The following is a 54,786-nucleotide window of genomic DNA, read 5'->3' on the forward strand; positions in this document are numbered from 1 at the left end:
TCGGCGCGGTCGGCGCCGAGGAGGTCGGTGCGCGCCGCGGAGTCGACGATCATCGAGCCGCCGGTGAAGACCCCCAGCTCCCGGCTGCCGTCGAGGAGGAGGAAGGAGAGGTGTTCGTCGGTGTGGCCCGGGGTGGCGAGGGCCCGCAGCGTGAGGCCGCCCAGGTCGACCTCGTCGCCGTCGCCGAGGCCCCGGTGGTCGAAGGCCCGCTGTCCTGCCGCGGAGGCCAGGACGGTCGCGTCGTCGTCGTGGGCGAGCTGGAGCGCGCCGGAGAGGAAGTCGGCGTGCAGGTGGGTGTCGGCGGCGAACGCGACGCGCAGTCCGCGCCGGGCGGCGGCCGCCTTCAGGGTCCGCAGGTCGCGGCTCGGGTCTACGGCGAGCGCGCGGCCGTCACCGAGGCCGACGAGGTAGGCGCTGTTGCCCAGGCCCTGGTCGACCAGCGGAATCAGATGATCGGCGAAGCCCATGGTCCTGTCCTTCCGAAGCTGACTGCCGGGCGGAGTGCGATGCCGCCGGACTTCGTTTACAGTAATCCATAGATATTTGGAGGAAGCAATGCGGGAAGCCACCAGCAGTGTCAGGAAGTCCGCCCTCTACGACGCCTTCGCGGCCAGCGGCAAGGCGCTGGCCAGTGGAAAGCGCCTTGAACTGCTTGATCTGCTGGCCCAGGGCGAGCGCACTGTCGACGCGCTCGCCAAGGCATCCGGGCTGAACCTGACCACGGCCTCCGCCCATCTGCAGACGCTCAAGCAGGCAGGGTTCGTCGCCACCCGACGCGAGGGTGTCCGCATCCACTACCGACTCGCCGGAGACGACGTCGCCCGGCTTCTCGTCCTCCTGCGGAAGGTGGCAGACCGCCACCAGTCCGCCGTCCCCGCAGCCCGGGACGCCTACCTGGGCGACGACGCGGCGGCCGAGGTCAGCCATGAGGAACTGCGCGCCCGCGTCGCCGCTGGGGGAGTGACGGTGCTCGACGTCCGGCCGGTGGAGGAGTACCGGGCCGGGCACATCCCCGGCGCGCTCAGCATCCCGGTCGCGGAGCTGACGGACCGCATCGGAGAGCTGCCCGAGGGCGAGGAGATCGTCGTCTACTGCCGGGGCGAGTACTGCGCCTTGGCCTACGACGCCGTACGGCTGCTGACCGGCCGTGGACGCCGGGCGATCCGCCTCCACGACGGCATGGTGGAGTGGCGCCTGGCCGACCTGCCTGTCGACACGGCGGACCTCACGTGAGCGCCGCGCCCGGAGGATCTGACGTGCTCCCCGCGATCGGCGGTATCCCGCCGCACCCGGGACTCGCCCGTGGGCCTGTCTATCTCGACTACAACGCCACCACACCCGTGGACCCGCGGGTCGCCGAGGCGATGCTGCCGCACCTGACCGACTTCTTCGGCAACCCCTCCAGCAGCCACCCCTTCTCCGAGGCGCCGCGCCAGGCGCTCGCCGAGGCCCGCACCCAGGTCGCCGGCCTCCTCGGCGCCCGGCCGGGTGAGATCGTGTTCACCGCCTCCGGCTCCGAGGCCGACCTGCTCGCGCTGCGCGGCGCCGTACTGGCCTCCGGCCGCTCGCGCCCGCACATGATCACCCAGGCGACCGAGCACCCGGCGGTCCTGGAGACCTGTCGCGCCCTGGAACGCCTGCACGGAGCACGCGTGACCGTGCTGCCCGTCGACGGGCACGGCCTCGTCGACCCCGCCGCACTGGCCGGTGCCCTTACCGACGACACGGTCCTGGTGTCGGTGATGGCTGCGAACAACGAGACCGGCGCCCTCCAGCCGATCACCGAGCTCGCCGCCCTCGCGCACGAGCACGGGGCCCTGTTCCACTGCGACGCCGCCCAGGCCGTGGGCAAGATCCCGATCGACGTCGAGGCACTGGGCGTCGACCTGCTCACCGTGGTCGGCCACAAGATGTACGCGCCGAAGGGGGCCGCCGCGCTGTACGTCCGCGATGGCGTCCGCCTCGAACCGGTCGTCTACGGTGGCGGCCAGGAACATGGCCTGCGTGCCGGCACGGAGAACGTGGCACTGGCCGTGGCCCTCGGCGCCGCCGCCCGTATCGCGACCGAGGAGCTCACCGCCGGGGCCCCGGCTCGCGTCGCCGCCCTGCGCGACGACCTCCACGCGCAACTCGTCGCAGCCTTCCCCGGACGCGTGCACCTCAACGGCCCGGAGCGGGAACGCCTCCCCAACACCCTGAACGTCTGCATCGACGGCGTACTCGGGCACGAACTCCTCGCCGCGGCCGGCGGTATCGCCGCTTCGACAGGATCGGCCTGCCACAGCGGAGCCCACAGCCCCTCACCCGTTCTGACCGCCATGGGCCTCGAACCGACCCGCGCGCTCGGTGCCCTTCGGCTCTCCCTCGGGCGTTGGACGACATCCGCGGAGATCGAGACGGCGGTCACCGCTCTCACCGAGGGAGCCGCCGCACTGTGACCGCGTTCTCCGACCCTGCGGACTCCCGCACCTCTGTCCCGGACCTAGTTGTCGACGGCACCGGTCTGCTCTGCGTCACGCTCCTGCTGCGCCTGCGCAAGGAGATCGACGGAGCGGCGCCGGACACCGTCGTCCACGTCGTCGCCACCGACCCCGCCGCCCCACTCGACCTGCCCGCCTGGTGCCACATGACCGGCCACGACTACCTCGGCCCCGTACCCGACCCGGAAGGCCGGCCCGTCTACGCCCTCCGGCTCTTCGCCGATGCTCTGGCCACCAGGCCCGACGGCCCCCTGGCACCGCACGGCCCGGGACGGCTCCGGGGCACAGTCGAGCACCTGAGCCACGTACAACCCGCCGAGCCGGCGGCCTGCCCGGTCCTCCTGTCCCTTGGTCCGACAGTCCCGGGCGCGGGGTCCCAGGACGAAGTCCGGAGGCTGCTGCGGCGATTCCTGCGGATGCGACGGCGGCCGGCAGGATACGCCGCCGACCGGACGAGCAGGAGCCGCCGCGCTACGCGTCGGTCAAGAGGCCGAAGGTCCGACGGCCGATCTCCTGCGCCCGGCCTTGGCCGACGATCGCCCGTCCCCCTTTGCGCCCCCGGTCCGGGCTCTCGCCCTCGCGAGATCGGCCGCCGCCTGGCAGGGCGGTCAGCAGATCGTGGATGGACAGGCCGACGTGGCGGCGATACCAGTCGTGGTCCAGACCGACGCCGTATGGGTGCAGCGCCGCTCGCAGTGCCTGCTCGTGGCCGTCCACCGTGTCGGCGAGGGTTCCGTCGAAGTCCAGGATCAGCGCCTCGATGCCGTCGGGCACCGCGGGCGCGCAGGTCCTTGCCGCAGTGGGGGTCGGGCAGATCGAAGGATGGGCGGTTTGGTTCATGCCGGCACCGCGTCCGCGGGCCGGCCACAGCACAAGCATTGGGCCCCGGGACCCCAGGCTCCGGCGCGTGCCGACCGTCCACCCGCCGCCGTGGATCCGCTCACGGCGAGGGTGGTCCCGGACGACTCCCGACAGTCGTTGCGTAGGCTGGCGTCGTCGTCGCGGTGGGGGAGCGAGCGAGCCAGCTGAGCCCCTCGGAACCTGCCTGACGGTGCGTCAGGATGTCGGCAATTGGTCAGCATCAGTCCTCAAAAACCTGGTGAAAGCTGACCGAACATGCGACTCGTTGTAAGGTAGGAAAACCGCCCTTGACCTGCAAAAACGCAGGCAGGGAGCCTATGTCCGGGAGTGCCTCGATGATGCGTACCATGTTCAAGTCCTACATCTGGCATTTGGGCATCTGTGCAGGTCAGGACCTTGATGGCTGGGCCCAGGTCAGCAAACACTCAGCATGAGACCGGACCCCGTTCCGCCGATGCTGACCTCCGGGCGAGACAGCGGGGGACCGGGCCGGCGGTCGTCCGGTCGGCTCCGGAAGTCTCCCGCTCATGGTTCGACAGCTCGCCCGCGGGATGAGCGCGTTCTTCAAGCCCTGCGACTGCGCGAGGCAGGCGCGCTGCTCCCACACGTACACGATCCGATTCCGGGATGCGGTGGGGAAGTAACGCGAGGAGACCAGATTCAGTGCACAGGACGCCGCGATAGAGTGCCGCGCGGTGTTCTGCAAGGCCAAGGTGAAGGCGGCCCCAACCGTAGCCGAGGCCCGCCGTGAATTGGTGCAGAAGGTGGTTCAGGAATACGCGGAACCGTGACTACGTTGTTGATATTCACGGCGCGCTCGTCACCATTGCGGAGACTGCAGCCGACGATCATCGTGGTCTCCAGCGTGAGGTCTTTGTCGGCCACCGCAAGAGCCTTGGTGCTGTAGTCCAGCTTCTCGGGATCCGGCATATATTCACTTGATTGCCGCGGCCGACGCCATTGGATTCAAGGTCATCGAGGAACTGCCCCACCGTGCCCGGGGTGACCGATTTCAACTAAGGGCCCGGTTTCCGTCACCACTTCGCATCAAATGCCCTGGGTAAAGGAATGTCGATCACCGATGTCCGCCGAGTGGATGGGCGCAAGTCCGTCGAGGAAACCTGTCGCACCTGTCGGCACTTCATGCCCGGCAGCATCACGCAGGACGCCCGAGTTCTTGACGCCGGCCTTTGGGAGGCCGCCTGAGGTAGCCCGTGTCGAGTGGCACGGGTCGCCTGGCGGGCAGGTAGTGGCGGTGGACCATCAATGGTGCCGGGGATCGCCGGTTCGGCCAACCGGTCATCCCCCGCTATTTGTGCCGCTGTCTCAGCCTCCCCGAGCCGCCCCGCCCCGCCCCGCCCCGTTCCCGCCCCGTTCCCGTTCCCGTTCCCGTTCCCGTTCCCGTTCCCGTTCCCGTTCCCGTTCCCGTTCCCGTCGTACTGTATGTACCACGGGCGGGAGCCCGCGGTCGACGGTTTGTAACAACTCATGGAGCATGATCGCCGCCCGTGGAGCCGGTCGCCTGTTTCACGAGCGAGCACCTAGGAAAGACGGGGGCGTCCGGCGTTGGCACGTGGGAAGGTCGCTGTGTTCCGTGACGCCCGGTCGGCTGGCTCAGCGGTCAGCGCGGGTGCTGGGCCTGGCCGGGGATAGCGTGGGGTCACCACTGGGCGACGAGCGGGGCGTCCGGTTCGTGCTGCCGCCAGGCTTCGGTGAGGCGGGCGAGGCGGTTGGGGGCGGCGATGCCGTGCATGGTTGCGATCTTGCCGTTGATGATGTCGAACATCGTGGAGCCGACGACCTGGTCGCCGACCACGAAGAGGATGGCGGGGACGCCGTTGACGAGTGCGTAGTGGATGGCGGGCGTGCCACCGGCAAGTCGCCGCTTCGCGTCCGTGGGTTTGAAGCCGGCCCGTACGACGGCGGCGATGCGCTGCGGAGTGTCGTAGCGCAGCAGCTTCTCGGCCAGGCCGCCGGCGCCGTCGGAGATCGCGGTCGCGTCGTCGGTGAGCAGCGCCACCAGCCGCTCGGTGCGGCCCGAGGCGGCGGCGGCGAGGAACTCCTCGACGATCCTGCGGGCGGATGCGGCGTCGACTTCGGCGCCGCCGCTGCGGGCGGTGGTGATGCGGCGGTGAGCCCGGTGGAGGTGCTGCTGGCTCGCGGACTCGGTGATGTCGAGGATCTCGGCGATCTCGGCGTGGCTGTAGGAGAACGCTTCGCGCAGGACGTAGACGGCCCGTTCGGCGGGGGACAGGCGCTCCATGAGCGTCAGCAGGGCCAGGGAGACCGATTCGCGCTGCTCGAAGGTGTCGGCCGGGCCGAGCATCGGGTCGCCGTCGAGGAGCGGTTCGGGCAGCCAGGCGCCGGCGGTGCGTTCGCGGCGGGCTTGCGCCGAGCGGAGCCGGTCGAGACACAGGTTGGTGACGACCTTGGTCAGCCATGCTTCCGGCACCTTGATCCGCTGCCGGTCGGCGGCCTGCCAGCGCAGGAACGCGTCCTGCACGGCGTCTTCGGCGTCGGTGGCGGAGCCCAGGAGCCGGTACGCCAGCGAGGCCAGCCTGTTCCGGCTGGCCTCGAACCGACTGGTGTCGAAATGATCAGTGGCGGCGCTGTCCATGTGAACCACCTTAAGAACGCCGTTTCCTGTGGCGCTGGGCGGGGACGTCCCAGGCCGGTGGGTGCTGTGGTGTCAGACCGTCGCGTGCAGGGCCGGCTGTGCGTCCCTGTCTCCGACGGTGGCGGTAGGACGGCGGCGCAGGTTGCCGGCCAGGCACAGCACTACGCCGAGCGTGAGCCACGCCACCAGGACGGTGGCGGAGCGGGTGGCGCCGTGGCCGTCGAAGAAGGCGGTGGAGCGCAGCAGTTGGCCTCCGGCCCCGGGGGGCAGCAGTTGGCCGAGGGCGCCGGACCAGCCGGGCAGCATCTCGGGTGATGTCGCTGTGCCCGACAGGGGGTTGCCGATGAGCATCATCGTGGCGGCGCCGAGGCCGAAGCCGACGTCCCCGAGCAGTGACTCGAGGCCGAGGATGCTCAGGGAGGTGGCTGCGATGGTCACGGCGATGGCGCCGCTGTTGGCCCAGTAGGAGCCGTCGAGTGAGCCGAGCCAGAACTGCAGGATCGCTGCCACGGCAAGTCCGCCGGTGATGGCGAAGGCGAACGCTCCGGTGACGCGGCGGAGGTTGCCGCGGACGAGCCTGGTCAAGAGCAGGGCGGCGAGTAGGCCGCCCATGACCAGCGGCAGAGCTCCGGCGGACAGTCCGGCACCGCGCGGGTCACCGGCCGGCAGCGGGATGAGGTCGCGGGCGGTGACCGCTGTGCTGCTTCCCTGTCCCTGGCTGAGACCGGTCGCGATGCTGTTCAGGGCCTGCGCGACTGCGGTGCTTGCGGCGGATGCGGTGATGACCTGTGGGGTGCCAGAGCTCAGGTCGATCGCCCCGTACACCTTGCGGTCGCGGATCAGTTGTTCGGCGGCGGCCGTGTCGGCGACCTCTGTGACCTCGAAACCGTCGGGAAGCCGTTGGTCGAGTAAGGGCGTGATCTGCTTGACGGCGGGTGCGGGCCCGGCGACGGCGATCGGCACAGCATGCACCGATGAGCGTACTGACGGCCAGGCGAAGGCGGTGAGCAGCAGGCTGATGCTCACCGTGAGCAAGGCGACTGCCCTGGCCACGCTCGGCCAGGGTGAGGGCGACGCGTTGGCCGGGGCCGCGGCTTGAGTGGACATGCTTCTCCTTCAGAGGAGGGGGTTCATCGCCGGGCGAGCGGGGTTTCGGTCTCGGCGCGGGTCAGCTCTTCCCGATTGCGGTCGCAGCAGAAGCCGCTGATGCGGGCCTTCTCGAGATGGACTGTCAGGACGCCGTCGAGTTCACCAGTCAGGCAGGGGGTGAGTGCCGGGTTGCCGTTCACCATGGTGATTTCGCTGGATGGGCACGGCGCGTCGAGTGGCTCAAGGTCTTGAAACAAGGCCTGGGTGTGTTGCCCGGTGAGCGTGCGGACGCAGCTACGCGACCGGCTTCTCGGCGAAGGACACATCCGAGGCGGCAGCGGCCAGGCGGTGCTTGCGCTTGGGCAGGCCGAAAGTCGGGTGGGAGGTGGCCCACAGCGACATCTTCACGATGCCCGCCTTGATCCGGGCGGCCTTGCGGCCGCCCATGTACTTCGGCTTTGCCTGCCCTTCGTGGTCGACCATCTGCAGGATTCCGTCCCGCCGCCCGAGGCTGATGTGGTTGCCCGGGTACTCCAGCCTGGTGTTCGCGATCTTGCTGCCGGTCAGGCGTCCCACGATCGCGTCCGTGGCCTGCCGGCCGGTGTAGCCGGCCGAAGCGCAGGACATCGGCAGTGGCCGGCCGTTGTCGCCGATGGCATAGGCGCTGTCGCCGGCGGCGTAGACGTTCGGGTGCGAGACCGACCGCATGGTGCGATCCACCACGATCCGGCCGTCCTCGGTGACCTCCAGCCCGCTTACGGCGGCGATGGGGCTGACCGCGAACCCCGCCGTCCACACGGTGGCGTCGGCTGCCAGGGCGGTTCCGTCGGCGCACAGCACTCGCGTCGCTTCGACGGCTTCGACGCTGGTGTGCTCCAGGACGATGATGCCCAGCCGGTTGCAGGTCTGGCGCAGGTGGCTGCGGGCTCCGGGGGAGAGCGGGGCGCCCAGCTCTCCGCGGGCGACCAGCGTCACCGACAGGCCGGGCCGGGATTCGGCGATCTCGGTGGCGGTCTCGATGCCGGTCAGTCCGTCGCCGACGACCAGAACATCCCGGCCTTCCCGCTTGCTCAGGCTGTCCAGGCGCTCGCGCAGGCGCAGCGCGGAGGGCCGTGCGGCGACATCGAAGGCGTGCTCGGCCACGCCGGGGACGCCGTGGTCGGCGCCGTGGCTGCCGAGTGCGTAGAGAAGCGTGTCGTAGCGGAGCTCGCCGCCGCCGTCGGCATCGGCCACGGCGACGACCTGGAGCTCGGGGTCGATTGCGGTGACGCGGGCCCGGCGCAGCCGTATCGCCGTGCCCGCGAAGACCTCGGCGAGCTGTGGAGCCTCGATCTCCTGGCCGGCGGCGAGCTGGTGCAGCCGCAGCCGCTGGACGAAGTCCGGCTCTGCGTTGACCACGGTGATCTCGGTGTCCGCCGGGGACAGCCGGCGGGCCAGGGTTCCGGCCACGTACGCCCCGGCGTAGCCGGCACCGAGGACGACGATGCGGTGCTTCATGTCTCGCTCCTGTCGGTTCGCTTGCTTCCGGTGACTTGAGCGGAACAACGACCCGATTCCTGACAAGAACTGGATGTGATGCGGGTCACGGGTCGACAGGGCTATTGCGAGGCCGGTTCGGGGGCGGGTGCACGGTCGATGAAGCCCGGCAGCTCTGGGCGTGTCTGCGTTTGTGTTCGGTCGGCGGCGCCGGCAGATGTGCGGGGGCAGGGCACGACGGCAACCGGCCCCAGGTCGATCCGGGCGTCCATGTCCAGGCGGAGGGTGCCGTACTGGTTGACGTTGGACCAGAACGGCGCGGTCAGGCCGCGCCGGTCCTCGTCGCTGAGCGTCTTCGTTCATGCCGGTTCGGCCAGAACTTGCCGGACCAGCAGTGTGTTGATGTGGACGAGTGCGTACTGGAGCATGTGCAGGGCGAACATCGAGGTCTCGGCGTGCTCTTTGTCCGGGCCGGTAGGGCGTCGTCCTTGCCGTAGGGGAGCACGGTGGTGGCGCTGTTCCAGTTCTCCATGACCTGGAGCCCCCACCGCGGACGTCGAAGGCCGACACGCGGAGCGCGGGCGCAGGTGACGGACGGGAGAACCGAGGGCCTCACCCTGTCTGCTCAGCCGCGGCCGGCCCGTGAGCCGAGCATGGCCAGGCCCGTGATGAGCCCGGCGAGGCCGATGACCAGCACCGGAAACCCGGGGCCCGGCAGGACGTACAGCCAGGCGCCGGCCAGTGTCGCAGGTGCGCCGACGATCACGAGCGCGACCGCGATACGTGGCTCCGTGAGGTTGCGCCGCGCCCATCCGAGGAGTCTGCCTCCCGGCATCGCGATCAACTCTCCGCTCGCGGGTTCACGCGGCGGGAGGTCCGTTCGGCATGCAGGAAGCACGTCGCGGCCACCACCACGAATCCGAAGCCCAGACCCGTGCAGGCCATGACGACGCCCGAGGGCGCGTCGATCATGCGGGGGACGGCGTTCAGTGGCATCACGGCATAGAGGCTGAGCAGGGCCCATGCGTAGGGACGGACGGCCGGCCGCGGCCCTCGAAGCCCGCGCGGCGTCCAGCCGTTGAGCACCGCCAACGCCAGGGGGAGCACAAGCAGTGTGCCTGCCGCCAGCGCGATGCCGTGGTACAGCGGATTTCCGTTCATGGACACCTCTCTGATGCGTAGGCCCACGATAGACGGCCGGAAAGTGACGCATTCATGCCGGAGTCCGGCAATGTACGGCCGTCCGGACTGCCGTCAGGGGCCCGTCAAGAGGACGTAAGGGATACGTAAAGTGGCCGGTGGAGTGCCGGGAAGTCTGGTCGGCGATCACGAAACACATCTCTTCTCGAATCGGGGGATTTTGCCATGGTGCTCGTCGCTGTCTTCGGTGTGGCCCTGTTGATCGCAGTCCTTCTCTCCGGGCTCGCCGCCCGCACCGTGCTCTCGACCTCGCTGCTGTTCCTCGTGGGCGGAGCTGTGGTCAGTGACGGGTTCCTCGGGCTGATCCACATCACCGCCGACAGCCCGATCGTGGCCGTCACCGCCGATCTGGCCCTGTTCGCCGTGCTGTTCACCGACGGCATGCACGTCTCCTTCCCGAAGCTGCGGGAGAACTGGAAGAACCCCGCCCGCGCCCTGGGGCTCGGCATGCCACTGGCCATGGCCGGCATGGCGCTGATCACCCACTATCTCGTCGGGCTGGACTGGACGACGTCCTTCTTGGTCGGCGCCGTGCTGGCACCGACGGACCCGGTGTTCGCCTCCGCCATCGTCGGCCGCAAGGAGGTTCCGGCGAAGCTGCGCCAGCTGCTGAACGTGGAGAGCGGCATCAACGACGGCCTCGCCCTTCCGGTGGTCCTGATCCTCATCGCCGTCGCCGGACCCACTTCCGGCCAGATGCAGGCGTCCATCCCGATGATCGGTCTGGAGCTCGGGCTGGGGCTCCTCTTCGGGATCGTCCTCCCACTGGCCGTCGCCGCTCTGGTGCGGCTGCGACTGCTGGGGGCGGAGCCCAAGCTCCAGCCACTGCTGCCCCTGGCGACCGGCATCATCCTGTACGGGCTGTGCCACCTCACCCACGCCAACCCCTACCTGGCCGCCTTCTCCGCCGGTGCCGTCCTGGCCTCCGTGTCGCCCGAGGCGAAGACGGTATTCGAGCCGCTCGGCGAAGCGCTGGCCGAGCTGGCGAAGTTCGCCGCGCTGCTCGTTTTCGGCGCCCTGCTCACACCCCAGCTCTTCGGCGACCTGTCACTCGGCGGGTATCTCGCCGTGGTTCTGGCGATTGTCCTGGTCCGCCCGGCCTCGCTGCTGCTGTCGCTGCTCGGCACCCGTCTGGAGCGGCGGGAGAAGCTGGTAGCCGCCTGGTTCGGCCCCAAGGGCTTCGCGTCCGTCGTCTACGGCCTGCTGGTCCTCCAGGCCGGCATCCCGCAAGGCCGGGAGGCGTACACCCTCATCGCCATCTGCATCGCCTTCTCGATCATCGCCCACAGCAGCACCGACGTACCGATCGCCCGCCTCTTCCACGTCGACGACCTTGCCGGCATCCCCGCCGCCGACGTGCCCAGCGCTTTCCACCCGCCGGTCACGGCTGACCGGGACACGAGCAGTGTCCAGTCGTAGGACGAGTCACAGCGAGCGGACCCGCGCCGGACGCGGCTTGGTGGGCCATGATCACCGCGCTCATCCGGGCTTTCAGCGCCCTCGTCGACCAACCTGCTTCCCTTGCGGCATGCGCGGGCAGCGCCGCTCTCCTGACCGCTCTCGGTGAGATCGGCGACTGGCTGCGAAGGCGCTGGTCCGCAGCCAGGGCGGCCAGGGGCCGCCGAAAACGTGACGGTCGGGCCGGGGCGCTGGGCCGGAGCCACGGTCACTTTGCCGGCGCGCGGGGGAGCCTGCCAGGGCTCCCGCCGGGCACATGCCGCCGGGAGGGGTCCTGAAGGCCTCGCTGCGGGCCCTTCCCCCGAGCAGGTTCTGCCGGCCGACCATCCACGCATGATCGACCCCGCGTGCGATCACTGATCGCTGGCATCGGGCGGCGGCCCGCTGCGCAGCTCTATGCCGGCGGCAGACGGTAGTCACGTCGACGAGGCGGCCGAGCTGTTCGAGTGGCGGTCGTGCTCGTACAACCTCCCGTGGGTGAGGCCGGCGTCGGCGCACCCCGAGCGGGCCACGTCGTGATCGACGTGAAGGGGAGTCAGTTCTGCGGACCGGGCGCCAGCGCTGCCTCGTCGCCGCGTCCTCCGGCCTCGCGCCGTGCTGCGAGCGCGCCGCCTGCCGTGCTGTCGGCTTCCGCGGCATCGGCGAGGGCCTCCGCAGCGGCTTCCGCCGCCTGTGCCGCGTCGTTCGCCGCCTGGACGGCCAGGTCGTCGGACGACGCCTCGCGGGTGGCGGCGGACTGGGGAAGGACCTCGGTGAAGGCGCGGGTGACGTTCTGGAGGGCGGAGGTGACCTCGCCGGGTATCACCCAGAACGTGCTGCCGGGGCCTTGCGCGATCTGGGGGAGCATCTGGAGGTACTGGTAGGCGAGCAGTTTGGGGTCGGGGTCGTTGCGGTGGACGGCTTGGAACACTTCGTCTATGGCGCGGGACTGACCTTCGGCCTTGAGGATCTCCGCGGTCCGGTTGCCCTCCGCCCGGAGGACGGCGGACTGCTTGTCGCCTTCCGCGGTGAGGATCTGGGACTGGCGCTGCCCCTCGGCTCCGAGGATGGCGGCCCGCTTGTCCCGCTCGGCCCGCATCTGCTTCTCCATCGCGTCCTTGATGGACTGCGGCGGGTCGATGGCCTTGATCTCGAACCGGTTGACCCTGAGCCCCCACTTGCCGGTGGCCTCGTCGAGCACGCCGCGGAGCTGGTTGTTGATGGTGTCCCGTGAGGTCAGGGTCTTCTCCAGGTCCATGGACCCGACGACGTTGCGCAGCGTGGTGACCGTCAGCTGTTCCACCGCCTGGAGGAAGTTGGCGATCTCGTACGCTGCCGCGCGCGGGTCGGTGACCTGGAAGTACAGCACGGTGTCGATCTCGACGACCAGGTTGTCCTCCGTGATGACCGGCTGCGGTTTGAAAGAGACGACCTGCTCGCGCAGGTCGATCACGGGGATAGACGCGGTCGATGTACGGGATGACCACGTTGAGTCCGGGCTTCAGGGTGCGGTGGTAGCGGCCGAGCCGTTCGACGTTGCGGGCGCGGGCCTGGGGCACGATCCGCACCGCCCGCACCACGGCGAAGACGGCGAGCGCCGCGACGAGCAGGCCTGCTATGAGGAACGCGGAGATCTCCATGGCTCACTCCCGGGGATAGACGAGCGCGGTGGTGCCTTTGATCTCGATGACGTCGACGGTCGTGCCGGGAGGGATCACCAGCGTCTCGTCATAGGCGCGCGCCGTCCATTCCTCACCGCCTATACGGACTCTGCCACCCAGCTTTGACACCTCCGATGTCACGTAGGCGACCCCGCCGACCAGGGCGTCCACGCCGAAGCGACCGCCCGGCGGCGGAGAGGCGGCGGAGCACGACCGGCGGATGAAGGCCACGCTGACCGTCGACACGACCGCGAACACCAGAAACTGCAGGGGAAGGGGCAAACCGACAGCGGCGAATACGGCTGTGACCAGCGCCGCGCCGCCCAGCAAACCGAGCGCGGCGGTGAGAGTGAAGATTTCCCAGGCGGATCTCTTTGCTGAAGGTGAGTAGCCCCGGGGCCTGGCCGGGGCCGCGTCACCGGTGCAGCGTGCCCCGGACAACGGATACACGCCCTGACCGGGAACGACACCCCGGCCGTCCACCGCTTCTCGTGGACACAACCGAGGGACCTGATCGGAGGGGGCCGGACCTCTCGTCTCCAGCGGCCTGCGGGCGTCGGCGCCCGTCAGAGGGCGAGCGCGATGGAGGCCGTGACCCGCTTGCCGACGGGCTCGCGGTGAATCTGGAAGGCCAGCGCTACGGCCATGATGATCTCCAGCCCGTGCTGTCCCACCCGGGTGGGATCGGGAGGCAGGATCGCTGGTGGGTCCGGGTTGCTGTCCCAGACGGCCACATCTACGCACCCCTCCCGGACTTCGAGACTCAGCAGGCTGGGGCCGGGCGCGTATGTGCGAGTGTTGGTGACCAGCTCACTGACGACCAGCTCCACCAGATCCAGGGCGCGGTCGGAGACGTGCACGCCGTGGGCGGCCTGCACCTCGGCCAGGAAGGACCGGGTCAGCTGTCGGGCCTCGGCGATCGGCTCGCTGCCCTCGAATCCGGCGGCGAGCACTATGGGGTGAGGGAGCCGCGGCGCATCAGGGTCTGGTCTCCCTGCCGATTCGTCCGGCAGGAGCCGCCCCACTCTCGGGAGGTCACGCCGCCGGAGCCATTCCCAACTCACGCCGTCGCATTCCTGTTCATTGTCGGGCGCCGGCACCGCTACGAGCGGGCGGCTGCGGCAGACATGACGACGCCCGTAATGAGCAGTGCCCAGCCAAGGATGAGGACGGACGAGCCGGGCCCGGGCAACACCTGCATTGCCAGTCCGGCCGGAGTGAGCGGTGCGCCGACGGCGGCCAACGCCTTTCCGATCCTTCGTTCCGGCATGGGCTGCTCATTCCTGGGCGGTGGAAACGGCCCATGGGGACTGATCCGGCCTGCGAGATCAGGCTCACTTCGGGGACGTGACCCGCCGATCCGCTTCATGGGCGCGACGCGACGGCGGTCCGCTCGGGCCATGGGAGGAGCCCGAACAGCGGAGATGGTGAAGAGGCAGAGTAGCGCGGGGCGGCGGGCACGGCGGTGGCCTTCGGTGTCGGCGGTGATGAGGGCGTGCTGCCCCCCCGGACGCCGACCAGACTTCCCGGCACACCGCGCGCCGAACTCCTGACGCGTTCCTTGCACCGTATCCAGCGGAGAGGCGGAAGTCTGCCCCGAGTCCCCGGCATCGTCAGATCGGTGCCTGGGGTTGTGATCAGACCTGGCGAGATGCGCACCACCAGGCGGCAACGGCCGCCAGGATCAGGGATCCGGCGGCGATGGGCCCGGCCGCTGCCCGGCACCGTGTAGAGGGCGGTGTCGGTAGCGGTGAGGATCACGCCCACCGCCGACAGCGGCGAGCGGGGGCAGCGGACGGCCCCGCGGGAGCCCGCAGCGCACCCATTCCTTGGAGCGCCGGCACACATCGCCGCCACCCTGGCCGCCTGGGCCGGCGCAGGGCTCGCAGGCCCACTCGGAGGCCGCCCAGCTGCTCGCCGCGCCGGATGCCGTCTCCGTCTCCCTCGTGGCATCCTTGCCGGCCACGGCCGCCTCGTGGGCAGCCCCAAACGAACGGGTCGTGGCTGACGGACGCCCTCGAGGCAGGCTTCAGGGAGTACGGGGCTCGCCAGCAGGGGAAGCCGGCTCGCTCGGCGACTGATCGTCCGCCTCACGCGAATCGGCTGTCGTCGTGTGTCGACGGCGCAGGGCCCAACCGGCCAGGACTGCGGCTCCGGCGAGTGCGTAGGCAACCGTGCCGGTCGCGCCGCCGAGGGACCGGCCGACGATGTAGACGGCCGCGCCCGCGAGGGCGACGCCGAGCCATTCCCAGCGGCCGTCGAGCGCGACCAGGGCGATCAGCAGGAGCGCGTACCAGGAGTAGCCGGGGGTCATGAGCAGGAAGGCAGTTCCGATGACCAGCAGGGCCCCGCTCCAGGGGCGTTCGGGGTCCCCGCGGCGCAGGACGTGGGCGATCACGGCGAGCATGCCGACGACGACCAGCGGCAGCGCCCAGGCGTCCAGGAAGAGGAGACGGAGCAGGGCGTAGCGCCCGCCCGCGGTGGCGTCCTCGTAGCCCTCTTCCTCGGCGTAGCCGCCGAGATAGCCGAACACGGACGATCGGGAGCCCAGGACGTACGGCAGGTAGGCGAGGGCGACGACCACGGCGGCGGGCAACAGCACGCCGACCACGTCTCGTGTACGCCGTACCCCGGACAGGGCACCCGGCAGCAGGACCGCGGGCAGCATTTTGGTGGCGATCGCCAGGCCGAACAGCGCGCCGCCGGTCACCCGGTGCCGGGCCACCACCCCGAGGGCGGCGACGGACAGGAGCACGGCGAGGACGTCGACGTGTGCGTTGTTCACCGCCTCGATCGGCACTGCCGGGCACCACGCCCAGTAGACGGCGTGACGGGGATCGCCCCGGCGGCGCAGGATCAGCACCAGCGCACAGCCCGTCGCGACGGACAGCAGGGCCGCGCCCGTCTGCAGTGCCTTGTGCCGGACGTCCGGTGGCGAGAGGGCATGGACCAGCAGGAAGTAGCCCTCGGCGACGGGCGGGTAGATCGTGTGTACCTGGGGGCGGTTGACGCGGGTACAGGTCCGGTCGGCCACCGGTGCCCGGTCCGGCCGTGCGCAGGCGGCGGAGCCCTGGGGGAAGAGCCAGTCGTCGCGCAGCCGGGTGAGCGCCGGGTCCGCGGGCGAGTGGTCGTACGGGGAGATCCCGGCGGCCTGCACCCGGCCGTCCCAGGCGTAGCGGAAGGAGTCGGTGCTCGTACGGGGAGCCGCGACCAGCCCGGTGGCGGCGACCGCCACGGCGCCTGCGAGTACCAGGGGGACGACGTGCCGGGCCGGGACCCGGCGCAGGGCCCACGCCGCAGCGGCGAACAGCGCCCACGTGGCCGCGTACCACCAGAAGAGTCCGACAGGGTCCGCGAAATAGCCGTCCTTGCGTACGGTCGGCACGAGGGTGGCGGTCAGCGCCGCCAGCAGCAAGGCGGCGACGGCGGTGCGGCGGCTGTTCATGGCGACAGCCTGGCAGCGCAAGGGCGCCGGGCGTGCCCCGCCCGGCCCGACGTACGCGTTTCGTAAGGTGTCGAAGGCACCTCCGGACGACCGCGGGCGCTGTGATGGGAGGCATGACTCCCCGAACGCGTCGGCGCCCCCTCCTCCTGTCCGTGCGACCGCCCACATTCTCGGGACGCCTGCACGACGCCCGTACCGCCACGTCCGTCGGACGGTGGCTGGGCCTCGCTTTCGCCGTGTGCTTCGTGACGGGGCTGATCAGCCACTACCTCCAGCATCCGCCGGGCTGGCCGGCCGGCGAGCTGCCGAGCCGGCCGGTCTGGGGGTACCGGCTCACGCAAGGACTCCACATCGCCTCCGGACTCGCGGCGATCGTGTTGCTGCTCGCGAAGCTGTGGGCGGTCTACCCCCGCTTGTTCGTCCGGCCGCCGGTCCGGTCGGTCCGGCACGCCCTGGAGCGGCTCTCGGTGGCGGTACTGGTGGCGACCGCGGTCTTCCAGGTCTTCACCGGACTCCTCAACGTCGTCGAGTGGTACCCGTGGCCGTTCTCCTTCGTTCCCGTGCACTTCGCCGTGGCCTGGGTGGTGGCGGGCTCGATCCTCTTGCACGTCGCTGTGAAGTCGCCGGAGATCAAGGCCCATTGGGCGCGACGATCGGCGGGGACGTCGGAACTTGTGGCCGAGGACGCCAGGGACCGGCGCTCGCTCCTGCTGGGTGTCGGCGCGGCGGTCGGGGTGGTGACACTGACCACGGTCGGACAGTCCTTCACCCCGCTCAAGCGGCTCGACCTCTTGGCTCCGCGGCATCCCGACCACGGACCGCAGGGGCTTCCGGTGAACCGTACGGCTGCCGCGGCCGGCGTGACGGAAGCGGCCCTGCGCGACTGGCGGCTGGAGGTGAAGGGGCCGGTGCCGTACAGCCTGACCCTCGACGAACTGTGGTCGCTGCCGCGGACGCAGGTGCGGTTGCCGATCGCATGTGTGGAAGGCTGGAGCGCGGAGGCCCGCTGGAGCGGCCTGCGGGTGCGTGACCTGGTGGCGCGGGCCGGCGGGCGGCCGGGCGCCGGCGTGCGCGTGGTCTCTCTCGAAGCGCAGGGTGCCTACCGGGTGATGGAAATGGGCCGGGAGTACGTGCAGGATCCGCTGACCCTGCTCGCTCTCACCCTGAACGGCGAGACCCTGTCAGCGGACCACGGCTACCCGGCGCGGATCATCGCGCCGAACCGGCCGGGCGTGCTGCAGACCAAGTGGGTCACCCGCCTGGAGGTGTTGTGAACAGCGAGGACGCCGGTGCGCATGCGGTGGGAGCGGTCCGCTACGGCGTGGGCTTCCTCGGACTGCTGCTGATGGGAATCGGAGCGTGGCAGCTGTCCGTGGTGCCGGACCCCTGGGAGGTGGGCGTCTGGCTCGTCGGTGCGCTGGTCCTGCACGACGTGCTGATCGCGCCCCTCGTCCTGGTCCTCGGGTTCCTGATCGCAGCTGTCCCGGCCAGGGGAGTGGTTCGGGGTGCCCTGATCGCAGGCGGCGCGACGGTGCTGATCACGCTCCCGTTGCTGCTCCGACCGGGCTCCCCGCCCAACCCGTCCGCGCTGCCCCTTCCTTACGGGCGGAACCTGCTGCTGGTCCTCGGAGCGGTGGTGATTTCGGCCGTCGTGGTGGCGGTGGCGGGGCGCCACCTTCCACGGCGCCCTCGCGGCGGGGGCGGCCCCGCCGCCCGGCCACAGCCGGGAACCGGGAGCCGGGCTGCGCCGGACACCGGGTCCGGTCAGCCGCCGGAGCCGGGCTCCGGACCGCAGCGTTGGCCTCGGCGCGGGCCCGGGGATCAGGCACCAGGAACCGGAAACACTGCCGAGCCCGGGCCCGATCCAGGGGCCGGGCCCGGGTCGGGGCAGGAGCCCGGGCCCCGGGCTCCTGACGACGGGGTCTGAGGACGCCTTGAGAGCTCCGCGAACACGCGCCCCGCGACCGACCATTCCTCCGTGACGTGCCAGCCGGTGACGCGGGCGTGCTCGTGGAGGGCCCGGGCGCCGAGCCGGGCCCATGTGAAGGGCTCGCCGAGCGCGCCGCTGCCGTTGTCGAGCCGGACCTCGCAGCACTCGTCCACGTCCACGGGTACGCATTCCGCCATGACCCGTGCTGCCGGGCCGGTGACCGACCCGAGTCGGCCCAGCAGCGCCGTGGGGTCCCCGCCGATGCCGATGTTGCCGTCGATGAGCAGGGCCGTGTCCCATCGGCCCTCCCCGGGCAGCGGTTCGAAGACCGACCGGCACAGTGCGAGTCCGCCCAGCCGTTCGGTACGGGCCACCGCGGCCGGGCACACGTCGATGCCCAGCGCCCGGTGGCCCCGTGCCGCGAGGGCGGCGGCGAGGCGTCCGGGGCCGCATCCGATGTCGAGGACCGCCCCTTGGCAGCGGGCCAGGACGCTCTGGTCCGCGGCGTCAGGGGCGGCGCACCAGCGCTCCACATCCAGGGGCAGCAGCCAGCCGTCGCTGCGACGCAGGAACAGAGGGCCCTGCCCGCTGTCGAGCGCGTCGGAGTACGGGTCCTCGCGCCAGGCCGCCGGCCGGGGCAGGCAACCGGGAGCGACGGCCTCGGCGGGAGCCCCGTGCCGCCTCATGGGCGCACCGGGCGAGAGGCGGAAGCTGCCGAGGCCGACGCGAACCGGGCGTATCGGGCGGCGAATCGGGTGCCGGCGGCCTCGCCGGCGACCAGCCGTGCGTCCTCGGCGGTGTCCACGTCCCGCAGCCGGGGCAGCCGCCCGACCCGCAGGCCTGCCGCGAGGAGCCGGCCGTACTGCACCGCGCCCGTCCCGCTCACCGACATCGGAACCCCGCGCAGCAGCGCGGGGTCGGGTGCGGCCAGCCCGAGCGCCCAGAATCCCCCGTCGAGGGCGGGGCCGAACCAGGCGTCGTGCTCCTGCCAGGCGTCCGGCACGGTCGCGGGCGCCAGCAGGGCGGGTGTGACCTGAGGGGTGTCCATGCCGACCAACAGGGCCGGCCCGGAGCAGCAGGCGAAGGCTGCGGCGAGCCGCTCGTCCAGGCCTCCGGAGCACTGCGGGACGACCTCGATACCGGGTGGCAGCCAAGGTCCGGGGCGGCCGTCCAGGACGAGTACCCGGCGTTCGGCGGGGGCCGCGGCGACGGCTCCCAGGGTGTCCGCGAGGGCGGCTTCCGCGAGCAGGGACGCCTGGGCCGGAGTGAAGGCGGGGGTGAGCCGCGTCTTGACCCGCCCCGGCACGGGCTCCTTCGCGATCACCAGAAGAGTGGTCACCTCCGGCCCCCCGCCACGGCCGCGGAGCCCACCGGCTCGGCGAGTACGCGGCTCATGTCGCGTACGGCCTGGTAGGTGCCGCGCCATGTGCCCGTGACCTTTGATTTCCCGGCACGGGGCAGGTATGGCACGTCCACCTCCCGTACCTTCCAGCCGCCGTCGGCGGCGCGGACCACCATCTGGAGCGGGTAGCCGCTGCGCCGGTCGGTGAGCTCCAGTGCGAGGAGAGCCTCACGCCGAGCGGCCCGCATCGGGCCGAGGTCGTGGAGGCGCAGGCCGGTGCGGCGGCGCAGCATTCGGGACAGGGCCAGGTTCCCGGCCCGGGCGTGGAGGGGCCAGGCACCGCGGCCCTGGGGCCGGCGCCGACCGAGTACGAGGTCGGCCTCACGGTTCTCGACCGAGCGGACGAAGCCGGTCAGGAGTCCTGGATGGAGCGAGGCGTCACAGTCGCAGAAACAGACGACATCGGCCTCGGCGGCCATCAACCCGGCGTGACAGGCGGCCCCGAAGCCACGGCGCGACTCATGGACCACGGTGGCGCCGAGGCCGCGTGCGATCTCGGCGGAACCGTCGTCGGAGCCGTTGTCGACGACGACGGCCCGCCAGCCGGCGGGGATGCGGGCGAGTACCCAGGGCAGCGCCTCGGCCTCGTTCAGACAGGGAAGTACGACATCTACGGTCACGGATTTCACCGTAGGGATGACGGGCCGCTCAAGGAGACATCGACTCCTTACGAAACGCGGACGTCACCCCGGGCGCCGCCGCAGCGGGGTCGGGGCCGGGCCGGACGGTGCGACCCTTGACCGCATGAGCATCGAGAACACGTCCGCCCGGGTCCTCGTCGTGGACGACGATCCGACGGTCGCCGAGGTCGTGACCGGCTACCTGGCGCGCGCCGGATTCGCCGTGGAGCACGCCGCCGATGGCACCACGGCCCTCGCGAGCGCCGGACGGGCCCGGCCCGACCTCGTGGTCCTGGACCTCATGCTGCCCGGGATGGACGGGCTGGAGGTGTGCCGCAGGCTTCGTGCCTCCGGACCGGTACCGGTGGTGATGCTCACCGCACGGGGCGACGAGGAGCACCGCATCGAGGGACTGGAGCTCGGCGCCGACGACTACGTCACCAAACCGTTCAGCCCGCGCGAACTCGTCCTGCGGGTCGAGTCCGTCCTGCGCCGCAGCCGGGGCCGCGGCACCGAGGGAACGGCGGCACCGGAGCCGGCGCTGGGCGGCGGGGGCCTGATCCTCGACCCCGGCACCCGACGGGCCTCCAAGAACGGTACGGAACTCGCCCTCACCCTCAGGGAGTTCGACCTCCTCGCCTACTTCCTGCGGCGCCCCGGCCGGGCGCACGCCAGGGGGGACCTGATGCGGGAGGTGTGGGGGTGGGACTTCGGCGACCTGTCCACCGTCACCGTCCACGTCCGCCGGCTGCGGGCCAAGATCGAGGACGACCCCGCCCGGCCGTGCTTCATCCAGACCGTGTGGGGCGTCGGATACCGCTTCGAGATGCCGGCCGGGACCGGGGAGGCGGATGCGCTGTGAAGGACCTGCTGGTCATCGCGGTCTTCGCCCTGGGCGGGGCCACCTGCGCGGGAGCGCTCGGCGCGGTCGTGCTGCGTCTGTTGCGCCACCGTTCGGTCGCCGTTTCCCTGACCGTGGTGGCCGCGGTCACGGTCACCGCGATGCTCGCGGGAACCCTTGCCGTCGCGCAGGCGATGTTCCTCTCCTCGCACGACCTGACCGTCGTCACACTGGTCGTCGCGATGGCTGCCGCCGTCTCCCTGGCGACCGCCCTGCTCCTCGGCCGCTGGGTCGTCGCCCGCAGCCACGACCTCACGCTCGCCGCACGCAACTTCGGCGACGGCGGCAGCTTCGCCGTTCCGGCCGTCCCGGCCACCGCGGAACTGGCCCTCCTCTCCCGTGAACTGGCCGCCACCAGTGCGAAGCTGGCCGCGTCACGCGAGCGGGAACGTGCCCTCGAGACCTCGCGCCGCGAACTCGTCGCGTGGATCTCGCACGACCTGCGTACCCCACTGGCAGGCCTGCGGGCCATGTCGGAGGCGCTGGAGGACGGCGTGGCCGCCGACCCTGCCCGCTACCACCGGCAGATCGGCGCCGAGGTCGAACGCCTCAACTCCATGGTCGGCGACCTCTTCGAACTGTCCCGGATCCACGCCGGGGCCCTGACCCTCACCCCCACCAGGATGTCGGTCTACGACCTGGTGGGCGACGCGCTCTCCGGCGCCGACCCGCTCGCCCACGCGCACGGCGTACGGCTCGTGGGAGACGACGTCGAACCGGTGCCGGTGGAAGTGGACGGCAAGGAGATGACCCGGGTGCTGGCCAACCTGCTGGTCAACGCCATCCGCCACACGCCCGCCGACGGCACGGTCGCCATCGCAGCCGAACGCCGTGCCCACGCCGTGGTCCTGTCGGTGACCGACGGCTGTGGCGGGATCCCCGACGAGGAACTGCCCCGGGTCTTCGACACCGGCTGGCGCGGCACCGCTGCCCGGACCCCGCCCGCCGGCGCGGGCCTCGGCCTCGCCATCGTGCGCGGCATCGTCGAAGCCCACGACGGTCGCGCCGACGTGCGGAACGTGCCGGGCGGCTGCCGCTTCGAGGTGACCCTGCCCGCCCCGACCGGCTGAGCCGGATCGGGGCGGGCAGGGGGATGGTCAGTCGGCCTCGCCGTAGCGGAGCAGCCCGTCCAGGCCGAGCATGCGCAAGGTGGCCCGTGCCTGGGGACGGGCGTGGCTGACAATCACGGGGATGCCGTGGGAGCGGGCCGTACGCAGCGCGTCGAAGAGGACCTGGGCGCCGTCGCGGGTGAGGAGAGTGACCCGAGCGAGGTCGATCTCCAGAGCGGGCGGTCCGGTGGCAAGCGCTGCGGCGAGCCGCCGGCCGGCCTGCTTGCCGGTGCGGGCGGTGATCTCCCCGCGCAGGCGGACCACGGCCCGCGGATGCCGACCGCGGTCGGCTGACCGGCTGCCGCGACGTGCGGTGCGTCCACTCCGCCAGGCGGCGCCCAGGGCAATCAGCAGTGCGACGACGGCGGCGGTCAGGCACAGAAGTCGGCCCCCCAGGGAGGCTGGAGCCGGAAGCCGAACCCGAGAGCCGCCCCAGCGGCCAGGAAGCACGCTCCAGCCGCTCAGGCCTCTATCCGCAGAACGGGGCCGTGCGGTCCGGTTTCTACGCCCTCTACGGGACACCGGACGAGGCCCGCTGCTGCGCCCGTGCGAACTCTGCCATCCCCTCGGCGAAACCCACCCGGGGCAGCCACCCCAGCTCGCGCCGCAGCCGTGCCGAATCGGCGGTGACGTGCCGGACGTCACCGAGACGGAACTCCCCAGTGACCACCGGCTCGGGACCGCTGTGGGCAGCAGACAGTGCCGAGGCCATCTCACCGATCGTGTGCGGCTCGCCCGAGCCCGTGTTGTACGCGGTGAACGAGCCTGCCGCGCGGCCGCCCGCCGCCTCCAGCGCTACCGCATTGGCCGCCGCCACGTCCCGTACGTGCACGAAGTCCCGTCGCTGGGCGCCGTCCTCGAAGACACGAGGTGCCTCGCCCCTGGCGAGCGAGGACCGGAAGAAGGACGCCACCCCGGCGTAGAAGGTGTCCCGGGGCATGCCGGGGCCGTACACGTTGTGATAGCGCAGCGACACGGCGTGCCCGCCGGTGGAGCGTGCCCAGGCAGCCGCCAGGTGCTCCTGCGTCAGCTTCGTCGTGGCGTACACGTTGCGCGGATCCACCGGGGCGTCCTCGTCCACCAGGCCGGGGACCAGTTCCGCCCCGCACACCGGGCAGAGCGGTTCGAACCGCCCCGCCTCCAGATCCGCGACCGCGCGCGGACCGGGCCGAACGACGCCGTCCCGCGGACAGTCGTACCGGCCCTCCCCGTAGACCACCATCGACCCCGCCAGCACCAGCCGGTTCACCCCGGCCTCCGCCATCCCGGCCAGCAGCACGGCCATCCCCAGGTCGTTGCAGCCGACGTAGGCGGGCGCGTCCGCGAAGTCCTTCCCCAGCCCGACCATCGCCGCCTGATGGCACACCGCGTCCACGCCCCGCAGCGCCGCGCGCACCGCTTCCGCGTCCCGGACGTCCGCCAGGACCATCTCGGCACCCGGCAGGTCGGGCGGCCCGGGGTGAGCGGTCGGCAGCAGCGCGTCCAGGACCACGGGCTCGTGGCCGCGCTCGGTCAATGCCGTGACGATGTGCGCGCCGATGAACCCCGCGCCTCCGGTGACAAGTACTCGCATGCCCTGGACGCTACGGAACCCGACCGTCGGAACGCCCGCTCCACGCCCGGACGTAAGACTTCCGTCATCGGATGGTGAACGAGCCCGCTCCCCGCGCTGCCCCGCCGGCTGACCGCCGCGGCCGCGCTCACCGCCCTGGAGGGGCTGGCGCTCGCGGACGTAAGGGTTTCGTCATCACCTCGCGCATAGTGCCCCGACCCCGCTGCGGCGTTGAATGGCCGTGACACACCAGTGAGGGGAAGGAACGGTCGTGACACGACGTACGGGACGGCGCGGCGGGCTCCTGGCCACGGCTCTGATCGCGGCGCTTGTGCTGCTGGGCGCGGGCCTGTACTGGTTCCAGCCCTGGAAGCTGTGGCAGGACGAGACGGTCCGTGAGGCCCTGCCGACGGCCGGGCCCGCCGCCCCGGCCCCCGGCTTCGGTGCATCGGCTACGCCCTCGCCGTCCTCGGCCGCCGGCAGGGCGACGCCGAGCGCTCCGTCAGCCCCGCGGACCCTCGCACGCGGCTCGCTGATCAGCCACGAGCACACCACCACGGGCACGGCGGCACTCGTCCGCCTCCCGGACGGCTCCCACACCCTGCGCCTGGACAACCTCGACACCAGCAACGGCCCCGACCTGCGCGTCTGGCTCACCGACGCACCGGTGAAGGAGGGGACGGCCGGCTGGCGTGTCTTCGACGACGGGAAGTACGTGAGCCTCGGCAAGCTCAAGGGCAACAAGGGCGACCAGAACTACATGATCCCCTCAGCCGTGAACCTCGCCGACTACAGCAGCGTCACCATCTGGTGCGACCGCTTCGACGTCTCCTTCGGTGCGGCGCAGCTGCAGAGCGTCTGATCCTGCGCCCGGATCACGTGCCGGGCGCGCTGAGCTTGCGGACCTGTTCGTCGTACTCGGCGAGCAGTTGGGTCAGCTGGCCGATGGATTCCTCGGGTACGTCGGCAGGGGAGGACTCCACGACGTATCGCGCCGCGGCGGTGAGCGCGGCCAGCTCGTAGGCGTGGAAAGTGCCGCGCAACACCGTAGGCCGGAGTCTCTCCAGCTCCATCAGGAAGCCTTGGACCGCACGTAGTCGGTGACCTGCGTCAGCTCCTCGGCGAACTGGTCGTAGTCCTCCTGCATGCCGTTGATGTAGGCGCTCCACCCCAGGCTGGCCTTGGCGTAGTGGACGGCCTCCTGGATCTCCTCGTCCGTGGCCCCGAAGAGTTTCGCCGCCTCTGTGTGGAAGAGGCTGCAGTAGTGGCACTTGGTCTCGGAGTGCAGCCCCACGCCGATGAGTTCCTTGTACTTGTTCGGGATGAGGGTTTCCCCGAGTTCGATCCGCTTGAAGATCTCCCACTCCGGACCGAGCAACTCGGTCGGTATGCGGGAGAAGAAGTGCGGAACCAGGCCGAGCGTTTCCTTGATGTCGGCCTCGATCTCAGCACGGTTGACGGTGGCAGCCATGGTCTTGCCCTTCTCCGCATGACGATCCGGTGGGCGTGCTCGCCGGATCGGGCAGCGGGAGTCAGGCGTGCGCCTTGGCGTCGGCGTCGAAGGGCCTGAATCTCGTTCCTGCAACCGGACACCGGACCCTGTACCCAGCTTAGGCCGCGTGCTGAGCCCTGTCCGCTCGGCGGAACGGGCGCCGTCCCGGTGTCTCAGGGTTCCTCGTCCCGTGGCACCCTGGTCCCCGCGTCAAGAAGGCGTCATGAGCGCCGGGATCAGGGGGAATGGTGGCGGGAGCGGAAGCTGCGGAAGTGGAGCTGGCGGCGTACGCCCGGATGTTGCGGGACGCCTGTGCCACGGGACGCCTGCTCACCCGCGCCGAGCGTGACGCGCGCAGGGCCGAGGGGGAGCGGGCCGCGGGGACGGGAACAGGTCTCCGCGGTCTGATACGCGAGCACCTGGTCGTCGCCCGGGAGGTCTTGGCGCAGTTGCCCACCGACAGGGCCAAGCCCCTGTTGGCCACGGTCGAACAGGCGGTGGACGCGTTCGCCGAGGGCTACGAGCGTGCCCAGCAGCAGGCAGTACGGCAGGAAGAGGCCGCGCGGCGGGAGTTCATCGACGACCTCCTTTACGGGGGTAGCGACCTGGGGCGGCTCGTGGAGCGGGCCGAGCGGTTCGGACTGCGTCTGTCGCAGGCGCACGCGGTGGCCGTCGCCACCGGCCCGGAGCCCTACGGCGACGGTTTCCCCGTCGCCCGGGGCATCGAGGAAGCCATGCTGGCGAGGTTCGGCAACCGCAGGATCCTGCTCGCGACGAAGGACGGCCGACTGATCTGTGTGGCTCCCGGCGACCAGCCCGACGTCCTGGGGTACTTCGCCAAGCAGGCCTACGGAGCCACCGACGGAGGCCAGGTGGCCATCGGCCGCTCCCATCAGGGGGCCGGAGGAGTGGTCCACTCGTACGAGGAGGCCCTCAACGCCCTTGACCTCGCCGCGCGCCTGGAGATCGACAGTCCGGTGCTGTACGCGGCCGACCTCCTCGTCTACCCCGTCCTGACCCGGGACCGGCAGGCCATGGCCGACCTGGTCGAGAGCGTACTCGGCCCGCTCCAGCAGGCCCGGGGCGGTGCACAGCCCCTGATCGACACTCTCCACGCCTACTTCGACAGCGGCTGCGTGGCGACCGAAGCAGCCCGTCGGCTTTCGCTCAGCGTGCGCGCGTTCACCTATCGGCTGGAACGGATCCACACTCTCACCCAGGCCGACCCGACCGACCCGCAGCACCGCTACACACTGCAGGCCGCTTCGATCGGTGCCCGTCTGCTCCCTTGGCCGGGTATCCCGGGCTGAGCGGTAGCGGGGGACCGGTGAACGAATCCGAAGTCCCGCGGATTTGCTCTCGCTGTGGTCACCCCACCGCGGCCGACCTGCCCGCCGGGCACAGGCGCTGAGGCGCGAGCTCCTGCCCGCTTCTGCGCACGTCGGGCAGGTCGGCCGCAGTCTCGTTCGTGCTCCTCGCCCTTTCAGCCGTTCGGCTCGTCCGTTGCGGTGAGGGAGGCGATGAGGAGGCCTGCGAGTACGGCCCACGCTGCGGTGACAGGACCCGTCGTGACCCAGCCGATGAACCCGAGCAGCAGGGCGGCAAGGGCTCCGGCGGCGAGCGCGCGCCGGTCGGTCAGGAAGGCCCACTGCCGGCGTCCGCTCCCGGGCACGCGGAGCTCCGCGACAGCCGTCCTGATCACCCAGGCGGCCAGGATGACCGTGATGCTGAGCAGGGTGACCGCCATGCCGCCTCCGGGGTGATCAGTTGCCGTTGGCCCCGGCCGGTGCAGCCTGGGTGCGCTGGTAGATGTCGGGGATGCCGTCGGCGTCGTCGTCGGCGTTCTCTTCCTCGTACAGGCGCCGGTAGAGGGTGTTCCGACGGCGCAGGAGTACGGCCGCGAGTACGGCGGCGGTGACGGACGCGATGAGGCCGGCTGCCTTGACGTGCTCGCCGACGGCTGCGCCCGGGAAGGCGAGTTCACCGATGAGCAGGGCGACGGTGAAGCCGATTCCGGCGAGGACGGACAGCCCCAGGACGTCGGCCCAGGCGAGGTCGGGGTTGAGCTCGGCCTTGGTGAAGCGGGCGGCGAGGTAGGTGCCGACGAAGATGCCGAGGACCTTGCCGACGACGAGTCCGATGACGACTCCGAGCGGTTCGGGGCTGGTGAACACCTCGGCCAGGGCGGGGCCGGAGATGCTGACGCCGGCGGCGAAGAGGGCGAAGAGGGGGACCGCGACCCCGGCGGAGAAGGGGTGCATGACGTGCGAGACCCGGGAGGCGGGGGAGACCTCTTCACCCTTGTCGCGGGTGGTACGCAGGATCAGGCCCATGGCGACGCCGGCGACAGTGGCGTGGACGCCCCCGTTGTACATCAGCGCCCAGATCGCGATGCCGAGCGGCACGTACCACCACCAGCCGCGGATCCGGTAGCGCTGGAGAAGGTAGAAGACGGCGAGTCCGGCGAACGCTCCGCCGAGCGCCCAGAGGTTCAGGTCGCTGGTGAAGAAGATCGCGATGATCAGGATGGCGCCGAGGTCGTCGACGACGGCGAGGGTGAGGAGGAACGCGCGCAGGGCTGCCGGCAGGTGCGTGGAGATGACGGCGAGGACCGCGAGGGCGAAGGCGATGTCGGTGGCCATGGGCACGGCCCAGCCGTCCAGGCTGCCGCCCCCTGCCCAGGCGGTGGCGGCGTACAGAGCGGCGGGCACGGCCATGCCGCAGACCGCGGCGATCACGGGCAGGGCCGCGGTGGCGGGGGTACGCAGCTCACCGACGACGAGCTCACGTTTGAGCTCGATGCCCGCGACGAGGAAGAAGATCGCGAGGAGGCCGTCGGCGGTCCAGTGCCCGACGGAGAGGTCCAGGCCCAGCGCGGGTATGCCGAAATGGAAATCGCGGATGGCCGCGTACGCACCGCTCCACGGGGTGTTGGCCCAGACCAGCGCGATGACGGCGGCTGCGAGGAGGACCAGGCCGCCCACGGTCTCCGTGCGCAGGGCCGAGGCGATGGCCTGGCGTTCGGGCCAGGGCACGAGTCCGAACACGATGCGCGGGCGCGGGCTGCTCATGAGGGTGGCCTTCCGGGGCGTCAGCGGGAAAAGAGCGCACAGCCCCTATCGCCGACCAGACTTCCCGGCACACCCCGCGCCACTCGTTGAGGAGAAACGAGCTCCTTGACGCGTTCTTTACACCCTATCTGCGATCCCCGGATCTCACCAGAGGGGTTCTCACCTGCTGAAACACAAAAGGAGCGGGTCCGTACACACCAAGGCGCGAGGTGTGTACGGACCCGCTCAGGAGCCGGGCCGCCGGGGGAACGGTCAGACGGTGGTCTTCACCGGCTCCTGGTCTTCGTCTTCGTCTGCTTCGGTTTCCTGGTCGCGGCGGCGGACGAAGTCGAGGAAGGTGTTCAGCTCGCGCTTGACGACGGGGGCGAGCAGGTAGAGGCCGATGATGTTGATGACGGCGAGCATGAAGAGCACCGCGTCGGCCATGTCGATCAGGGTCTGCAGCGTCAGCAGGGAGCCGGCCACCGCGAACAGGGTGTACATGACCTTGAAGGTGAGCTCGCTGCCCTTGCTGCGGCCGAAGAGGTGGGTCCAGGCCTTCATGCAGTAGTAGCCCCAGGTCAGAACCGTGGAGATGGCGAACAGCATGACCGCGATGGTCAGGATGTACGGGAACCAGGGCAGGACGGTGGCGAAGGCGTCGGAGGTGATGGTCACGCCGCCGATGGAATCGCCCTTGCGGGCTTCGCCCCAGCTGGCCGGGTTGGCGATGACGATGGTCAGCGCGGTCATGGTGCAGATGACGACCGTGTCGATGAACGGCTCCAGCAGGGCGACCAGGCCCTCGCTGGCGGGGTGCTTGGTCGTGACCGCGGAGTGCGCGATCGGGGCGGAGCCGAGACCGGCCTCGTTGGAGAACGCGGCCCGCTTGAAGCCGATGATCAGCGCACCCAGGACACCGCCGGCGACACCCTGAGGGTTGAAGGCGCCCTCGATGATCGACGAGATCGCGGACGGGACTGCGGAAACGTTGACCAGGATGACGACCGGGCAGGCCGCGATGTAGATGCCGGCCATCGCCGGGACGAGCCGGCTGGTGACGGAGGCGATGGAGCGGATGCCGCCGAGGAGCACGATGCCGACGATCGCGGCGATCAGGATGCCGAAGAACAGGGCGCCGGCGGAGGAGCCCATCATGCCGTTTTCGCCGCCGGTGACGGAGACCAGCTGGGCGTAGGACTGGTTGACCTGGAAGAGGTTGCCGCCGAAGAGGCCGAAGAAGAGGATCATCGCGGAGGCGAGGACCGCCAGGACCTTGCCGAGGGTCTTGCCGCGGGCGCCGAAGCGCTCGGCCAGGCCCTTGGGCAGGTAGTGCATCGGGCCGCCGGAGACGGTTCCGTCGGCGTGCACCTCGCGGTACTTCACGCCCAGGGTCACCTCGACGAACTTCGTCGCCATGCCCAGCAGGCCGCAGAGGATCATCCAGAACGTCGCGCCCGGGCCGCCGATGGAGACGGCGACGGCGACACCGGCGATGTTGCCGAGGCCCACGGTGCCGGAGACGGCCGCGGTCAGGGCCTGGAAGTGGTTGACCTCACCGGTCGACCCCTTCTCGTCGTACTTGCCGCGCACCACGTCCACCGCGAGGCGGAACTTGCGTATCTGGACCAGTCCGAACCAGCCGGAGAAGACCAGACCGGCCACGACCAGCCAGGCGACGATCAGCGGCAGTTGGGTACCGCCCACCGGGACGGAGTAGAAGACGATGTCCCCGAGCCACTTGGCGATGGGCTCGAAGAATCCGCTGACGGCGTCGTCCACGGAGGTGGTGATGGTGTCGAGTGACATCTGGCTTTACCTCGATGCCATAACCGGCGCAGTGCGGTGCGTCGGTATGAGTGCGGGCTTTGAGCGAACGCTGGTCCCAATCTCCACCCTCGGCCTGGGCGACATCGCACCCGCCGAAGGGTGGCTGCGCATCCTTGCCCCCGTGGAGGCCATCGTCGGCTTCGCCCTGCTCAGCGCCACGGTGGCCTGGACCCTCGGCATCTACCCCGCCCTCGCCCGGCGCCGGGCCCTCGCCCTTCGGCTCTCGCACCTTGCCCGTACCCATCCTTCGACGGAGCAGATCGACGCCGACGCGGGCGCAACCATTCTCGACGGCCTGGCCGGTGCCGTCTCCGTGGTGTCCGTCGACTTCCAGCAGTACGCCGAGTCCTACTACTTCCACGACGGGGACGACCGCACCTCCCTCGCCCGCCAGATCACCTCGGCCCTGAATCTGGCGGACCGGGCGGCGAGCGCCCGTCACCCGGACGTCCGGCTCTCCGCCGCAGTGCTGCGGGCAGCGCTGGACGACCTGGCGGCCATCCTCGACGAACGCTTTCTGCACACCGGCGGCACGGCGCGCGAGGTCTTCGAGTCCTTCGCGAGTGATCACGGCCGTCACGCCGCGGGTTGCGGCTGACGGGCGCGTCGCCTCGGCACGGGGGCACCGGTGCTGGACGTGCTGCTCGGTTCGACGAGTGAAGCCGGGGCGCGGTCAGAGGGGAGAGGTCGGAGCGGTTTGCTCCAGGCGTGCGCCCAGGGTGGCTGCGAAGTCCTCGGCGCGGGAGAGCTGGACGCGCAGCTTCTCGACCTGCTCGGCAGTGGCCCTCTCGTAGCCGCGGACCCGTTCCAGCAAGGCTTCGCGTTCGTCCGGGTCGAGATCACCGTCGGCGTCGAGCCGGTCGGTGGCCTCCAGCAGGTCGCCCATCTGGTCCAAGGTGAAGCCGAGCGGCTTCATCCGCCGGATGACCACGAGCCGGGCGACGTCGGACTCGGTGTAGAGGCGGAAGCCACCCCGGGAGCGGGCCGAGGGGACGACCAGGCCCGTCTCCTCGTAGTGCCGGATCGTCCGCAGGGACAGCCCTGTCCGCGTGGCGACCTCGCCGATCTGCATGTGCCTGTCGTCCACGCCGGTGATCCTCTGGTCCTTGGCCTTGTGGCGGGCCGAGTGCCCCACGGCCCCGCCGATCTCTACTCTAACGTCAGGGTAGAGTTGCTGATGCGTGGGTGGCCCGTGACCTCCCGCGCTTGCCGTGTCGGGGCCTGTGGCGCCCCCGGCGAAGATCCGATCCTTGCAGGAGCGAGTGTGCGCGAGAGTACGACACCCAGCGCCGTCGCCTGTCCACCGTGATGCTTCACCCGTGGATGTGAGCTGCCCGGCCGCGCCCCTGCGCAGGCCCGCCACCTTCGCCTCTCCGTCTGTCCGGCCCCCAGGTTCGCGGGCCGTCCGCGGGATGCCGGCCCGGCCCTCCCGCTTCCTCCCTCACATCCCGGACCTGCGTGCAGCCGGGTGTGCCCGAGCACGACAGGTTCCCGACCCTTGTCTTCTGCTTCCCCGACGTTCCCTGCCGGGCGCCTGCGCGCTCTTCGCCCCGACTGGCTCGACGATCCCAAGGTATGGCGTACCGAGATCCTGGCCGGCCTCGTCGTCGCGCTCGCGCTGATCCCCGAGGCCATCTCGTTCTCGATCATCGCCGGAGTCGACCCGGCGATCGGCCTGTTCGCGTCGTTCACCATGGCCGTGACCATCGCGATCGTGGGCGGTCGGCGGGCCATGATCTCCGCAGCGACCGGTGCGGTCGCCCTGGTGATCGCACCGCTGAACCGGGAGCACGGTCTGGGGTACCTGGTCGCCGCCGTCATCCTCGCCGGTGTGTTCCAGGTACTCCTCGGCGCCCTCGGGGTGGCGAGGCTGATGCGGTTCATCCCCCGCTCGGTGATGGTCGGCTTCGTCAACTCCCTGGCCGTCCTGGTCTTCATGGCCCAGGTGCCCGAACTGCGGAACGTGCCCTGGGCCGTCTACCCGCTCGTCGTTGCCGGCCTCGCGCTGATGGTGTTCTTCCCCAAGGTCACCACCGTGGTCCCGGCACCTCTCGTGTCGATCGTGATCCTCACCGTCGTCACGCTCGCCGCAGGCATCGCGGTCCCGACCGTGGGTGACAAGGGGGCCCTGCCCTCGTCGCTGCCGGTGCCGGGCTTGCCGGACGTACCGTTCACGCTGGACACCCTCACGACGATCGCTCCATACGCCTTCGCCATGGCGCTGGTCGGCCTGATGGAATCGCTGATGACCGCCAAACTGGTCGACGAGATCACGGACACGCATTCCAACAAGACCCGCGAGTCCATCGGCCAGGGTATCGCGAACGTCGTCACCGGGTTCTTCGGGGGTATGGGCGGATGCGCGATGATCGGCCAGACGATGATCAACGTGAGGGTCTCCGGCGCGCGAACCCGCCTCTCGACATTCCTGGCCGGTGCGTTCCTGATGGTGCTGTGCATCGTCTTCGGCCCCGTCGTCTCCGACATACCCATGGGGGCGCTGGTCGCCGTCATGGTCATGGTGTCGTTCGCCACCTTCGACTGGCACTCCGTCGCCCCGAAGACTCTGAAGCGGATGCCGGCGGGGGAGATCACCGTCATGCTGATCACGGTCGCCGTGGTGGTCGCCACTCACAACCTCGCCGTCGGCGTCGTCACCGGTTCGATCACCGCCATGGTCATCTTCGCCAAGCGCGTCGCCAGGCTCGCCGACGTCACCGCCGTCACCGACCCCGATGGCACGACGGTCGTCTACCGGGTCACCGGGGAACTGTTCTTCGCCTCGTCCAACGACCTCGTCGGCCGGTTCGACTACGCCACCGATCCCGCCAAGGTCGTCATCGACCTCTCCGGCGCCCACATCTGGGACGCCTCCTCCGTGGCGACCCTCGACGCCGTCCAGACCAAGTACGCCCAGCGCGGCAAGACGGTCGAGATCACCGGCCTCAACGCCCCCAGCGCCGACCTCCACAGCAAGCTCACCGGAGAACTCGCCGCCGGCCACTGACCGGCTTGCTTTCGCACGGGAGCCGCCTCAGGGGTTCCTCGGGGCAACCGCCTCCGGCGCCATGGGGTCGATGCCCACAGCCGCGAGCTCGGTGGTGAGAGCGGCTCGGCCGGGGCCTGCCCAGCGTGGCGATCGTCGCGAGGGCCGGGCTCGTCGCACGACCGTCCCCGCCACCGCTGCGCGACCCCCTCGGCCGGCCGGTACCGCGGGCACGGCATGCTGGTCCGATGATCGATCCTTCGACACGCCAACTCCCCGACATGCCAGGCAGAATGGTCGTCTGCGGGGACGACGGGCTGGCCCGGCGACTGGCTGCCGAGCTTCAGGACGTCTACCGCGAGCCCGTGACCCTGGTGGTGCCCGCCGCGCGAGAGCCGCAGCCGGCCGTTGGCCGACGGACGGGCCGCGGCCTCGGGCTGCTCGCCCGGGTACCGGTGGCGCAGCCGCGACGGGCGGCCGCGGTGCAATGGCCTTCGTATGGGTCCTCTATGCGTCCGAGCATCACTCCACGCAGGAGATCGCCGACCGGATCGGCGAGCGATTGCGCCTGAAGGGACACCATGTGGAAATCCAGGCGCTGCGTGCGTCCTCCGACGGGCCGTGGCGCTCGCCGAGCGACGCGCTTGTGCTGGGCAGCGCGGTCCACGACGGCGCTTGGCTGCCGGCGGCGGAAGGCTTCGTCAGGAACAACGCTGATCGCTTGGGCGATCAGCCGACATGGATGTTCAGCGTCGGCATGACCGCGGCCTTGCGCGGGCCGTTGCGCACGCTTGCCGAACGCATGGTGCAGCCGCGTATTGCTGCTCTCGTCGAGGTCGTCCGTCCTCGGGACCACGGGCGCTTCTCGGGCGTGATCCGGCGTGAGCACCTCGACCGGAAGGGTGCCTTGTTGTTTCGGTTTCTCGGCTGCCGGTACGGGGACCACCGGGATTGGGAGGCGATCGACGCCTGGGCGGACGACATCGCCCGGGAGCTCGACACGTGACGAGCCAGGGTTGGTTCGGTGGGCCGTCCTGGGCTGCTCGTCATTCGGTGACGCGGACCGCGAGCGCCGGTCTGATGGCGGCCGCGCGCCGGGCCGGCCCGATCGTGGCCAGGAGCGACGCGGCGAAGGTGGCTGCCGCCAGGCCGCCGATACTCGTCCATTCGACCGGGAAGCCTCCTTCGAGGCCCTCGAATGCGGCGCTGTTGCTGTACATCAGCCAGGTGGTGAGCACGCCCAGCAGTGAGCCGAGCACTATTCCTTCCACGGCGATGAAGGTGCTCTCCAGCAGGAAGGATCGTTGGACGGTCCGCGCACGGAAGCCGAGGGCCCGCAGGATGCCTATGGTGCGGCGGCGTTCACGTACGGCTCGGACCATGACGACTCCGAGGCCGGTGATGCCCACGCCGAGGCCCAGGGCGAGGAAGCCCTGCATGAGGCGGAAGAAGGCGGTGCTGGAGTCGAACTGTTGGCGGATGTCCGACTCGATGGGCGTGGCGACCAGGCTGGACGAGAGCTGCTCGCCCTGTAGTTGGGTCGCCAGGGCGTCGGGAGAGGTTCCGGGGCTGGTTCTCACCAGCGCGGAGGCGTTCTGTGCCTGGGCGCCGAAGAGCTCGCGCGCCGCCTGCTCGCTCAACACCACGGGGTACGTGGTCGAACTGGCGCCGGTGCCCGGGTAGAAGACCAACCCGTTGCTGAGCACACCGGCGATGACCTTCTGCTCGCTGCGGCCCGTCCGGGGATCCGTCAGGTTGAGGGTGTCGCCGGGGTCGTAGTAGTCGCCGGCCGGTCCGCCGGTGCTGCCGAAGAAGCCGTCGAGCACGACGTAGCGGGGGTCGGAGGCGAGAGCACGCCATACCGTGGCGTCGTCGGCCAGGCCGGGCAGCCGCTCCCGGAACGTGATGCCGGTGATTGCCCCGTCCGGCACGCCGACGACGGCGGTGTCCAGCGGTTGAGGGCTGCGACGTCCCGGATCGGTGGCCCGCCCCGTGGCGTTGAGGAGCGGTGTCACGGCGGCGATCCCGGCGGCCGACGGGCCGCCCCGCAGATCGGAGACGAGGCGGTCGCCGGCGACCTGGGGGTTGTAGTCCAGCCGCAGGGAGTATCCGGCGGTGGCGTCGGCGACGACTCCGTCGACTCCGGCGCGCAGAGTGCCCGAGATCTCCGTCAGGAGTACGAGGACGAAGACGATCAGGGTGTACATCACCAGCGTCGCGCCGGTCCTGAATCGCTTGGCCAAGGGGTACGCGACCGCGAGGCGCGCCGCGAGGCCGCCTTCCGTCGGGCGCTGGAGGAGTCGCCGTACGGGCCGAAGCAGCGTCTTCTGGTTGTCACTGACGAGCACCACCGCGGAGAACGCGGCCAGGGCGCCCTGGATGACGTACACGGACATGGAGGGCGTGTCGAAGATCCGGGGGCGTATGACGGGTGCCAGGAGCGTCCAGGCGAGAACGACTCCCGCGACCAGAGTGGTGACCGTGTGACGGGGGAGGACGCGCAGCAGTGCCGGAGTCGCGAAGGCGAGCGCGAGCGCCGGCATGAGGTACGTCGCGTCGGGCTGGCTGCGCGCCACGGCCGGGACGGCCACGAGCGCGCACAGGACAGCCAGGGTGGTGGAGACCGCGAGCAGTCGGCGGCGTGGCCCTTGTCCGGGCGTGGCGGGGAGGTCGCGGATCGCGGCGATGATGTTGAACCTGCTGATGCGCACGCTGGTCGCGACGATCGCGGCGAAGGCGATGAGCAGGCCCAAGGCCAGGCCGTTGAGGATGCTGGTGGGGGTGACGGCGAACGCGATGCGGATGCTGCTGCCGCCGACCGACCAGCCCTGGAAGATCTGCGCCGCCACCACGGCGACGCCCCAGCCGACGGCGACCCCGATGGCCACGCCCGGCAACGCGGACAGCAACGCGTACGTCGCCCCTTCGAGGGTGAAGGACCCGACCAGCCGCGAGCGCTTCATCCCCACGGCCCGCACCATGCCCATCTGGGACTTCCGCTCCTCGCCGAGCATCACGAAGATGTTCACCAGCAGCAGGGCGCCCGCGATGATGCTGAAACTGCCGATCATGAGGAACAGGGCTCCGAGGGAGTCCCCGGCCTGCTTGGCGTCCCGCAGGACCGTGTGCTTCGGCGTCTCGATCGCCGTCTGGCCGGCGAGCGGACCCAGAGCCTGCCGGATGTCGGCGGTCACCCGGTCGGTCAGGGCTTCGCCGCTTTCGACGCCGCCTCGATTGGACACGAAGGTGACCGAGCGCGGCTCCACGCCGGCGCGCCGGGCGGCGGAGTCCAGGGCCTCCGGTGGCAGGAACACGTCGCGGTTCAACCTGCCGCCCAGGCCCACACCGGCCAGACCCTGCTCCGGCACCACGCGCTCGACCCTGTACGTCTGCGGTGTCCCGAACAGATACACCGTGACGGGATCACCGGCTCCCACGCTCAGGGACCGGGCCAGCGGCTCGTTGACGACGACCTGGCCGGGCTTCGGGTTCGGTCCGCCGAGACCGGAGTCGCCACCGGGTGCGCCGAAGCGCGACGCCTCGTCGAAGTCCATCTGCCAGGCCAGGACGCGCGGTTCGGCGGCCGTGCGGTCGTCGGCGGTGCTGACGGCCGATGCCTGGGTGGCCTGGGCGTTCAGGACTCCGTCGACGTCGGGATCGCCCGCCAGGGCGGCCAGCCGCTCGGTGACGGCGCGCCCGGTCGGCCCGGGGGGTGCGACGACGCGCTCGTCCACCGGCCCCAGGGTTCGGTACGCCTCCTGTCGTACGGAGAAGTTCAGTGTGTCGCCTACGACCAGCGCTCCGATGACGATGGCCGTTCCGAGCATCGATCCGCCGATCACCAGCGCTGCCTCGGTGCGCCGTCGGGCGACCTGCCGAAAGGCCAGCCGCCGTGACACCGGCTGCCGGACGGCGACCAGCACCAACGCCATGAGGGCCAGCGCGAGGGCGGCGAGCAGCGGGATGAGGAGGTTCGGGTACATGGTCAGCCCATGGGGATGTCGCGGATCGCGGCCGGGGCGGTGACGGTCTGGCGGACGTCGTCGACCAGTTGCCCGTCGCGCATCCGGATCAGTCGGGGGACGCGGGCGCCGATGGCGCTGTCATGGGTGACCAGGACGATCGTCTGGCCCTCGTCCTCGTTGAGCTCGCACAGCAGGTCCATGATCTGGTCGGCCATCGCGCTGTCGAGGTTGCCGGTGGGTTCGTCCGCCCAGACGATGGCGGGCCGTCCGGCCAGGGCGCGGGCGATGGTCACCCGCTGCTGTTCACCGCCGGACATCTCGCTCGGCCGGTGCTCGACCCGGTGGCCGAGGCCCACCCGGTCGAGCATGTCCAGCGCCCTGCCACGCGCTTCACGCGGCCGGGTGCCCACGAGCAGCAGGGGCAGTTCGACGTTCTCCACCGCGGAGAAGACCGGTATGAGGTTGAACGCCTGGAAGACGAAACCCATGGTGTGGGCCCGGTGCTCCGTGCGCGCCGCGTCCGACATGGCGAACAGGTCGTGGCCGTCGACCTCCACCCGACCTCCGTCGATGTCGTCGAGCCCCGACAGACAGTTCAACAGCGTGGTCTTTCCGGAACCGGACGGTCCCATGACCCCCACCATCTCCCCGTGGCGCACGAGGAGATCCAGGTCGATCAGGGCCGTGACCTCCACGGAGCCCGTTCGGTAGATCTTGCGTACCCCGGTGGCGACAAGGAGCGCCTGGTCGGTGTTCATGCTTTTCATACCAACCCCCGGAAGGAACGGGAGGCTACGGCCATCCAGGCCCAGAAGAGGGGCCGAAGGGCCCAATCGTCGGGTCACCGCCAGGCCCGCTCGGGCGGCTTCGCCGCCGCGGTCAGGCATCCGTGGTCGCTCCGGCGCGTCGCCGGACGGCGGTGGCTGCCAGGACTCCCGCGCCCGTCGCGGTGACGGCGAGGAGGACGAACCCCCACGTGTAGTCGTGCGCGACGCTGTCGACCGCGCCCATCACGAGGGGTGGGAAGAAGCCTCCGAGACCGCCCGCCGCCCCGACCACACCCGTCACCGAGCCGACCCGCTCGGCCGGAACCAGACGTGCGACCAGCGCGAAGACCGCCCCGGACCCGGCACCCAGGCCGGCGGCCATGCCGAAGAAGGCCGCCGTTCCCACGGGGACCAGTTCCGCCTCGAACGCCGCGACCAGGGCGCACACCGAAACGAGCCCGTACGAGACCGTCAGTACGGGTACGGGATGGGTACGGTCCGACAGCCAGCCGCCCACGGGCCGCATCGCCACTGCGAGCACGACGAATCCCGCGGTCCTCAGCGCCGCGTCGGAGCGGCCGAGCTCGTAGGCCCGGGTGAGATAGGTCGGAAGGTAGACGCTGAACGCGACGAACCCGCCGAAGGAGACGGCGTACAGGAACGCCAGCTGCCAGGTGGCCGGCGTACGCACGGCCAGGGCGGTGCGCGAGAACAGCGACCCGGCAGCCGTCGCCCGCCCCGGCCTGTCGCGCAGCAGGAACCAGGCCACTCCGGCGTACACCGCGAGGCCGACGGCCACGAGATCGAAGGGGAAGGCACGACCGACGGCGTCGGCGAGCTGGACGGTGGTGAACGCCGACAGGGCCGTGCCCCCGGTGCCGATACCGAAGATCCCGAGGGCGACGCCCCGCCGTGCGGGTGGGTACCAGGCATTGACGAACGGCACACCGACGGCGAAGGCCGTTCCCCCCAGCCCGAGGAGGAAGCCGCCCGCGAGCACCTCGGCCAACGAGTCGGCCAGGTGACCCAGGTACAACACGGGGAGGATCGTCAGGGCCGCGACGAGGGGGAAGACTCGCCGTGCCCCCCAGCGGTCCGTCAGCGCCCCCGCCGGAATCCGGCCGAGCGCGCCGACCACGACCGGAACGGCGACCACCAGCGACTGCTCGAAGGAGCTGAGGTCGAGGTCGTCCCGCAGCCGTGGGCCGAGGGGGGCCAGCAGCGCCCACGCCCAGAAGCAAAGCGTGAACCCGATGGTGGCAAGGAGCAGCATGTGCCACGGTTGCGGCGTATCCGCGACCGGCCGGCTCCCCGTGTTCCGGACCATGGTGGCCTCCCGGCAGTGATCCGCGTGGACGGCGTGAGCCGTGCTGTTCCCCACTCTCCGGCCGCCGGGCCCCCGGCTCCAGGGGCTACTCGTTCCCCTTCCGTGACCGTCCGGCCCCCGGTCAGGGGCCGGTCGGCCCTGTGCGGGGGCGTTCTGGCGGGCACGGTGGGAGTGGCGGACGGGCCGGAGGCAGGGGAGTCCCTCTCCTGCGGGCCAGGCCGCCGGGAGTGTGAGTGGCGATGATGTTCTGGTACGGCGACGGCATGAACGGATGGGGCTGGTTCGCCATGTCGGCCGGGATGGTGCTGTTCTGGGGCCTTCTCATCACCATCGCGGTGATGCTCTTCCGCACACTGGACCGCGCCGCGGAACGGCCTCGGGGTTTCGGCCCCGCCACCTCGGCCGAGCAGATCCTGGGCGAGCGACTGGCGCGCGGTGAGATCGACGAGAAGGAGTACCGTCGGCGCCTGGCCGCCCTGCGCAACGCGAAACCGTGAAGCCCGTGACCGGCCGGGATGCGGGCGGGGGCGCGGCCGGTCACCCTGGGAGCATGACCGGTCGGATGCCCGAGGAGCCGGGCCCACGCCCCGACGCGCTCCGTGAGCTGACCGAACGGCACGGACACCGCGGGGGGCTGTTGCCGGCCGCGCTGGAGCGCGCCAGGTCGGGTACTGCGGAAGGGCCCGAGGCATGGGCGCCCCGAGTCGCAGAGGCAGTCGGACTGCCGGCCGTCGCAGGGCTCGGCCCCGCCACCTTCTTCGCCGATCTCGCCGCCCCGCGCGGCGAGCGGCATGTGCGGGTGTGCACCGCGACGGCGTGCTTCGCCGCGCGGGGTGGTGAGCATCTGGCAGAGGTCGAACGCGCTCTGGGAGTGGTGGCAGGCACGGTCGACGAGGCGGGTTCGACCTCGCTGCAGACCGTGCACTGCCTCGGCTACTGCTACGCGGGCCCTGCCGCCCTCGACGGCACCCTGCCCCGTATGGGCCCGGACCTTGCCGACCAACTCGGCGGGCGGACGGAACCACGCGCGCCGGGCATCCCCGCGGCCGACACCACCGGGGCGCCCGTCCTGCTCGCCGGGATCGTGGGAGGGCAGCCCGCCTGGGACGTCTGGCGCGGGGTGGTGGCCGGGCTGCGGCCCGAGGACGTACAGGAGGAGATCGTAGCCTCGGGACTGCGGGGGCGAGGCGGCGCCGGATTCCCGGTGGCCGACAAGTGGGCCGCAGCGGCGGGAAAGCCGGACACGGTCGTCGTCGCCAACGGGGACGAGGGCGACCCGGGCTCGTACGCCGACCGGCTGCTCATGGAGGAGGACCCCGAGCGCGTCCTCACGGGACTCGCCCTGGCCTGCTTCGCCTGCGGCGCCCGACGCGGGACCGTCCTCGTGCGCTCCGAATATCCGAAAGCCATGGCCCGGTTGCGCCGGGCGGTGGAGCGCGCGATGGAGGCGGGGGACCTGGCCCCCTCGGTCGAGGGGGCCGGTCCGCAGCCGTTCGTCGAGATCGTCGAAGGAGCCGGTTCCTATGTCGCCGGCGAGGAGACCGCCCTCATCGCCCGCCTGGAAGGCGCTCGCGGCTGTGCGCGCCCTCGGCCCCCGTACCCCACGGACCACGGCCTCTGGGACGCGCCGACGGTGGTCAACAACGTGGAGACCCTGGCGGCCGTGCCCTGGATCGTCGCCCACGGCGGAGCGTCCTACGCACGACGTGGCGTACCGGACGAGACCGGCACCAAACTGGTCTGCCTGTCCGAGCGCTTCGCCCGGCCCGGGGCCTACGAGGTCGAGCTCGGCACTCCTGTGGGCGAGATCGTCACCGGGTTCGGGGGCGGCCTCAAGGACGGCCACGAGCTCGTCGCCCTCCAGATCGGCGGGCCCCTCGGCGGCTTCCTCGCCGGGCACACACTCGACGTCCCGCTCACCACGGCAGCGCTCGCCGAGCACGGCGCCACGCTCGGTCACGCCGGCATGGTCGCCTTCGACGCCGACACCGATCCAAACGAACTCCTTCGGCACGTCTGGGAGTTCGCCGCCGACGAGAGCTGCGGAGCCTGCTCGCCCTGCCGGGTCGGCACCCGGCGAGGGCTCGAACTCGCGCAGGGCCGGCGCGGGCCGGGGGAGACCTACGAACGACTGGCGCGGCTGATGAGCGAGGCCAGTCTCTGCGCCTTCGGCCGCCGCGTTCCCGCTGCCGTCCGCAGCCTGGCCCGCGCCTACGGGCCGGCCCTGGAAGGGTGGGACCGATGACCCGGCTCCAGGTCGACGGCGTGGCGGTCGAACTGCCCGCCGGGTCCTCACTGCTCGACGCGGTACGTGCCGCCGGATCCCAACTGCCCACCCTCTGCCACGACGACCGTCTCCGGCCGGTCGGCTCCTGCCGGACCTGCCTGGTCCGCGCCGACGGGCGGACGGTCGCCGCATGCGTCACGCCCGCGACGTCGGGCCTCACCGTGGACACCGCCGACGAGGGCGTACGGAACCTGCGCCGGGAGGCGGTCGCCCTGATCGCCTCGGCGCTCCCACCGCACGCGCTCGCCGACAGCGCGCACAGTGAACTGGCCGAGACGTGCCGGACCTTGGGGATCCCGGCGGACACGGCAGCCGGTGATCCCACGCGCGGGCGGGACGAGAGTCACCCGTACGTCCATCTCGACCGGGACCTGTGCATCGCGTGCGGGCGCTGCGTCCGGATGTGCTCCGACGTCCAGGGAACCTTCGCGCTCACCCTCACCGGCCGCGGGGCCGACACGGTCGTCGCCCCGGGAACCGGCGGCCCCTGGGCCGACTCCGACTGCGTGTCCTGCGGAGGCTGCGTCGACACGTGCCCCACCGGGGCGATCACCCAGCCCGGACCCGGTGAGGGCCTCACCTCGCGACAGGCCCCCGCCGACCGCGTACGCACCACCTGCGGCTACTGCGGCGTCGGCTGCGCCCTCGACGTCGTCGTCCGTGAGGACCGTGTCGCCGCCGTGCTTCCCGCCCGGGACGGGCCGGTCAACCGGGGCCACGCCTGCGTCAAGGGGCGTTTCGCGTACGGATACCTCAGCTCCGCCGAACGTCTCACCGAGCCCCTGATCCGGGAGAACGGCGAACTGCGACCGGCGACCTGGGACGAGGCGGTGACCCGGATCGCCGACGGCCTGCGCGCGGCCGTCCTCGACGGCGGACCCGACTCGGTTGCCGCGATCTCCTCCGCCCGTGCCACCAACGAGGAGAACTACCTCGTCCAGAAGTTCCTGCGGACCGTCATCGGCACCAACAACGTCGACAACTGCTCCCGCCTCTGCCACGCCCCGTCAGCCGCAGGACTCACCGCCTCCTTCGGACGCGCCGGCGGCACCGACCCCTTCGACGACGTCGAGACCGCCGACTGCCTCCTGGTCGTCGGCGCCAATCCCGTCGAAGCCCACCCCGTCGTCGGTGCCCGCCTCCTCCAGCGGGCGCTCGCAGGGGCCTCCCTGATCGTGGCCGACCCCCGTGCCGTGGGCCTCGCGCGCCATGCCGACGTGCACCTGCGTCCGCGCCCCGGTACGAACGTCGCCCTCTTCCACGGCCTCGCGCACGTCCTCGTCGACGAAGGCATGACCGATTCGGGCTTCCTCCGCGATCGCGCGACCGGACTGGACGAACTCTCCGACCTGCTGGCCGACTACCCGCCCGAGCGGGTAGCCGAGATCACCGGTGTCCCTGCCGACGACATCAGGAAGGCTGCCCGGCTCTACGGCCGCGCGGAGCGGCCGGCCGTCCTGTACGGACTCGGCGTCACCGAGCACCTGCACGGCACCGACGGCGTACGGACCCTGGCGAACCTCCCCATCCTGCGCGGCGCCGTCGGCGCAACCGGCCGCGGGTTCGGCATCAGCCCCCTGCGCGGCCAGAACAACGTCCAGGGCGCCTCCGACATGGGCGCCTTGCCCGACCTGCTTCCGGGCTACGGCCGTGTCACCGACCCGGAGGCCCGCGCTCGCGCCGAGGCGGTGTGGGGCCGGGCGGTACCCGAGCGGGCCGGCATGCGCATCCCCGAGATGTTCGCGGCCGCTCGGGAGGGACGGCTGCGGGCGCTGTGGATCATCGGAGAGGACGTGTGCGCGACCGATCCCGACAGCCGGCGGGTCGCGGAGGCCCTCGACGCCTGCCCGCTCGTCGTGGTCAACGAGCTCTTCCTCGGCGATACCGCCCACCGCGCCGATGTCGTCCTGCCCGTGGCCTCCTGGCTGGAGAAGGACGGGACCTTCGTCAACTTCGACCGCCGCTTCCAGCGCGTACGACCAGCGGTGGCTCCGCCCGGCACGGCACGCTCCGACTTCGAGGTCGTGCATGCCGTAGCCGAAGCCCTCGGTGCCGACCTGCACTGCCCCACCCCAGCGGCGGCTCTCGCGGAGTGCGGACGTGTGACACCCCTCTTCGCCGGTCTCTCACATGAGCGGATCGACCAGGAGGGTGCAGTTCCCTGGCCCTGCCCCGCGCCGGACCGGCCGGGCGAACGCACTTTGTACGCCGACGAGTTCGCCACGCCCGACGGGCGCGCCCACCTGTCGGCGGCCCCCTACCTGCCGCCCGGCGAGGAACCGGACCAGGACTATCCGCTGGTGCTCGTCACGGGGCGCCGATGGGCCCACTACAACTCCGGGAGCATGACCCGGCGCGGCGGCAACCTTCTTCTCGACGCGTCCGACCGCCTGGACCTCAACCCGGAGGACGCCGCCCGGTTCGGTGTCCGGGACGGCACCCCGGTCAGTGTCGAGAGCCGCCATGGACAGGCGCGACTCGTCGCCCGCGTTGGGACGGAACTCGCTCCTGGGCAGGTCTTCTGCGCGTTCCACTTCCCGGCCAGCGGCGTCAACTCCCTCACCTCGGAGCACGCCGACACCGTGACCTCATGTCCGGAGTACAAGGTCACGGCGGTACGGCTGCGTCCGGCTGCGTCTGACGACTGATCGGCACCGATCAGTCGTGGGGAACGAGGGCCACGGGCACCGGGCTGTGATGCAGGACGGCGTGGGCCACGCTGCCGATGTGCGCGCCGAGCTTCGAACGGCGGGTACGCCGCCCCACCACCATGAGGGAGGCTTCCCGGGCGACCGCCACCAGTTCGAGTCCGGCCGATCCGACCGCCACGCGGGCGACCGCCTCGACGTCGGGATACTTCGCCCGCCAGGGTTCCAGCATCACCTCCACCGAACGCTTGATCTCCGGCACCATGGAAAGCCTGAAATCCGGGACCATTGCGGGCCCCATTCCCGCGTGCAGCGGGAGCTGCTGGACGTACACGACGAGGACCTGGGTGTGCCGTCGCGCGGCTTCCTCGAAGGCGAAGCCCAGCACGGAGTCCACGGGCTGCCGCACGTCGGCCCCGACCACGACGGGGCCCCGTGGAGTGCTCGCCGCGCCGGCGGCCCTCACCAGTACGACGGGTCGCTCGACGGCACCGGCGACCGTCAGGCCCACTGAGCCGATGAGGTAGCCGGCCACGCTGCCGAGCGCCCGGGAGCCGAGGACCAGCAGCTCACCCTCCTCGGCCGCGGCGACGAGACCCGGAACGGGGCTGGAGGGCAGCACCTGGGAGGTCACGGACAGGCCGCGATGGCGCTCGCGCAGTTCACCGGCGGTGCGGGCCATCATCTCCCTGACCCACGGCTCCTCGGACTCCCACTCCACGAGAGACAGAGCGGACCCCGGTACCGGTTCCTTCGCATACACCAGATGCACGTCTGTGCCGCGCAGCAGCGCCTCCTCGGCCGCCCACTCCGCAGCTGCCTCGGCCTGCGCCGTGCCGTCCAGGCCGACCACGATGCTCCGCGTCATGATCGTTCACCTCCTCGATCGGTGTCATCGACGTCGTACGTGAGACGGGTGCAGGAGACCGAGACCACGCCGTCCACGGTCGCGCACATGCGCTCGATCGCCGATGCCATGCCCCGGAAGGGCAGCCTCCCGCCGAGCTCCACCCGCCCGTCGTGCACTTCGACGGCGAGGGAGGTCGGTTCGAGACGCAGCGTGTCACCGAGCACGTCCTCGACGATCTCCCGGCGGATGTCCTCGTCCTCGCGGAGGAAGATGCCCAAGAGGTCGCGGCGGCTCACGATGCCCACCAAGCGGTCCTCGTCGTCGACGACGACGAGCCGCTTGACCCCCTGAACCTCCATCAGCCGGGCTGCCTCCGTCACGGTCCAGTCGGGCCGGGCGCACACGGCGGGTGCGGTCATCAGCTCCTCGGCCCGCGTCCCCTCGGCCTTCGCCCGCTCCCACGCCTCCAGGGCCGGAACGGCCGGCAGGTCACCCGGTGCGGCGGCTTGGTCAGCGGTCTTGCGCAGCAGATCCCCTTCCGACACCACCCCGACCACCCGGCCCTCGCCGTCCACCACGGGAACAGCAGTCACTTGGCGTTGCGAGAGTGTGCGGGCGATCTCCTTGAACGGGGCGTCGCCGCGGACGCTCACCACCTCACGGGTCATCAGTCGGCCGATCCTTCGGTGACGCATCATTCGCTCCTTCCCTTTGCGGATGCACTGGCCTCGCCCATCAGGCGAGCGGCGCAGCCGTCCCAGGTGTGGAGGGCCGGATAGTCGTCCTCGGTGAGTTCCGTCCCGCTGAGTTCGGCGAGGGCCTCGACGAATTCGAGGAAGTCCAGCGAATCCATCTCGAACGTGTCCCGCAGGGACGCCTCAGGATCGAGCCCGGTGAAGTCGGCACCGGGGACGACGCGCTGGAGCGCCTGCCGGACGAACGTCCTTGCCTGGTCGTGGTTCACAGCTCCTCCGGTTGTTGCAGGAGTCGGTCCAGGGCGGTCAGGAGACGCGCGCCGGTGGCTCCGTCGGCCGCGCGGTGATCGGCGGACAGCGTCGCCGTCAGCACGGGACGTACTCCCAACAGCCCATCCACGGCGACCGGCCGCTCGACGATCCGGCCGAGGCCGACGAGCGCGACCTGCGGCGGGTAGACGACACCGAACACGGCCTCGACGCCCTGGTCGCCGAGGTTCGTGACGGTGATACTGGGGTCGGCGGTCTCGGACGCTCGGAGGCGGCCGCCCCGTGCCCGTGCCACCAGGTCCTTGAGCGCGGCCATGACCTCGGCCACGGAGAGTGTGTCGGCGTGGGCGAGGGCGGGTGCGACGAGGCCGCCGCCCCGCAGGGAGACCGCGACGCCCAGCCGTACCTCGTCCGCCGGAACGAAGCGGTCGTCGATCCAGTGCCCGTTGAGCTCGGGTACCTTCCGTGCCGCCAGCGAGACGGCCTTGAACGTGAGTGCTGCGGGCACCAGGCGGGCAGACAGGCGCAGTTCGCGGTTGCGGGCGTGCATCCACTCCAGGGCCGCTGCCATGTCCACCGTCGTGGAGAGGTAGAAGTGCGGGATCTCCCGCTTGGATCGGCTCATGAGCCGGGCGGTGGCCGTCCGAGCCGTTTCCGGGACGGCCGGGCGCGGTGTGCCCTCGGCGGTTGCGGCGGAACGGACGTCCTCCGCACGGACGGTGCCACCCCGACCCGTGCCGGTCACCTCGGCGAGGTCGACGCTGAGTTCCGTGGCCAGCCGCCGTGCGAGCGGTGAGGACTTCACTCGCAGCGGAGCGCGACGCCCCCTGGTCGAGTCGTCGCCGCGCACCGGCTTCGCCGACCGTGTCGCCGGCGAGGTTTTGTCGCGTGTTGGTGTTGGTGTTGGTGTTGGTGCTGATGCTGGTTCCGGTTCCGCGTGCTCCACGTCCGCACGTGTGATCCTGCCTCCCGGGCCCGAGCCATGGACGGCGGCGAGGTCGACGTGCCGGTCCTGGGCGAGTCGGCGGACCAGGGGCGTCGACGGCGGCGGGGTTTCGGTGGGCAAGACTTCGGCGGGCGGGCTTTCGGTCGGGCGGCTTTCAGTATTCGTGCCTATGCGTGCCAGCGGGGTGCCTACCGGCACGGTGGTGCCCTCGTCGACGAGGAGGGCGTCGACCGTACCGCTCTGGAAGCACTCCACCTCGATCGCGGACTTGTCGGTCTCGACCACTGCGATGACGTCGCCCCGCGTCACCTGGTCACCAGGGTGCACCAGCCACTCGGAGAGCGTGCCCTCGTCCATGTCGGCGCCGAGCGACGGCATCGTGAACTCGGCCATGTCAGCTCACCACCCGGCGCGCCGCCGCCACGATTCCGGTCGGCTGGGGGAGTGCCGCCTCTTCGAGCCGACGGGCGTAGGGGATCGGGACCTCCGCGCTGCACACCCGTTCGACGGGTGCGTCGAGTTCGAAGAACGCCTGCTCGTAGATGCGCGACTCGATCTCGGCGGACAGACTGCCGCTGCGCCAGCCTTCGTCGACCACGACGGCCCGGTGGGTGCGCCGGACCGAGCCGATGATCGTGGCGTCGTCGAGGGGCCGCAGCGTACGCAGGTCGACGACCTCGGCGCTTATCCCCGCGCCCGCCAGTTCCTGCGCGGCTTCGAGGGCCTTGGGCACGCAACCGCTGTACGCGACCACTGTCACGTCGGTGCCTTCGCGGCGGACAGCCGCGCGGTCCAGGTCGACCTGCTGGACCGCCGGGTCGAGCGTTCCGGCCGCGTTGTAGAGGCTGCCGTGCTCGAAGAGCAGTACCGGGTCGGGGTCGGCCAGCGCGGCGGACAGCACGTGGCGGGCGTCGTCGACCGTGGCGGGTGCCAGGACACGGAGGCCAGGGATGTGGGCGTACCAGCCTTCGAGGCTGTGGGAGTGCTGGGCGGCCAACTGCCGTCCCGCGCCCGTCGTCATGCGGATCACCAGCGGCACACCGAGCTGCCCGCCGGACATGTGCCGCAGGGTGGCGGCGTTGTTGAGGATCTGGTCGAGTGCCAGCAGGCTGAAGTTGACCGTCATGATCTCCACGACCGGCCTCATCCCGGCCAGTGCGGCGCCGATCCCGGCCCCGACGAACGCGGACTCCGACAGAGGTGTGTCCCGGACACGGTCCGGGCCGAACTCCTCCAGGAGACCGAGACTCACCCCGAAGCAGCCGCCGTAGCGGCCCACGTCCTCGCCCATCAGGAAGACCCGGTCGTCTGAGGCCAGCGCCTCGCGCAGGCCCTCCCGCAGGGCCTCCCTGTATGTGGTGGTGCCGTCGTCGGGATGCGCCCGCGGTCGCGTACGCGTGCTCATGACGGAACCTCCTCGCGTCGGCCGGTGACATGGAGCAACAGGTCTTCGGCCGGTTCTTCGGGGGCCTGTTCGGCCGTCCGGACGGCTCGGTCGATCTCCTCCATGACCTCGTGGTCCAGGGCCTCTTGGGCGTCTGTATCGAGGAGACCGGCCGCACGCATGCCATCGGCAAGGCCCGTGACGGGGTCGTGCCGCTTCCACTCCTCGATCTCGTCCTTCGGTCGGTACCGGTCCGGGTCGTACATCGAGTGCGCGCGGAACCGGTACGTCCGCATCTCCAGGAAGTGCGGTCCGCTGCCGGCGCGGATGGACTCGACCGCGCCGCGCGCCGCCTTCTCCACGGCGTGTACGTCCATGCCATCGACGGCCCAGGCCGCCATGCCGTACGACGCCGCCCGCATCGCGAGGTCCGTCTGGGCGTGCTCGCGGGCTAGGGCCGTCCCCATCGCGTACAGGTTGTTCTCGCAGACGAAGAGCACGGGCAGTCCCCAGAGCGCCGCCAGGTTGGCGGTCTCGTGGAACTCGCCCTCGGCGAAGGCTCCGTCACCGAAGAAGCAGCAGGTCACGCGGGACTCGCCGCGCATCCGGTCGGCGAGCGCCAGGCCCGCGGCGAGCGGCAGTCCGCCGCCCACGATCGCGTTGCCACCGTAGAAGCGGCGGCCGGCGTCGAAGAGATGCATGGAGCCGCCGCGCCCGTGGCTGCACCCGGTGGTCTTCCCGTACATCTCCGCCATCACGGCCTCGGGCGGCACCCCACGGGCCAGCGCGTGGCCGTGTTCGCGGTACGTGGAGACGACCGCGTCCGCCTCGTCGAGCGCCTGGTGGACGCCGACCGCCACCGCCTCCTCGCCGATGTAGAGGTGGACGAAGCCCCGGATCGCCGCCGCGCTGTACAGCTCGACGCACCGCTCCTCGAACCGCCGGATGAGCAGCATCTGCCGCAGCAGGCCCAGGTCGTGGGTCGCCGCAGGGGTGCGCGCGGGCGTCGCGGCTCCCCGAGCGCGACGGGGGCGCTTCGTCTGCGATGTCCCGGCGGACGTGCCGCCGTGTGCGGTGGCCATCACGGCTCCTTCCCGGAGTGCCCGGTCGTCTCGGCCGGTTCGGGTGTCTCCAGCGTCGACACATCGCCCTCGGGCAGGCCCAGTTCGCGGGCCCGCAGCAGGCGGCGCATCACCTTTCCGCTGCGGGTGTGGGGCAGACTCTCGACGAACTCGATCTCCCGGGGGGCGACGGCCGGGCCGAGGCGCCGACGTGCGAACGCCAGCACGTCTCGCCGTAGTTCGGTGTCGGGCGGATACTCGGGGCGCGGAAGCACGAACGCCTTGACGATCGCGCCGGCCAGCGGGTCAGGGCGTCCGATGACACCGGCCTCGGCCACGGCCGGATGCTCCATGAGCGCGCTCTCCACCTCGAACGGCCCGATGAGGTGCCCCGCGGACTTGATGACGTCGTCGGCGCGGCCCACGAACCAGTACCAGCCGTCGGCATCGCGGCTGACCAGGTCGCCGGTCAGGTACCACCCGTCCGCGAAGCACGCCTCGTAACGGCGCGGCTCGTGGAGGTAGCCGCGGAACATCGACGGCCAGCCCGCCCGCAGGGCGAGCTCGCCCTGGGCACCCGGTTCGTGGAGGATCTGGACGTGCCCGTCGGCGATCGCGGCCCGGCCGTCCTCGCCGCACGCCACTACGGCGGCCTCGACACCCGGAAGCGGTCGGCCCATCGAACCGGGCCGCACGGGATCGGCCGCGAAGTTGGCGATCATGATGGCACCGGTCTCGGTCTGCCACCAGGTGTCGTGGACCGGAAGCCCGAGCGCTTCCCGGCCCCAGTGCACGGCCTCGGGATTGAGTGGCTCGCCGACACTCGCGACGAACCGGAGCGACGAGAGGTCGTGGCGCGCTGCGGGCGTCGGGTCGCCGCTGCGCGGTGCGGCCCGCATGAGCATGCGGAGCGCGGTGGGGGCCGTGTACCAGACGGTGACGTGCTGGTCGGCGAGGATCCCGTACCAGCGAGCGGGGGCGAAGTCCCCTTCGTCGACGACGGTCGTCACGCCGTGGGTGAGCGGGGCGATGGTGCCGTACGACATGCCGGTGACCCAGCCGGGGTCGGCGGTGCACCAGAAGACGTCGCCCTCGTGCAGGTCCAGGGCGTAGGCGGCGGTGACGTGATGGGCGAGGACCGCCTCGTGCACGTGTACCGCGCCCTTGGGGGTGCCCGTCGTGCCGCTGGTGAAGTGCAGCAGGGCCGGCTCTGCCGGATCGGTCGGTCCCACGGTGTACTCGTCCGGCGCGGCGGACGTGAGAGCGGGGAAGGAGAGGGTGTCCGGGGGCGGGTCGGCCCCGGGGTCGAGGAGCAGGACGTGCCGCAGGTGCGGAAGCCGGGACCGCACCGGAGCGACCCTGCGCTCGTACAGCTCACGGGTCGTGACCAGGGCCCGGGCGTTGCCCAGCTCCATGCGCAGCGCGACGGGTTCGGGTCCGAAGGCGGTGAACAGGGGGCACAGGACCCGTCCGGCGCGCAGCGTTCCGAGGACGGTGCTGTACAGCTCGAACCGGCGGCCGAGCAGGGTGAACACCCGCTCGCCGCGTTCCGTGCCCAGCATCTCCAGCACGTGCGCGAAGCGGGAGCTCTCGGCCGCGAGCCGGGTGAAAGTTACCGTCTGCATCGATCCGTCGCGGGCGATGCAGCGCAGCGCGACGCGTTCGCCGTGGCCCTCGTGCAGGTGTCGGTCGACCGTCTCGTACCCGATGTTGATGCCACCGTCCGGCAGCCCGGCGAGCCGGGACCGCTCGCGTCGCCAGGAGAACGTGGCCCGGGCGCTGTCGTAGTCGGGCATGACAGGTGCCACCCACAGGGCGTTCATCGCGGTGGCTCCGCGTCGAGCGCGAGGTTGTCGTAGGAGTATTCGATCGATTCGTGCAGGGCGACGACTCCGTCGACCGAGCGGCAGAGCCGCACGATCACGGGGATGTCGGCCCGCTCGTCGACCCGGCCCGTCAGCCTGACGACTCCGTCGTCGACGGTCACACGGATCGTGTCCGGAGCGAGGCGCAGGGTGTCGGCCAGGACGTCGTGCTCGATCTCGTCACGGATCGCGGTGTCACCGCGCAGGAAGGGCCGCAGCAGGTCGCTGCGACTGATGATCCCGACGAGCCGACCAGTCTCGTCGGCGACGGGAAGCCGCTTCACTCCCTTGCGGTGCATCGTCCGGGCCGTCTCGACGAGATTCCAGCTCGGCTGTGCCGTGACGGCCGGCGAGGTCATCAGCTGGGCGGCCGTCTCCGCGTCGGGCAGCCCGTGCTCCTGGGACAGCAGCCGGACGCCTGCCCAACGGCCCTCCAGGTCGGGGAGCTCGGCGGTGGCCCGCAGCAGGTCGGCCTCCGAGACCACGCCAAGCAGGCGTCGGTCGGGGTCGACGACCGGGACCGCCGAGACATCGTGTTCGGCGAAGAGCCGGGCGATCTGCTTGAACGGGGTCTGGGGGGCGGCGGTGACAACGTCGTGGGTCATCACCTCGAAAACCGTGCGGTGCTGCATGACGGTCCTCCTTCCCGGGGCGCGCCCGCCCCGGCAGGTCTCACCCTGCCGCGCGGAGCCGGCCCTCGGGCAGTGCCGAATGGTCCCCTTCCGGGACGGTCGGCCCTATGACGAGCGGCCGATCGGAACGCATGGTGGAAGGGCAGAGCGCCGCCGGTCTCGGGAGGGCCGTGGCCGGTCGCTCGGGCCGGGAGGCGAGGACCATGGCTGCGACTGGAACACGGCAAGGCCAGGAGATGCCCCACGCCGGGTTGTGGGCTCGCGTCGGCGACCGGCTGATCGTGGGCGGTTCAACGGTCGGGGACGAGGGGCGTGACGGTGAGATCGTCGGGCTGCACCATGAGGACGGCACTCCGCCCTTCGACGTCCGATGGTCGGAGACGGGCCGGGTCACTCTGGTGTTCCCGGGCCCGGACGCGCGAGTCCAGCACTTTCCGCCGCATGACACGAAGGCCGCTACCGGGTCGTGAACTCCGCCGCCGCGTCCACCACGCCGGGCACCGTCCGGGTCAGCCGCAGGGCCAGATCCGCAGGTACAGACTGTGGCAGGCGTCCGGCGAGCGTCACCGCGCCGTCCCTGACCCGGACGGTGAGTGCGGCGTCGCCTTCGGGGATCAGGTGCGTGAGGAGTTCGTGCCTCACGTCCTCGGCGAGTTCGGCGTCGGAGCGCAGGTAGACCATGAGCAGGTCGCCCCGGCTGACGACACCGACCGGGCGGCCGTCCTCGTCCACCACGGGAAGCCGCTTGAGACGCCCACGCCCCATCAGCCGCGCCGCCCCCGCGATCGTGGCACCGCGCGGCACGGTGACGGCCGGCGCCGACATCAAGCTGCCCGCCGTCACCGAACCCGCGCCTTCGCGGTCCTCTCCCGGAACCTTGCCGAGCACGTCCGCCTCGGACACCACACCGACCACCCGCCCCTCGGCCGACAGCACGGGAACCGCGCTCACACCCCAGCGCCGCATGGACTGGACGATCTCCTTGACCGGTGCGTCGAGCCTGGCGGAGACCACTGCATGGGTCATCACGTCGTCGACGGTACGTGGGTGCTTCATGACCGGCCTCCGGTACGTCTGCGCCCCGAGTTCTGTTGCTGCGAAGGTCTCGCCGCCGGGCGGCGGACGACAAGGGCCGAAAGGGGCACGTCGGGACCCGGGCAGCCCTGGTACGGACCGTCGACTGGTGCTTTCCTGAAAGTGAGGAGGGGCCCGCCCCAGGGACGCGGGGAAGCGGCTTCGAGCCGCGCACCGCGCGATCAGGATCCGCGAGAAGCGGATGGGCCCCTCCTCCCGCCCTGTCTCCGCGTCGTCTCCACGGCGTGGTCCGGGCGGGCGGCGACCGGGACCGACCGGCCCTACTCTGCTCCTCCAGCCCGGTGCGAGCGTGGCAACAAGCCATTTCACGACCTGGAAAGGCGGTGGGCACGATGGAATCGCCCCTGGTGGTAGGAGTCGACGGGTCCGACGCCAGCCTCACGGCCTTGGACTGGGCCGTCGACGAAGCGGTACGGCACACGCTTCCCCTGCGGATCGTCCATGCCTCGATGTGGGAACGGTACGAAGGAGTCGTACCGGCCTGGACCACGGACCGCCCCTCAGGCCAGATCCTCGCCGAGAACATCGTGGGCGCCGCGGCCGAACGCGCCCGGCTCCGCGCACCCGACCTCGACCTCAGCACGGGCGTCCTCGCCGAGGACGCGTCCACCGCGCTGCTCAGAGAGGGGCGGGAGGGCACGCTCCTCGTCGTAGGGTCCCGCGGGCGCGGCGAGTTCGCCGACCTTCTGCTCGGATCCGTCAGCCTCATCGTGGCCGCCCGGGCTCACTGCCCGGTCGTCGTCGTCCGCGGGGACCGGCATGCCCTGGAGGCACGCCACGGGCGGATCCTGCTCGGCGTCGGGGACCACGACGTGGACTCGCCGGCCGTACGGTTCGCCTTCCGTGAGGCGGCGGTCCGGGACGCGGAACTCGACGTCGTCCGCACGTGGCGACGGCCGGCCCATGAACCGGTCGACCATCTGCTGCTGACCGGCGACGGGGGAGCCCACCTCGCGGAGCGGTCCGCCGAAGTGCTCGACAAGGCCCTTGAGGCCGCAGCGTCCGAGCATCCCCGGGTGCTCCTGCGCAGGACCGCGTTCGAGGGCCCTGCCCACAGAGTGCTGACCGAGCGCTCCGCCGCCGCCGACCTGCTGGTCGTCGGGGCACGACGCCGGGACGGGCTCGTCGGTCTCGAGCTCGGCAGGGTCGCCCACCGCGCCCTGCACCATGCCTCGTGTCCGGTCGCCGTCGTTCCTCGGCGAAATCCGGATACCGCCGAAGGAGGCCGGTCATGAACACGGCCCGTGACCCGCATGCCTCGCACCCCACAAGCGACCTCGGACGCCGTGTCGCAGCCAGGCGCACCCGACTCGGCCTGTCCTTGGAGGAAGTGGCGGAACGGGCAGGCTCCACGCCCGGATACATTTCCTACGTGGAGGAGCAGGTGCCCACCCCGGGGATCGAGTTCCTGGTCCGGCTCGCGAACGCTCTGGAGACCACTGTCCAGGACCTCACCGGATACACGGCGGACCTCGCGCCAGGAGGTGCCCGCGCCGGCTACCGGGCACGCATGGAGGAGATCGGCGAAGCCGAATGCTGGGAGCTGCTCGACGGCCACGGAGTCGGCCGGGTCGCCGTCGAAGGGCGGGACGGGCTGATGGTGGTCCCCGTGAACTACCAGGTCGTCGACGGGGCCATCGTCTTCATGACCGCACCGGACTCGTCCCTCGCGCGCGCCTCGGCGTCCGGCGCGGAGGTCGCCTTCGAGGAGGACCGCATGGACGAAGCCTTCAGCCAGGGCTGGAGCGTGCTCGTCGTCGGTCCGGTACGCACCATGTCGGACGAGACCTCGGCAGAGAGGATCAAGGACGCCGGCCACCCGGAGCCGTGGCCCGGGAATGGGCGCGACACCCTGG

51 protein-coding genes and 3 pseudogenes (2 of these 54 running past the window's edge) are annotated in these 54,786 nt (G+C 71.1%); 18 read left to right on the forward strand and 36 right to left on the reverse strand.

The features are described 5' to 3' along the window. Positions 1 to 467, reverse strand: partial view of an MBL fold metallo-hydrolase gene (locus tag ACZ561_RS14285; RefSeq protein WP_470993945.1) — the beginning only. 910 nt of this gene lie to the left of the window's left edge; only the first 467 of its 1,377 coding nucleotides appear in the window; the start codon lies at positions 465 to 467; its stop codon lies beyond the left edge, outside the window. A gap of 88 nt (positions 468 to 555) precedes the next feature. Between ACZ561_RS14285 and ACZ561_RS14290 the strand changes: the two genes are divergently transcribed. The 3 genes and pseudogenes from ACZ561_RS14290 to ACZ561_RS14300 form a co-directional block, all read left to right on the forward strand. Beyond that, entirely contained in the window at positions 556 to 1,233 is a 678-nt protein-coding gene (locus ACZ561_RS14290) for an ArsR/SmtB family transcription factor (RefSeq protein ID WP_470993947.1), read from the forward strand. A 23-nt stretch (positions 1,234 to 1,256) separates the two neighbouring features. Beyond that, positions 1,257 to 2,438 (forward strand): cysteine desulfurase family protein, encoded by a 1,182-nt coding sequence (locus ACZ561_RS14295; protein ID WP_470993949.1) that lies wholly within the window; start codon positions 1,257 to 1,259, stop codon positions 2,436 to 2,438. After that, positions 2,435 to 2,590: pseudogene (locus ACZ561_RS14300) on the forward strand (sulfurtransferase TusA family protein); the annotation flags it as partial. The gene ACZ561_RS14295 and the pseudogene ACZ561_RS14300, both read left to right, overlap by 4 nt. Before the next feature lie 361 nt (positions 2,591 to 2,951). Here ACZ561_RS14300 and ACZ561_RS14305 read toward each other — a convergent pair. The 7 genes from ACZ561_RS14305 to ACZ561_RS14335 all read right to left on the reverse strand — a co-directional run bounded on the left by ACZ561_RS14305 (position 2,952) and on the right by ACZ561_RS14335 (position 9,684). Beyond that, entirely contained in the window at positions 2,952 to 3,320 is a 369-nt protein-coding gene (locus ACZ561_RS14305; protein ID WP_470994469.1) for a hypothetical protein, read from the reverse strand. A gap of 1,681 nt (positions 3,321 to 5,001) precedes the next feature. Then, positions 5,002 to 5,958, reverse strand: coding sequence for a sigma-70 family RNA polymerase sigma factor (locus tag ACZ561_RS14310; RefSeq protein WP_470993952.1), 957 nt, complete (start codon positions 5,956 to 5,958; stop codon positions 5,002 to 5,004). Between the two features lie 72 nt (positions 5,959 to 6,030). Beyond that, positions 6,031 to 7,065: a hypothetical protein gene (locus ACZ561_RS14315; protein ID WP_470993954.1), complete on the reverse strand. Its 1,035-nt coding sequence runs from the start codon at positions 7,063 to 7,065 to the stop codon at positions 6,031 to 6,033. 23 nt (positions 7,066 to 7,088) lie between these two features. Next, positions 7,089 to 7,250: a hypothetical protein gene (locus ACZ561_RS14320; RefSeq protein ID WP_319720779.1), complete on the reverse strand. Its 162-nt coding sequence runs from the start codon at positions 7,248 to 7,250 to the stop codon at positions 7,089 to 7,091. Positions 7,251 to 7,341: 91 nt separating this feature from the next. Further along, positions 7,342 to 8,544: an NAD(P)/FAD-dependent oxidoreductase gene (locus tag ACZ561_RS14325; RefSeq protein ID WP_470993957.1), complete on the reverse strand. Its 1,203-nt coding sequence runs from the start codon at positions 8,542 to 8,544 to the stop codon at positions 7,342 to 7,344. A gap of 604 nt (positions 8,545 to 9,148) precedes the next feature. Further along, entirely contained in the window at positions 9,149 to 9,358 is a 210-nt protein-coding gene (locus ACZ561_RS14330; RefSeq protein WP_470993960.1) for a hypothetical protein, read from the reverse strand. A 5-nt stretch (positions 9,359 to 9,363) separates the two neighbouring features. Next, positions 9,364 to 9,684: a hypothetical protein gene (locus tag ACZ561_RS14335; protein ID WP_470993963.1), complete on the reverse strand. Its 321-nt coding sequence runs from the start codon at positions 9,682 to 9,684 to the stop codon at positions 9,364 to 9,366. Between the two features lie 204 nt (positions 9,685 to 9,888). On the opposite strand from ACZ561_RS14335, the gene ACZ561_RS14340 reads away from it, so the two are divergent. After that, complete coding sequence (locus tag ACZ561_RS14340; protein WP_470993965.1) at positions 9,889 to 11,142, forward strand: cation:proton antiporter; 1,254 nt, start codon at positions 9,889 to 9,891, stop codon at positions 11,140 to 11,142. A 574-nt stretch (positions 11,143 to 11,716) separates the two neighbouring features. On the opposite strand, the pseudogene ACZ561_RS14345 reads toward ACZ561_RS14340, so the two are convergent. The 5 genes and pseudogenes from ACZ561_RS14345 to ACZ561_RS14365 form a co-directional block, all read right to left on the reverse strand. Beyond that, positions 11,717 to 12,800: pseudogene (locus tag ACZ561_RS14345) on the reverse strand (SPFH domain-containing protein). A gap of 3 nt (positions 12,801 to 12,803) precedes the next feature. Continuing rightward, complete coding sequence (locus tag ACZ561_RS14350; protein ID WP_470994443.1) at positions 12,804 to 13,178, reverse strand: NfeD family protein; 375 nt, start codon at positions 13,176 to 13,178, stop codon at positions 12,804 to 12,806. Between the two features lie 209 nt (positions 13,179 to 13,387). Next, positions 13,388 to 13,774: an ATP-binding protein gene (locus ACZ561_RS14355; protein ID WP_470993968.1), complete on the reverse strand. Its 387-nt coding sequence runs from the start codon at positions 13,772 to 13,774 to the stop codon at positions 13,388 to 13,390. Between the two features lie 149 nt (positions 13,775 to 13,923). Next, positions 13,924 to 14,091: a hypothetical protein gene (locus tag ACZ561_RS14360; RefSeq protein WP_470993971.1), complete on the reverse strand. Its 168-nt coding sequence runs from the start codon at positions 14,089 to 14,091 to the stop codon at positions 13,924 to 13,926. Positions 14,092 to 14,850: 759 nt separating this feature from the next. Then, a complete protein-coding gene (locus ACZ561_RS14365) occupies positions 14,851 to 16,266 on the reverse strand; it encodes a glycosyltransferase family 87 protein (RefSeq protein WP_470993974.1) in 1,416 nt (471 codons plus the stop codon). 113 nt (positions 16,267 to 16,379) lie between these two features. Between ACZ561_RS14365 and ACZ561_RS14370 the strand changes: the two genes are divergently transcribed. Then, positions 16,380 to 17,540, forward strand: coding sequence for a molybdopterin-dependent oxidoreductase (locus tag ACZ561_RS14370; protein ID WP_470993976.1), 1,161 nt, complete (start codon positions 16,380 to 16,382; stop codon positions 17,538 to 17,540). Positions 17,541 to 18,087: 547 nt separating this feature from the next. On the opposite strand, the gene ACZ561_RS14375 is transcribed toward ACZ561_RS14370, so the two are convergent. From ACZ561_RS14375 to ACZ561_RS14385, 3 genes are read right to left on the reverse strand one after another with little or no spacing between them, the layout of a single operon-like run. Beyond that, complete coding sequence (locus tag ACZ561_RS14375; RefSeq protein ID WP_470993980.1) at positions 18,088 to 18,882, reverse strand: methyltransferase domain-containing protein; 795 nt, start codon at positions 18,880 to 18,882, stop codon at positions 18,088 to 18,090. Continuing rightward, the gene (locus tag ACZ561_RS14380) at positions 18,879 to 19,535 is read right to left on the reverse strand and encodes a TIGR04282 family arsenosugar biosynthesis glycosyltransferase (RefSeq protein WP_470993983.1); all 657 of its coding nucleotides are present in this window, start codon (positions 19,533 to 19,535) and stop codon (positions 18,879 to 18,881) included. The genes ACZ561_RS14375 and ACZ561_RS14380 overlap by 4 nt, the downstream gene beginning before the upstream one ends. After that, complete coding sequence (locus tag ACZ561_RS14385; protein ID WP_470993987.1) at positions 19,532 to 20,227, reverse strand: glycosyltransferase family 2 protein; 696 nt, start codon at positions 20,225 to 20,227, stop codon at positions 19,532 to 19,534. Before ACZ561_RS14385 ends, ACZ561_RS14380 begins: the two co-directional genes overlap by 4 nt. 115 nt (positions 20,228 to 20,342) lie before the next feature. Here ACZ561_RS14385 and ACZ561_RS14390 point away from each other — a divergent pair, with 115 nt between their 5' ends. Together ACZ561_RS14390 and ACZ561_RS14395 are read left to right on the forward strand one after the other, a co-directional pair. Beyond that, positions 20,343 to 21,080: a response regulator transcription factor gene (locus ACZ561_RS14390; protein ID WP_470993990.1), complete on the forward strand. Its 738-nt coding sequence runs from the start codon at positions 20,343 to 20,345 to the stop codon at positions 21,078 to 21,080. Then, complete coding sequence (locus tag ACZ561_RS14395) at positions 21,077 to 22,189, forward strand: sensor histidine kinase (RefSeq protein ID WP_470993994.1); 1,113 nt, start codon at positions 21,077 to 21,079, stop codon at positions 22,187 to 22,189. Before ACZ561_RS14390 ends, ACZ561_RS14395 begins: the two co-directional genes overlap by 4 nt. A gap of 27 nt (positions 22,190 to 22,216) precedes the next feature. Here ACZ561_RS14395 and ACZ561_RS14400 read toward each other — a convergent pair whose 3' ends face one another. Together ACZ561_RS14400 and ACZ561_RS14405 are read right to left on the reverse strand one after the other, a co-directional pair. Continuing rightward, the gene (locus tag ACZ561_RS14400) at positions 22,217 to 22,492 is read right to left on the reverse strand and encodes an STAS domain-containing protein (RefSeq protein ID WP_470993997.1); all 276 of its coding nucleotides are present in this window, start codon (positions 22,490 to 22,492) and stop codon (positions 22,217 to 22,219) included. A 247-nt stretch (positions 22,493 to 22,739) separates the two neighbouring features. Then, positions 22,740 to 23,801, reverse strand: coding sequence for an NAD-dependent epimerase/dehydratase family protein (locus ACZ561_RS14405; RefSeq protein ID WP_470993999.1), 1,062 nt, complete (start codon positions 23,799 to 23,801; stop codon positions 22,740 to 22,742). 250 nt (positions 23,802 to 24,051) lie between these two features. Here ACZ561_RS14405 and ACZ561_RS14410 point away from each other — a divergent pair, with 250 nt between their 5' ends. Continuing rightward, on the forward strand, positions 24,052 to 24,642 hold the full coding sequence (locus tag ACZ561_RS14410; protein WP_470994002.1) for a DM13 domain-containing protein: 591 nt from the start codon (positions 24,052 to 24,054) through the stop codon (positions 24,640 to 24,642). A gap of 13 nt (positions 24,643 to 24,655) precedes the next feature. Here the strand turns inward: ACZ561_RS14410 and ACZ561_RS14415 are convergent, their stop codons facing one another. Next, a complete protein-coding gene (locus ACZ561_RS14415) occupies positions 24,656 to 24,853 on the reverse strand; it encodes a hypothetical protein (protein ID WP_470994005.1) in 198 nt (65 codons plus the stop codon). Further along, positions 24,853 to 25,251 carry a carboxymuconolactone decarboxylase family protein gene (locus ACZ561_RS14420; RefSeq protein WP_381621274.1) on the reverse strand — a complete coding sequence of 133 codons (399 nt, stop codon included), beginning with the start codon at positions 25,249 to 25,251 and terminating at the stop codon, positions 24,853 to 24,855. Before ACZ561_RS14420 ends, ACZ561_RS14415 begins: the two co-directional genes overlap by 1 nt. Positions 25,252 to 25,517: 266 nt before the next feature. Between ACZ561_RS14420 and ACZ561_RS14425 the strand changes: the two genes are divergently transcribed. Further along, a complete protein-coding gene (locus tag ACZ561_RS14425) occupies positions 25,518 to 26,582 on the forward strand; it encodes a PucR family transcriptional regulator (RefSeq protein ID WP_470994010.1) in 1,065 nt (354 codons plus the stop codon). A 173-nt stretch (positions 26,583 to 26,755) separates the two neighbouring features. Here the strand turns inward: ACZ561_RS14425 and ACZ561_RS14430 are convergent, their stop codons facing one another. From ACZ561_RS14430 to ACZ561_RS14440, 3 genes are all read right to left on the reverse strand, one after another. After that, complete coding sequence (locus ACZ561_RS14430; protein WP_470994012.1) at positions 26,756 to 27,019, reverse strand: hypothetical protein; 264 nt, start codon at positions 27,017 to 27,019, stop codon at positions 26,756 to 26,758. 16 nt (positions 27,020 to 27,035) lie between these two features. Then, positions 27,036 to 28,343, reverse strand: coding sequence for a Na+/H+ antiporter NhaA (nhaA, locus tag ACZ561_RS14435; protein ID WP_470994015.1), 1,308 nt, complete (start codon positions 28,341 to 28,343; stop codon positions 27,036 to 27,038). Positions 28,344 to 28,595: 252 nt separating this feature from the next. Beyond that, complete coding sequence (locus ACZ561_RS14440) at positions 28,596 to 30,131, reverse strand: alanine/glycine:cation symporter family protein (RefSeq protein WP_470994017.1); 1,536 nt, start codon at positions 30,129 to 30,131, stop codon at positions 28,596 to 28,598. A gap of 46 nt (positions 30,132 to 30,177) precedes the next feature. Here ACZ561_RS14440 and ACZ561_RS14445 point away from each other — a divergent pair, with 46 nt between their 5' ends. Then, complete coding sequence (locus ACZ561_RS14445) at positions 30,178 to 30,750, forward strand: ion channel (RefSeq protein WP_470994019.1); 573 nt, start codon at positions 30,178 to 30,180, stop codon at positions 30,748 to 30,750. Positions 30,751 to 30,825: 75 nt separating this feature from the next. Here the strand turns inward: ACZ561_RS14445 and ACZ561_RS14450 are convergent, their stop codons facing one another. Beyond that, a complete protein-coding gene (locus tag ACZ561_RS14450) occupies positions 30,826 to 31,239 on the reverse strand; it encodes a MerR family transcriptional regulator (protein WP_470994022.1) in 414 nt (137 codons plus the stop codon). A gap of 411 nt (positions 31,240 to 31,650) precedes the next feature. Here ACZ561_RS14450 and ACZ561_RS14455 point away from each other — a divergent pair, with 411 nt between their 5' ends. After that, positions 31,651 to 33,159 (forward strand): SulP family inorganic anion transporter, encoded by a 1,509-nt coding sequence (locus ACZ561_RS14455; protein ID WP_470994025.1) that lies wholly within the window; start codon positions 31,651 to 31,653, stop codon positions 33,157 to 33,159. 466 nt (positions 33,160 to 33,625) lie between these two features. Further along, positions 33,626 to 34,144, forward strand: coding sequence for a flavodoxin domain-containing protein (locus tag ACZ561_RS14460; RefSeq protein ID WP_470994027.1), 519 nt, complete (start codon positions 33,626 to 33,628; stop codon positions 34,142 to 34,144). Between the two features lie 40 nt (positions 34,145 to 34,184). Here the strand turns inward: ACZ561_RS14460 and ACZ561_RS14465 are convergent, their stop codons facing one another. The 3 genes from ACZ561_RS14465 to ACZ561_RS14475 form a co-directional block, all read right to left on the reverse strand. Beyond that, positions 34,185 to 37,121 (reverse strand): FtsX-like permease family protein, encoded by a 2,937-nt coding sequence (locus ACZ561_RS14465; protein ID WP_470994030.1) that lies wholly within the window; start codon positions 37,119 to 37,121, stop codon positions 34,185 to 34,187. Between the two features lie 2 nt (positions 37,122 to 37,123). Next, complete coding sequence (locus ACZ561_RS14470) at positions 37,124 to 37,861, reverse strand: ABC transporter ATP-binding protein (RefSeq protein WP_470994032.1); 738 nt, start codon at positions 37,859 to 37,861, stop codon at positions 37,124 to 37,126. A 121-nt stretch (positions 37,862 to 37,982) separates the two neighbouring features. Beyond that, a complete protein-coding gene (locus ACZ561_RS14475) occupies positions 37,983 to 39,143 on the reverse strand; it encodes an MFS transporter (RefSeq protein WP_470994034.1) in 1,161 nt (386 codons plus the stop codon). A gap of 293 nt (positions 39,144 to 39,436) precedes the next feature. Between ACZ561_RS14475 and ACZ561_RS14480 the strand changes: the two genes are divergently transcribed. Genes ACZ561_RS14480 through fdhF form a run of 3 tightly spaced genes read left to right on the forward strand, consistent with a single transcriptional unit; the run spans position 39,437 to position 44,132 of the window. Continuing rightward, positions 39,437 to 39,694: an SHOCT domain-containing protein gene (locus tag ACZ561_RS14480; RefSeq protein ID WP_470994445.1), complete on the forward strand. Its 258-nt coding sequence runs from the start codon at positions 39,437 to 39,439 to the stop codon at positions 39,692 to 39,694. 53 nt (positions 39,695 to 39,747) lie between these two features. After that, positions 39,748 to 41,442, forward strand: a complete 1,695-nt coding sequence (locus ACZ561_RS14485; RefSeq protein ID WP_470994037.1) for an NADH-ubiquinone oxidoreductase-F iron-sulfur binding region domain-containing protein — start codon at positions 39,748 to 39,750, stop codon at positions 41,440 to 41,442. Beyond that, positions 41,439 to 44,132, forward strand: a complete 2,694-nt coding sequence (fdhF, locus tag ACZ561_RS14490) for a formate dehydrogenase subunit alpha (protein ID WP_470994039.1) — start codon at positions 41,439 to 41,441, stop codon at positions 44,130 to 44,132. Before ACZ561_RS14485 ends, fdhF begins: the two co-directional genes overlap by 4 nt. Before the next feature lie 10 nt (positions 44,133 to 44,142). On the opposite strand, the gene ACZ561_RS14495 is transcribed toward fdhF, so the two are convergent. The 8 genes from ACZ561_RS14495 to ACZ561_RS14530 are packed head-to-tail and all read right to left on the reverse strand — an operon-like array spanning position 44,143 to position 51,835. Continuing rightward, a complete protein-coding gene (locus ACZ561_RS14495) occupies positions 44,143 to 45,000 on the reverse strand; it encodes a universal stress protein (protein ID WP_361666549.1) in 858 nt (285 codons plus the stop codon). Then, entirely contained in the window at positions 44,997 to 45,677 is a 681-nt protein-coding gene (locus tag ACZ561_RS14500) for a CBS domain-containing protein (protein ID WP_470994447.1), read from the reverse strand. The genes ACZ561_RS14495 and ACZ561_RS14500 overlap by 4 nt, the downstream gene beginning before the upstream one ends. After that, positions 45,677 to 45,946, reverse strand: a complete 270-nt coding sequence (locus ACZ561_RS14505; protein WP_470994043.1) for an acyl carrier protein — start codon at positions 45,944 to 45,946, stop codon at positions 45,677 to 45,679. The genes ACZ561_RS14500 and ACZ561_RS14505 overlap by 1 nt, the downstream gene beginning before the upstream one ends. After that, entirely contained in the window at positions 45,943 to 47,286 is a 1,344-nt protein-coding gene (locus ACZ561_RS14510; protein WP_470994046.1) for a 2-oxo acid dehydrogenase subunit E2, read from the reverse strand. Before ACZ561_RS14510 ends, ACZ561_RS14505 begins: the two co-directional genes overlap by 4 nt. A gap of 1 nt (position 47,287) precedes the next feature. Further along, positions 47,288 to 48,298 carry an alpha-ketoacid dehydrogenase subunit beta gene (locus ACZ561_RS14515; protein ID WP_470994048.1) on the reverse strand — a complete coding sequence of 337 codons (1,011 nt, stop codon included), beginning with the start codon at positions 48,296 to 48,298 and terminating at the stop codon, positions 47,288 to 47,290. Then, positions 48,295 to 49,359, reverse strand: a complete 1,065-nt coding sequence (gene pdhA, locus ACZ561_RS14520; protein WP_470994051.1) for a pyruvate dehydrogenase (acetyl-transferring) E1 component subunit alpha — start codon at positions 49,357 to 49,359, stop codon at positions 48,295 to 48,297. The genes ACZ561_RS14515 and pdhA overlap by 4 nt, the downstream gene beginning before the upstream one ends. Beyond that, positions 49,359 to 51,161, reverse strand: a complete 1,803-nt coding sequence (acsA, locus tag ACZ561_RS14525) for an acetate--CoA ligase (protein ID WP_470994054.1) — start codon at positions 51,159 to 51,161, stop codon at positions 49,359 to 49,361. Before acsA ends, pdhA begins: the two co-directional genes overlap by 1 nt. Then, a complete protein-coding gene (locus ACZ561_RS14530; RefSeq protein ID WP_470994056.1) occupies positions 51,158 to 51,835 on the reverse strand; it encodes a CBS domain-containing protein in 678 nt (225 codons plus the stop codon). Before ACZ561_RS14530 ends, acsA begins: the two co-directional genes overlap by 4 nt. A gap of 251 nt (positions 51,836 to 52,086) precedes the next feature. Here ACZ561_RS14530 and ACZ561_RS14535 point away from each other — a divergent pair. Further along, a pseudogene (locus ACZ561_RS14535) lies at positions 52,087 to 52,266 on the forward strand (DUF1918 domain-containing protein); the annotation flags it as partial. 25 nt (positions 52,267 to 52,291) lie between these two features. On the opposite strand, the gene ACZ561_RS14540 reads toward ACZ561_RS14535, so the two are convergent. Beyond that, positions 52,292 to 52,891, reverse strand: a complete 600-nt coding sequence (locus ACZ561_RS14540; protein WP_470994060.1) for a CBS domain-containing protein — start codon at positions 52,889 to 52,891, stop codon at positions 52,292 to 52,294. A 371-nt stretch (positions 52,892 to 53,262) separates the two neighbouring features. On the opposite strand from ACZ561_RS14540, the gene ACZ561_RS14545 reads away from it, so the two are divergent. After that, positions 53,263 to 54,165, forward strand: coding sequence for a universal stress protein (locus ACZ561_RS14545; RefSeq protein ID WP_470994062.1), 903 nt, complete (start codon positions 53,263 to 53,265; stop codon positions 54,163 to 54,165). Further along, positions 54,162 to 54,786, forward strand: partial view of a helix-turn-helix domain-containing protein gene (locus tag ACZ561_RS14550; protein ID WP_470994064.1) — the 5' portion only. The gene runs 83 nt beyond the window's last position; 625 of the gene's 708 nt are visible here — the first part of the coding sequence; its start codon is at positions 54,162 to 54,164; its stop codon lies beyond the right edge, outside the window. Before ACZ561_RS14545 ends, ACZ561_RS14550 begins: the two co-directional genes overlap by 4 nt.

Source organism: Streptomyces sp. NPDC039609, from assembly GCF_055596705.1.

Bases quoted from the DNA above. Each gene is read 5' to 3' on its own strand.
- acsA (WP_470994054.1), bottom strand. From the start codon at position 51,161: ATGAACGCCCTGTGGGTGGCACCTGTCATGCCCGACTACGACAGCGCC.
- ACZ561_RS14430 (WP_470994012.1), bottom strand. From the start codon at position 27,019: ATGGCGGTCACCCTGCTCAGCATCACGGTCATCCTGGCCGCCTGGGTG.
- ACZ561_RS14485 (WP_470994037.1), top strand. From the start codon at position 39,748: ATGACCGGTCGGATGCCCGAGGAGCCGGGCCCACGCCCCGACGCGCTC.
- ACZ561_RS14335 (WP_470993963.1), bottom strand. From the start codon at position 9,684: ATGAACGGAAATCCGCTGTACCACGGCATCGCGCTGGCGGCAGGCACA.
- ACZ561_RS14340 (WP_470993965.1), top strand. From the start codon at position 9,889: ATGGTGCTCGTCGCTGTCTTCGGTGTGGCCCTGTTGATCGCAGTCCTT.
- ACZ561_RS14515 (WP_470994048.1), bottom strand. From the start codon at position 48,298: ATGAGCACGCGTACGCGACCGCGGGCGCATCCCGACGACGGCACCACC.
- ACZ561_RS14425 (WP_470994010.1), top strand. From the start codon at position 25,518: ATGGTGGCGGGAGCGGAAGCTGCGGAAGTGGAGCTGGCGGCGTACGCC.
- ACZ561_RS14465 (WP_470994030.1), bottom strand. From the start codon at position 37,121: ATGTACCCGAACCTCCTCATCCCGCTGCTCGCCGCCCTCGCGCTGGCC.
- ACZ561_RS14440 (WP_470994017.1), bottom strand. From the start codon at position 30,131: ATGTCACTCGACACCATCACCACCTCCGTGGACGACGCCGTCAGCGGA.
- ACZ561_RS14460 (WP_470994027.1), top strand. From the start codon at position 33,626: ATGGCCTTCGTATGGGTCCTCTATGCGTCCGAGCATCACTCCACGCAG.
- ACZ561_RS14470 (WP_470994032.1), bottom strand. From the start codon at position 37,861: ATGAACACCGACCAGGCGCTCCTTGTCGCCACCGGGGTACGCAAGATC.
- ACZ561_RS14315 (WP_470993954.1), bottom strand. From the start codon at position 7,065: ATGTCCACTCAAGCCGCGGCCCCGGCCAACGCGTCGCCCTCACCCTGG.
- ACZ561_RS14390 (WP_470993990.1), top strand. From the start codon at position 20,343: ATGAGCATCGAGAACACGTCCGCCCGGGTCCTCGTCGTGGACGACGAT.
- ACZ561_RS14405 (WP_470993999.1), bottom strand. From the start codon at position 23,801: ATGCGAGTACTTGTCACCGGAGGCGCGGGGTTCATCGGCGCGCACATC.
- ACZ561_RS14500 (WP_470994447.1), bottom strand. From the start codon at position 45,677: ATGCGTCACCGAAGGATCGGCCGACTGATGACCCGTGAGGTGGTGAGC.
- ACZ561_RS14420 (WP_381621274.1), bottom strand. From the start codon at position 25,251: ATGGCTGCCACCGTCAACCGTGCTGAGATCGAGGCCGACATCAAGGAA.
- ACZ561_RS14360 (WP_470993971.1), bottom strand. From the start codon at position 14,091: ATGCCGGAACGAAGGATCGGAAAGGCGTTGGCCGCCGTCGGCGCACCG.
- ACZ561_RS14305 (WP_470994469.1), bottom strand. From the start codon at position 3,320: ATGAACCAAACCGCCCATCCTTCGATCTGCCCGACCCCCACTGCGGCA.
- ACZ561_RS14310 (WP_470993952.1), bottom strand. From the start codon at position 5,958: ATGGACAGCGCCGCCACTGATCATTTCGACACCAGTCGGTTCGAGGCC.
- fdhF (WP_470994039.1), top strand. From the start codon at position 41,439: ATGACCCGGCTCCAGGTCGACGGCGTGGCGGTCGAACTGCCCGCCGGG.
- ACZ561_RS14540 (WP_470994060.1), bottom strand. From the start codon at position 52,891: ATGAAGCACCCACGTACCGTCGACGACGTGATGACCCATGCAGTGGTC.
- ACZ561_RS14495 (WP_361666549.1), bottom strand. From the start codon at position 45,000: ATGACGCGGAGCATCGTGGTCGGCCTGGACGGCACGGCGCAGGCCGAG.
- ACZ561_RS14370 (WP_470993976.1), top strand. From the start codon at position 16,380: ATGACTCCCCGAACGCGTCGGCGCCCCCTCCTCCTGTCCGTGCGACCG.
- ACZ561_RS14330 (WP_470993960.1), bottom strand. From the start codon at position 9,358: ATGCCGGGAGGCAGACTCCTCGGATGGGCGCGGCGCAACCTCACGGAG.
- ACZ561_RS14530 (WP_470994056.1), bottom strand. From the start codon at position 51,835: ATGCAGCACCGCACGGTTTTCGAGGTGATGACCCACGACGTTGTCACC.
- ACZ561_RS14510 (WP_470994046.1), bottom strand. From the start codon at position 47,286: ATGGCCGAGTTCACGATGCCGTCGCTCGGCGCCGACATGGACGAGGGC.
- ACZ561_RS14365 (WP_470993974.1), bottom strand. From the start codon at position 16,266: ATGAACAGCCGCCGCACCGCCGTCGCCGCCTTGCTGCTGGCGGCGCTG.
- ACZ561_RS14320 (WP_319720779.1), bottom strand. From the start codon at position 7,250: ATGGTGAACGGCAACCCGGCACTCACCCCCTGCCTGACTGGTGAACTC.
- ACZ561_RS14415 (WP_470994005.1), bottom strand. From the start codon at position 24,853: ATGGAGCTGGAGAGACTCCGGCCTACGGTGTTGCGCGGCACTTTCCAC.
- ACZ561_RS14325 (WP_470993957.1), bottom strand. From the start codon at position 8,544: ATGAAGCACCGCATCGTCGTCCTCGGTGCCGGCTACGCCGGGGCGTAC.
- ACZ561_RS14375 (WP_470993980.1), bottom strand. From the start codon at position 18,882: ATGAGGCGGCACGGGGCTCCCGCCGAGGCCGTCGCTCCCGGTTGCCTG.
- pdhA (WP_470994051.1), bottom strand. From the start codon at position 49,359: ATGGCCACCGCACACGGCGGCACGTCCGCCGGGACATCGCAGACGAAG.
- ACZ561_RS14290 (WP_470993947.1), top strand. From the start codon at position 556: ATGCGGGAAGCCACCAGCAGTGTCAGGAAGTCCGCCCTCTACGACGCC.
- ACZ561_RS14445 (WP_470994019.1), top strand. From the start codon at position 30,178: ATGAGTGCGGGCTTTGAGCGAACGCTGGTCCCAATCTCCACCCTCGGC.
- ACZ561_RS14545 (WP_470994062.1), top strand. From the start codon at position 53,263: ATGGAATCGCCCCTGGTGGTAGGAGTCGACGGGTCCGACGCCAGCCTC.
- ACZ561_RS14480 (WP_470994445.1), top strand. From the start codon at position 39,437: ATGATGTTCTGGTACGGCGACGGCATGAACGGATGGGGCTGGTTCGCC.
- nhaA (WP_470994015.1), bottom strand. From the start codon at position 28,343: ATGAGCAGCCCGCGCCCGCGCATCGTGTTCGGACTCGTGCCCTGGCCC.
- ACZ561_RS14475 (WP_470994034.1), bottom strand. From the start codon at position 39,143: ATGCTGCTCCTTGCCACCATCGGGTTCACGCTTTGCTTCTGGGCGTGG.